Genomic DNA, 42,031 nt, shown 5'->3' on the forward strand with positions numbered 1-42,031 from the left:
TTTGCTTCTCTAAATCTGTCTTGATGCATGACACCGTGATTGGACTGTTCATCAACCGCTATGAATTTGGGCGACCTATATAACAACCCATACACAGGTCTAGAACACTACCCACTTGTTGCACGTTATCTTCGTCCCAGTGAGCCCTTGAAATCTTGATTCGACGTCGAATTTGCTTGACCGTTGACTCAATTGCACCCGAGCCAATAGACATGCCCTCGGCTTGGTAGTAGGCGTAGTTGACGATACGGTATCGATGTTTGGTTAGGTAAGCGATAAAACGGTCAACTCGCTCATAGGGCCAGTCATTGAACAGCTTGATGGCTCCCTCAATATCGCCTTACCACAGACATGTCTCCACGGCATCCAGTCGGTGTTGTGACCCGCCGACCTGACCCAAATTTTCCAGCAGGTGGTACCAGTCTAGTATTTCAAGTCGTTGCACTAGCGGTGCGATCTGGGCAAAGAGATTCCAAATCCCGTCGTGCCCATCGCCTAAGCACACCAACGGAGACGCCAATGGCTGCTGATTGACCCACTCAACCAAGGCATCATTCTATCTAAAAAAGGCCGCAACACAGTCTTGATGAAGGTTCACACCCTTGTAGTCGCGCCACTCACTCCGTTGAACTTTGGGCGTCCGTAAACGCACTTTGCCCCGTCAATGCTCATCTCTTTAACACCGAAATCTACTGACTCAGGCGGGAAATCGTGACGATGCACGAGCCGCTGCTGAGTGCTCTTGGAGACCGATATTTCGGTTAGCACTTCAATATCATCAGCCGTATCTTCGTAGGACTCGTTGGCACTCACCAGCAAACAACATATTTCTAACTGCGGACTCCACTGAGTTCGGGCTTTCAGGCTTGCCGCCGTCCTTGCTGTTCACTGATGCTCAATTGGCCGATGATGCTGGTAACGCCTCATTGGAGGCCTCGCGTTGTGCCGCTGCTTGTGCGGATAAAAAATGACCAAGTTCTGGGCCTACATGCTTGAGCAGATGCCTCTGCACAGCGTTCTCAATTCCTTCCAGGGTCTTGACGTCCTTGGGGTCAGTCTCCTCGTAGAGTATTTGGCTAGCTCCTGCGCCAGGGCTTTGAGACGGGCTTCTTTGGAGGCATCCATGGGAGTGAAGTTCCTATGCTGAACTGCTCAAAGCTTAACGTTCGTCAGTCTGGTCAAGGCTAAGTATTATTGCTCATTGCATAATTGGGATGTACCCAGCTTCATTTCCAATGAAAACTCCCTTAACAACTTAATCAGGCAAAGCGAGAAGACTGTTTTTATAATTTATAAGTTCTTTCTACTGTTTGCCAAAGCTTAAGATGGTATAGCTGTAGCCACCCGGGTTAGGACGTTGCTTGTTTGAGGACAGCCTCTATTGCGGCCCGTAAACCGTTGGCATGAGGGAGTTGTTTACGAATCCGGTTTTTGAGCCAACCCCAGCACTTCTCAATGCGGTTGAGGTCAGGCGAGTAGGGCGGCAAGTAGATGAATTGCGCTCCAGTGGCTTCAACTAATTGAGCAATCCGACCACCGTGATGAAAGGTTGCATTGTCGAGAATTACTCCATCGCCAGGCTGCAACACGGGAATCAAGCAGGTTTCAAGCCAGGTTTCAAACACGATACGGTTACACGCCCCTTCTACTGTGAACGGGGCTATCAGTTGATGCCCAGGGTATCCGGCTATCATGTTCACTCGCCCTTGCCGTCGCCCTGATTTCAGGTCATAACACCGCTCTCCAGCAGGTGCGTAGCCGTAGCCATAGGTGTCGCGCTCATCTATCCCCGACTCATCGACATAAATCCAGCAAGGGGCTTGAGGGTCCGATACCTGAGCTATGAAGGTCTCTCGTTTGTGTTCATCCCGTTGGCTGTAGCCGTACGTCTTTTTTTTGGAGTCCAGCCGATCCGCTGCAAAGCACGCGAGATCGTGCGCTGGCTCATCTCACCGGGCCAGAGTTCGGCCATCTCGGTCTGCGTTTTGTAGCGATGCTGTTGGGCAAAGGTACGAAAGGCCTCTAAATCGCTAATCTTGCGCTGTGGGGAAACCGGAGCATTGGATGAAGGCGCCAGGCTGCCCGTTGACGCTTTGCGCTTTAGCCATAAGTCGATTGTGTTGCGGCTGATTTGAAAGGCGGTACTAGCCTCACTCTTTGTCATCCCATTGAGTTCAATGGCGTCAATGAGCTTCTGGCGTAAGTCTAGGCTGTAGGGCTTCGGCATAGGACTGCGTTATAGAGGGACTCCTCGCTACTCTATGTCCTCACACTCTTGGCTGTAGCTATATCTTGGAATAGTTGAGCATAGTAAAGCTTATCTACCGACTCTATTGCTAAAACCTGGATATATGAACCCCAAAATTCTACAATTTGCTTCTTTCCTAGAAGACAAGCAAGTTGTAGGCTAAGGGCATTTGGTAAGCACCAACCAAAATGCCAATGGACGACATCAGCCAAACTAATGGCTTCAATGATCTGCGGACATCGACGTAAGTAATTAGAATAACGTTTTAATCCTAAAGCTTTTGGAACATCTGCTAGATGCTCTAACTCTTCATGTGTAGAATAATACCTTGAAGTGATATTGCAGCAGTTGATTTAGTTAGGACACTTTTACAGACAGAACCCTCTGGTAGGGGCATTGCAGTGCAATGCCCCCGCGTCGAACCTGTCCTAACCAAATGGACGTTTGTAATAGGCCTCTCACAGAAATACCCAGATCACGGAGCGCACGGACTGTGATAATTGTTTGGGATGCTATATTTTTAGGAAGATTTAAGATTTTCAAGCTATTAAAATAATCGTTATCACTGATTACCAGTCACTAGCAAAAAGTATTAAGCTTATTTTTGAGTTAGACTCTCTTTTTAAGTAATTTAGCAGGCATACCTACCATAACTGAATATGGATCAACGTTTTTAGTTACTACTGATCCTGCACCTATTTGACTACCATGACCAATAGTAATGCCTGGTAAAATGGTCGTGCCTACGCCTATATCACAGTCATTTTCAATTATTACTGGTGCTTCCTTAAGCGCACCAAAAAGAATGGGGCTAGATATTCCTTCATCTGCATGAACTGAAGTAATAATCTTGACATGAGGTCCTATTCCAACATTACAACCTATAGTCAAACCTCCAGCACTATGTAAAAAACACCCCTGTCCAATCCAGGTATTGTCTCCGATGGTCATTTGATTTTTGTAATAACCTTTAAGAATCGTATAGTGTCCAACATAAATATTAGTTCCAAGACAAATATTTTCAGGATGAAAAACTAATACTCCAACCTCAAAAATTACATTCTGACCTATTTCTTTCAACTTTTCGAGTTCGATTTTACCTGTCCCATGGCTGGTATATAATCTAGCGAACTTTGACATTTAAGCTTGGTATCCCAAAAGACGATCTACAACCTGGCTACACTCTTCGATGGCAAGATTTTCGCAAAGAGGTAGTGTTAAAGACTGATTGAAGACTTTATCTGTTACAGGAAAGTCTCCTTTTTGATAATTATATTGACTTCTAAAATATGTTGTTAGTGGCATGTGGTAAGTGCCAATGGTTGTTTCAATACCTTGATTGCGAAGTTGCTGAATTAACAGTTGTTTAGATTGAGCCAAAAGCTCTGGTAAAAGTACTACATAAGATTGATATACAGGATAGCTGTCTATCCCAACCATAGGAGGTCGGATTGATGTGTCTTGCAATAACCGATTATAATTAGCAGCTAAGTTTCTCCGCTTGGTAATAATTCGATCTAGCTTATCCATCTGAGACAACCCTAAAGCAGCCTGAAATTCGGTCATACGATAGTTAAACCCAGGCATGATAAAGTCAATTGACGAAGATTCTGGATCCATCCCATGATTCCGTAATGCTTTTAACTTACGAACTAACGTTGCATCATTTGTGGTAATTATTCCTCCTTCACCCGTCGTAATTGCCTTACGAGGATGAAAGCTGAAACAACTCATTGCCCCCCAACTACCCGCTTGCTTTCTACTAAGGGTAGCCCCTAATGCACAAGCTGCATCTTCAACTACGGGTAAGTTATATTGATTGGCAATGTCCAAAATTTCCGGCATATTTGCCATTTGACCAAAAGTATGTACAGGCAAAATGGCTTTAACCCGCTTGGCTGTCTCTGAATCAGTCATCAGTTTCTTCAGCGTAGCTGCGAGGCAGGCCGGATCGAGATTAAAGGTATCTGGTTGAATATCGATAAATACAGGACTGGCACCACATAACTCAATAACATTAGCTGTGGATATCCAAGAATAGGCCGTAACAACAACTAAATCGCCAGGCTGTACACCCAATGCTAATAAAGCTAAGTGTAGAGCAGCCGTACAGCTAGAAACAGCAATAGCGTAATGCGTTCCTACATAATCAGCGACTTTCTCTTCAAAGGTTTTTACCTGCAACCCTTGAACCAGATAGCTACTGCGCAAGACATCACTAACAGCTTGAATATCATCTTCTTCAATGGAAGGAATAGTTAGGCGAATCACGCCGCGATCACCCCCAGCTTGCTCCGAAAATAGTCAGCGGTTAATAAAATTCCCTCATCAATATCTACTTGAGCTTCAAATCCTAATAAATCCCGTGCTTTACTTATGTTGGGAACTCTTAGTTCTACATCTGCATAGTTTTTGTAGACAAAAACAATCTCAGAGGAAGAATTTAACACTCGAATCACTGTGCTGGCCAATCCATATATTGTTAAAACTGCTCGTTGATTCCCAATATTAAATGTTTCACCAACTGCTTTGGGATGTTCGAGAGTAGTCAGAATTCCCCGAACCATGTCATCAACATAACACCAAGCTCGAATCTGGGTACCATCTCCATGAATCTCAATATTTTCTCCATCAATTGCCCTTTGAATGAAAGTAGAAAGTGCACCTTCTCCAACCTGTCCTGGCCCATAGACATTAAAAGGTCTCAACACTACTACAGGTAGCCCCTGCTCCTTGAAATAAGCTAGGGCTAGATGTTCTCCCGATAACTTAGAAACAGCATAAGTCCATCGAGCCTCACCTACCATCCCTATCACAGCCCCATCTTTTTCATCGGAAAGAAAAGCTTGACTTCCAAATACTTCGCTGGTTGAAAAGCAAATGACTCGCTCTATGGCTTTTTGCTTGCTGGCAGCCCTAAGTACATTTGCTGTGCCAGTCATATTTACTTCCATTGTGCGCACAGGTTTTTTTATGACTGTGTCAATGCCTGCAACCGCTGCACAATGGATAATATGACTGGGATTCACTTCCGCCATGCACTTTTCCAAAGTTGAGATATCTAAAATATCTCCCTGTATGAGAGTGATATTAGGATGATTAGCAAACTCTCGATCTTTTAGAGAGTTCCTAGTCAAGTCATCATAAATCACTACCTTATTTTTCCCTGCTAGCTTTCCAGCAAGCGTAGATCCTATGAAGCCTGCACCACCAGTTATGAACACTGTTTTAGTTTGAAGCATTTCTCTTGCCGTAATTAGATTTAATTAGGTTCAAGCTATTGGTAACGCCTTGATCAGATTTTCGGATTGTCAACAAGTTAGGCTAAACTTTGAGTTAATGCTGCAACGATCCTATCTACCTTTTGCTTCCCCAACTCCGGCCAAATCGGCAAACTCAACACCTCCGCCGTCAGGGCATCGCTCACAGGGTTGACACCATACAGCCCCCGATACACCGGCAACTTATCCTGGGGCACCGGGTAGTAAATCATTGATCCAACCCCCGCCGTCGTTAACGCCTGATGCACCCGATCTCGCTGTCTTCCCAGCACCCGAATCGTGTACTGGTGAAACACATGCCCCTCCACCAGCTTTGGTGTAACAATTTCTGGTACGCTCGCCAACAACTCGTTATAAGTCTTCGCAACCCGCCGCCGCCCCTGGTTCCACTCATCAATGTGGGGCAACTTCACCCGCAAAATTGCCGCCTGAATGCTGTCTAACCGCGAGTTATACCCCAACACTTCATTGTGGTACTTCCGCTTAGACCCATGACTCCGTAACATGCGGACCAGTTCCGCCAGCTCATCATCATTAGTCGCCACCAGCCCCCCATCCCCATAGGCCCCCAAATTCTTAGACGGGAAAAACGAAAACGCCCCCACATCCCCAATCGCCCCCGTAAACTTGCCCCGCAACTCATCCCGAGTAGCTGCCGAACAATCCTCATTACACTCCGCACAGTCACCCCAGTACCTAGACCCAAACGACTGGGCACAATCTTCAACCACCTTCAGCCCATGCTTTTGGGCCAGCTCCATAATTTGCCCCATCGCTGCCGGTCGGCCAAACAGATGCACCGGCAAAATCGCCCTCGTGTGTGGAGTAATCGCCGCCTCAATCTGCCAAGGTTCAAGATTAAAACTCGTTGGGTCAATATCTACAAAGACCGGCTTTGCCCCCACATTGCTAATCGACTCCGCCGTCGCAAAAAACGAAAAAGGCGTGGTAATCACCTCATCACCAGGGCCAATGCCCGCTGCCCGCAGGCCAATTACCAGGGCATCGGTGCCAGAGTTCACGCCGATAGCATGCTTCACCCCCAGGTAGTCGGCGACCTCCGTTTCAAAAGCCTTTACCTCTGGCCCCATAATGAACTGGCCCGACTCCAGCACCCGGTCAATAGCCGCATGCACTTCGTCACGAATGCTGTCGTACTGAGGTTTGAGGTCTAAGATCGGGATTTGTTGTGGGGTAGTGGTTAGGGGCATGGGTTTTACCTTAATGATGTTTCTGCAGCCAGGCATCTAACGCTGCCAAATCAGCCAAATCAAGAATCACTTCTCCTAACTTATCCAACTGCTTTAGAGATAGACTTTTGATTTGTTCTGCCTGAGTTCCTGACAAATGTTCAAAGCGACAAATCAGAAATTCAATAAGAACTTTTGCTTTGCCTTTTTGTTCACCTCTTTGCTCCCTTTTTGTTCACTCCTTTGTTCACCTTCTTCGAGTCCTTCTTAAAAGACTTCCTGATAAACACGAGTTTGACGAGAGTCTGCGGTTTTAATTTAATGTCTAGCATCTTTAAAGTCTCTTGGGTATTCAAACGAGGAAACTTATTGATTAGTATAGCTTCAATCAAATTCAGGATTGTTCGAAAATCTTGTTCTCCTTCACCTTTGGCTTGTTCGAGTAAATCCTTGGTCGCCCGAGTTATATCTTACTACGGTAGTATAATCAGCCTCAACAAGGCTAAAGCTGGCGATAAGATTGTTTGTTCTAATAAGCTTTCCAGATAGATTCTCTGAACTTTGCTATCTAGGAAATCGGAATAGAGTACTTTGCCACCTGAATCTTATCGGTCTGACTGAAGAAACTGAAATAACACCTCGTCAATTGCAAAACCCAACCTACGAGATGAGAGGAAACCAGGTTTTATCTAGAACTCGATGAAGAGATGCCAGCAATTTTTCAGGAAAAATACTTAAAGGAAATTGGGATCTGAGAGCAGCAATTTCTCGGTTATCTTGATAACAATCCTGGTAAATATCCTCAATATATCTTTTTAGATTCGGGCTGTCTTCTAATTCGTCCAGAATTTGCTTACGGAAATTTGTAATTTCAGCTTTCCAGTGAGCGGAGTTGCGCTCACGTTCTGCCTGCCAGTAAGCGAGTTTCAACACATGCTCAACAAATTTCTGAGTAAGCTCTTGAGTCGTTTTTTGTCTCGCCAGCCCAAGTCCGCTACCTCCTCAATCAAGTTTTCCCAGTCCAGCGACTCCATATCTCTCTGCTGCAATGATCTCACAGTTTCAAGAACTCAAAGGTGATAATCCCTGTCATATAAGGCTTTTGTATTTTGCTTTAACTCTGCTGACATGGGATAAATTCCTTGGCGAGGTCTAACTTTAGGGTTGACAGACAGTCATAGAGTAGTATTGTCAATACTTTAAAGAGACTCAACCATCATGGCTAACCCACCTGACGCACTTCAAAGGCCGAAAGGCGCTGATACTTAGTTTGAGTAGAATCTATCGCAAACCCTTCGGCATCGAATTCCAACACATCGCCGTAGGCACTCATCCAGCCAATGCGCTTGGCAGGCACCCCCGCCACCATGGCATAAGCCGGCACATCCTTCGTCACCACCGCCCCCGCCGCCACAAACGCACATTCGTGTAACGTCACCCCACACACAATCGTCGCATTCGCCCCAATACTGGCTCCCCGCTTTACCCGCGTCGTCAAGTAATCCTCAGAGGTGTTGCGCGGAAACTCGCAGCGGGGAGTTTTCACATTGGTAAATACCATACTAGGGCCGCAAAACACGTAGTCCTCCAAAACCACCCCCTCATAAAGAGAGACATTGTTTTGAATTTTGCAGCCGTCGCCAATCGTCACCTGGTTAGCCACATAGACATTTTGCCCCAGGGAACAGTTTTGGCCAATGGTAGCCCCAGCCATAACATGGCTAAAGTGCCAGATTTTGGTGCCCTCGCCAACATTGGCCCCAGCATCGATGAGGGCGGTATCGTGAGCAAAAAAATCAGCCATAGAGTACTGTCTCTACCCGTTCCAAAATATTTACTACAGCAACCCCATTCCATCCGTCTGAGTGGGGGCGCTGACGGCTAGACACACAGGCTAAAAAGTGTTCACACTCCAGTTTAAGCGGTTGGGCATCGGCAATATCAATAATTTGTATGCCGTCATCTACCGCGTTGAGATCGTCGTCAATACGCTTATGGTGTACCGTGACTACCTGCTCAGTTTCGTCGTAGACCAGCATTTGATGCTCAGCAATTACCACGGTGTCCCGCTGCTTGAGGGGCCACTGCCAAGAGCAGTGGAGATGGGCGGTTTGCCCGGTGGCAAAGGCCAGGTCTACCTGCACCTCGTCAGCGATCGCAGATTGTAGACGGGCATGCCCCACCGCCTGCACCGTCTCAAGGGCAGGCGACCCCAGCAAGTCGAGAATAATAGAGACATCGTGGGGAGCCAACGACCACCACACATTTTCGGTGGAGCGCACTTTACCGAGGTTGAGCCGCTGAGTGGCAACGTGGTGTACGGCCCCAGCTTCCCCCGATTGCAGATAATTGCGCATCCAGGCGATCGCCGGTTGGTAGAGCAGCAGATGCCCCACCATTAAAATGCGATCGTGGGCATCGGCATACTCGGCTAGCTGCCGCGCCTCTGTCGCCTTAAGGGTCATCGGCTTTTCGACAAAGACATCTTTGCCCGCAGTAAGCGCGGCCAGGGCCAGTTCAAAATGGGTGGGGGCCGGGGTCGCTAGCACCACGGCTGATGCATCACTGGCGAGGGCCGCGTCAAAGGTTTCGTAGATAGTGGCTTTGGGATAGTTGGCCTGTAAGCGCTGCCGTAGTGTCGGATCCACCTCAACTACCCCAGACAGATGGCTCAACTGCTCAAAGTTTCGCACCAGGTTTTGGCCCCAGTGGCCACTGCCCACCACAATCACATTGGTCATAGCAGGGTTACCTTGTGGTCGGGGTCGCTCAGGTGGCGGGTCGCCCCTCGGGTATCGAGAATAGCCTTGGCCTGGTGCAGCACCCGGCTAAAGTCTACGGAACTGTGCTCGGTGGTGATGATTACCAGGTCGGCGCTGCCAATGGCATCATCGGTTAGCTCAACGCTTTCTAGCCAGTGGCCATCAATATGTAGGGAAGGCACATAGGGATCGTGGTAGCGCAGGGTAACCTGGTCATGCAGAAGCGCCTCCATCACTGCTAGGGCCGGAGACTCGCGCCAGTCGGCCAGGTCTTTTTTGTAGGTAACGCCGATAACTAAAATCTGCGATCGCGATGGGGCAATACCCAGTTGGTTAAGCACTCGAAAGGCTTTGCTGCGCACAAATGAGGGCATGCGCCGGTTGATTTCCCCCGCCAGGGCAATAAAACGGGTGTTGAAGTTCACCTCTTTGGCTTTCCACTCCAGGTAGTGGGGGTCGATGGGGATGCAATGGCCGCCGACGCCAGGACCAGGGTAAAAAGGCATGATGCCAAAGGGTTTGGTATTGGCGGCGTCGAGCACTTCCCAGACGTTAATGTCGATGCGATCGCACAGCAGTGCCAGTTCGTTGACCAGAGCGATATTGACGGCCCGGAACGTATTCTCAAAGATTTTCACCAGCTCAGCGGCTTTAGCACTGCTGACGGGCACCACGTGGTCGATGGTCTGCTGGTAAAACAGGGTGGCAATCTCCAGAGAAAGTGAGTCGGAGGCACCCACCACCTTGTTAGTATTCTTGGTGGTGTAGCGCTTGTTGCCGGGGTCCACCCGCTCTGGCGAGTGGGAGAGAAAGAAGTCGCGCCCCTGCTTGAGCCCACTGCTATCCTCCAAGATAGGTCGCATAACATCGTCGGTAGTGCCTGGATAGGTGGTGGACTCCAGGGAAATCAATTGACCGGGGCGCAGGCGGTGGGCAATGGCGGTAGTCACACTCTCGATATAGGACAGATCCGGGGTGAGGTTTTTGGTCAGCGGTGTAGGCACGCAAATCACCACAACGTCGGCGTCGATGATGCGATCGAAGCCGGTAAAAGCTTGAATTTTTCCTGCTTCCACCAGCACCTTCAGTTCGGCATCATCCACATCGGCGATGTAGTTATCGGCCTGGTTGACACGATCGGCTCGCTTGGGGTTTTGCTCAATGCCAAGAACTGGAAATCCTACCTTGGCTTTTTCAACAGCAAAGGGAAGACCTACATAGCCAAGACCTACCACGGCAACTTGAGCAGTGTGGTTGGTAATCCGCTCTTTCAGCTGTAAAAAGCACGATGGCAGGGGAACTGAGTTCCCCTGAGGAGAAAAGCTAGTAGTGGTCATATCTGTAGGGGTGGGGGGCTAGTATCATTATTCTGCCCAGGGGTTCTACCAAAAGGGTCGGCTTTGGATCGTTGTAACGGGACTTTACAAGCTCAGGCGAGCGAGACTGCGGTCGAACCTTAGGGTTGGGGCGCGATCGCACAAAACCATCCTAGAATGCCTGAGCCTCCCCATCGGCACCAGACCCACCACCCTCCACAGGATGCGCCTGGAGCTAGGTCTCTAAAGCGCCCAGGTTAGCTAAATCAAACAAAACCTCCGACAGCGTATCGAGCTGCTCCAAGGGCAAAGCCCGTATCTGTGCCACCTGCACCTCAAACAACGTCCCCAGTCGACGGGTTAAGAACCGCACTAGAAGAGTGGCCTCCGCCTCCTGACGGCCTTCTTCAAGCACTTCTTGGTGGAAGCGAGTTGGCTGGATGTCAGCCGTTTTGATGTCTAACACCGCCAGAATCTCTTGAGCTGTGAGCTGGGGGAATTTATTGATTAGTATAGCTTCCACCAGATTAAGCATCTGCTGAAACACCTCCTTCCCCTGGGGTTTGACAGCACGCAGCAGGCTTTGGGCCGCCTGGCCCGTCGCGACATTGGGCAGCACAATCAGCTGCAAGAGGGCGAGGGCCGGAGACAGCTGGGTTTCGTGCAGCGTGCAGCAGGTCTTGCAGGTAGATGCGCTGCACATTACCCTCTAGCAGGTCGGCATAGGGCGCTTCGCTACCCAGTCCTTGCTGGCGCGACTGAAGAATGAGTAACCCTCGCCAGGGGCGATCGACTTGGTACTGATAGAGGTAGTAGGTTTCAGCGAAGTAGCGCCCGTAGAAGCGGCTATCGGGCTGCATTTGAGCCTCGATAAAAATGACCGGCACCGCCAGGTCATCCGATAGGGGCAACAACAGCCCGTCTAGACGAAATTCGCTTTCTTTGACTACTGGGGCGACGTACTCAAAGGTACAGTCGGCAGGCAAACCAGGGATCAGGTCGGCCAGTAGGGCAGGCTGCGCGAGAAAAATTTGGTAGTAGAGCTTAATCGGTTCTCACGCGATCGCGGTCCTATGCCCTTCTGCTCACCCCAATACTTTCCTTCACCGGCTCTTAGATCATATCGGCGAACGTGCGCTCCATCCGACGGAAGTAGAGAATGCCCGTGACCAGCAGCAGCGCCAGCAGCAGCGTCGACAGCAAGAACCCCGGTCAGTAGAGCTCGACATCGCCGCCAATAATCGCCCAGCGGAAACCGTTGATCACGCCCACTATGGGGTTGAGGGAGTACAGCAGCCGCCAGCGATCGGGAATGCTGCTGCTGCTAAAGCCCACGGGCGAAATGTAGAGGCCAAACTGCACCAAAAACGGCACTACGTAGCGAAAGTCGCGGTACTGCACGTTGAGGGCGGCCAGCCACAGGCCAGCTCCCATAGCAGCGGCAAAGGCGATCGCAATAAACACAGGCAGCGTCACTACCCGCCACGAGGGTATTTCCTGATACCAGGCCATCAGCCCCAGCAGAATAATGCCTGAAATGAGAAAGTCCACAAAGCTGACGATGACAGCGCTGGTAGGTACCACCAGCCGAGGGAAGTACACCTTAGAGATGAGGTTGGCATTGGTAATCAGGCTGTTGCTGCACTCGCTGAGGGCGTTGGGAAAAAACTGCCACGGCAGCAGCGCCGAAAACACCAGAATGGGGTACGGTGCACTGCCCTCGCTGGGCAGTTTGGCCAGGCGACCAAACACCACCATGGTCAAAAACGGCCGAATTAGAGCCCAGGTAACCCCGATAGCCGTCTGCTTGTAGCGCACCAAAATATCACGCCAGGCGAGAAAGTAAAATAGCTCGCGGTAGCGCCACAGGTCGCGGAAGTATTGGGCTTCGGTGCGGCCCGCCTCGATGATCAGCTCGGGCGGAGGGGTGGGGGCGGGGCGGCGGAGACGTTTTAGGCGGGGCATAGGCAAGGGTTTAGCAAACTCTATGGGCCAAGGTGCCCATCCTAAAGCCAAAGGCGATCAGATGAGCACTTGACCCTCAATTTTTTAAGCCCTGACCCTAGCCAGCTACCCGGCCACCACAAAGTTGACCAGCTTGCCGGGCACCACAATCACCTTTTTAATCTCCTTACCGGTCAGGTAGCGCTGGGCCGCCTCCGACTCGCGGGCGTAGGTTTCTAGCGCCGCTTTGTCAGAGTCGGCGGGCACCTCCAGGGTGCCGCGCGTTTTGCCCATAATTTGAATGACCAGCGTAATCTCATCCACCACCAGGGCAGCGGGGTCAAACACGGGCCAGGGAGCGCGGTGGACCGAGTCGGTATTGCCCAACTGGTGCCACAGCTCGTCGGCCATATGGGGGGCAAAGGGAGCCAACAGCAGCACTAGGGCGCGCACACCCTCGGTATAAACGGGGGAATCTTTAGCGGCAGAATCTGTTAGCGCATTGCTGAGCTTCATCAGTTCCGAAACGGCGGTGTTGAACTGGTAGTCGCCATCGATGTCTTCGGTGATTGCCTGAATGGCGGTGTAGATGGCGCGCCGCAGGGTTTTCTCGTCCTTCGAGAGAGAGGTTGCGGCAACATCCTCGGCGGGCGAATGGCCATTCGCCCCTACATGGGCGATGTATTCGGTGACCAGCCGCCAGACGCGGTTGAGAAAACGAAACTGACCTTCCACATCGGCGTCATCCCACTCCAGGTCTTTTTCGGGGGGCGCTTTGAAGAGAATGAACATGCGGGCGGTGTCGGCCCCGTACTTGGCCAACACCGATTTGGGGTCTACGCCGTTGTACTTCGACTTCGACATCTTTTCGTAGAACACCTCTAGGACATCGCCGGTGTCAGGATCCACAGGGTTCGTAGGATCAGCGACGGTCTCGGGGGCGACGTACTTGCCAGTCTTGGAATTTTTGTAGGTGGTGTTTTGCACCATGCCCTGGGTCAGCAGCCGATCAAAGGGCTCATCGCAGGAGACTAGGCCGCGATCGCGCAGCACCTTGGTAATAAACCGCGAGTACAGTAGGTGCAAAATGGCGTGCTCAATGCCGCCTACATACTGATCTACCGGCATCCAGCCGTTGGCCTGGGCCTGGGCAAAGGCCGACTCGGGGTTCTGGGCATCGGTGTAGCGCAAAAAGTACCAGGACGAGTCAATGAAGGTGTCCATGGTGTCGGTTTCGCGCCGGGCGGGACGGTTGCAGGTGGGGCAGGGCACATTTACCCAGTCGCCCAGCTGAGCCAGAGGCGAAGCGCCCCGACCCGAAAACTCCACATCCTCCGGCAGCGTCACTGGCAGCTGCTCGTCGGGCACCGGCACAATGCCGCACTCGGGGCAGTGCACCACAGGAATCGGCACACCCCAATAGCGCTGACGGGAAATCAGCCAGTCGCGCAAGCGATAGTTGGCTTCGCCATGGCCTTTATCGTTGGATTCGAGCCAGGCGATCGCGGCCGCTACGCTCTGCCCGTCACCCTTGCCAGCAGGAATACCATCCAACGGCCCAGAGTTCACCATCACTCCATCACCCGACCATGCCTCAGCCATAGTGTCGCCGTCGGGAGATTTTCCTTCGGGCTGCACCACAACCTTGACGGGCAGATCAAACTTGCGGGCAAACTCAAAGTCGCGCTGGTCGTGGGCGGGCACCGCCATAATCGCCCCAGTGCCGTAGCCCATCAGCACATAGTCAGCGATCCAGATCGGGATTTTCGCGCCGTTCACCGGGTTCACAGCGTAGCTGCCCGTCCACACCCCCGTTTTTTCGCGGTCTTCGGCGGTGCGATCGATTTCGCTCTTGGCAGCGGCGGCTTTGCGGTAGTCATCTATAGCGGCGACGCGATCGGGCGCAGTCAGCTTCTCCACCAAAGGATGCTCGGGTGACAACACCATAAAGGTTGCCCCCCACAGAGTATCGGGCCGGGTGGTAAACACCGGCAGCGCATCCCCCGCCTCGGTTTTAAACACCACCTGTGCGCCGGTCGATTTGCCAATCCAGTTGGCCTGCATGGTGCGTACCCGCTCGGGCCAGCCGGGCAGCTTATCCAGGTCTTGCAGAAGTTCTTCGGCGTAGTTGGTAATTTTGAGAAACCACTGGCGCAGCAGCTTTTTCTCGACGATCGCCCCCGATCGCCACGACTTCCCCTCGCTATCCACCTGTTCGTTGGCCAGCACCGTCTGGTCGATGGGGTCCCAGTTCACTGCTGCCTCTTTCTGGTAGGCCAGACCCATTTGCAGCATTTGAATGAAAATCCACTGGGTCCAGCGGTAGTAGTCGGGGGCGCAGGTGGCCACCTCGCGCTCCCAGTCGTAGGAGAGGCCCAACTCTTGCAGCTGCGCCCTCATCTGGTCAATATTTTGGTACGTCCACTGGGCGGGGTGAATGCCGCGATCGATGGCCGCATTTTCTGCCGGTAGACCAAAGGCATCCCACCCCATGGGATGCAGCACGCGGTAGCCCTGCATGCGCCGCACCCGCGCCACCACATCGGTAATGGTGTAGTTGCGCACGTGACCCATGTGCAGGTTCCCCGATGGGTACGGAAACATCGACAGCGCATAGAACTTGCGCTGATCGGGATTCTCAACCGCCCGATCTAGCCCTTGCTCGACCCAAGCCTGCTGCCACTTCTTCTCGATGTCTGCGGGGATATATTTGGACTCCACGTCCTTGACTCCTAATGCTGCACTGGTGCGATGTTCCCCATGATAGACGGGAGTGGCGGCGGGGAGGCAAGGGGAATGCATGGAGTAAGGGAGTTTTGAGTTTTGAGTTCTTAGTTTTGAATCAAGCCTTGACAGCAAGAACTAAACACTTAAAACAAACTCAAAATTAAGACCCCATTACTCCTTCACTTCATCCGCAAAGCTCGCCCGGCGCTTAAACTCAAAGGGCCCCGCCAGCGCACCCCACACATGCTCGTGGGTCTCTGGGTCACGGCCTCGATCCCAGCTGGTGAACTGGTCGGCGTCGATTTCAAACTCGCTGTCCAGGTAGGTAAGCTTGCCGTTGCGGGTTACCATGCAAGCGTTGCCGGGTTCGACCGAGCCTTTAAAGCTATGGCCCGTCCAGTGGACGAGCAGGTTGCAGCCGGGGGTCTTTTCAAACTGATCGGTGGTGAGCTTAGCCAGCTGCTCCAAATCGCGGGAGGCACCATGGAAAGCTTCGACATCCTTAAGGGTATAGTTCTCAATCAAAATATGGTCGCTCTGGGCGCTGAGCTTCATGCCGCGAGCGCGGTAGGGCTGATTAATCATGAAGTCGTAGGCTTGCTCGATGTAAAAGCCTAGGCCATCCAGGGTTGCCAGGGGCAGGGGGCGCATGCAGACGCGAATATGGGCAAACAGGGGCGGATTATCGAAGGCTTGTTGCTGGTTGCTAAAGTCTGCCGCCATCCAGCGGGCTAGGGTATGAACATCAGTGGCGTGGGTCATGGATGGGTGTAGAAATCGTCGTGGTAAGGTTGACCCTAGTTTACAGGGTTGACGAAAGACCGTCAGAAAAGACCGCGATGAAAAAGCTCCACCTAGCGCTTTCCTCCAGAGATATTGCGGCCTCCGTAGCCGATTATTCTGCTCGACTAGGATGCAGGCCAGCGCTGGTGATTGAGGGTACCTATGCCCTGTGGCGCACGGAGTCGCTGAATCTTTCCATTCGCCATGCCCCTGGGGTGGCACCGGGGCAGTTGCGCCACCTGGGCTGGGAAGATGACGCAGCCGAAGGATTCACCGCCGAGGTAGATGTCAACGGCATTACCTGGGAGCGCTTCGCTGCTCGCCACCAAGCTGAAGAAATTCAGGCCGCCTGGCCGGGGACAGATTATCGAGTCGATGACAGCAAAGAAACCAATGGACACTATGGAACCTGACCTGACGGTTGAAACCTATCACCTGCATGTCGAACTGCTCGACAGCGACCCCTACATCTGGCGACAAGTTTGTGTACGGGGCGATGTTTCCCTGGCAGAGCTCCACCGGGTGTTGGCAGCGGCGATGGGGTGGTCGGGGGAGGCTGACTATGTATTTAAGGGCCAGGGTAAGGTTTTGCAGGCTGGGGAAGAGCGGTTGCTCTCTACCCTCGTCACTCAACCCAACGAAACGCTGATCTATAACTATGCCCCCGCCCAGGGTTGGCTGCACAAAGTTACGCTGGAAGCGATCGCCCCTGTCGAAAACCCACTCCCCCACTGCACCGCTGGGGAGCGCCAATGCCCGCCAGAGTTTTGCAACGGCGTCTGGGACTACGTTGACCTGATCGATCGCCTGGGCGATGGCGATGATCCTGAGGAAATCGATGCTCTCTGGCAAAAAGTCGGCTACGACTTCGACCCCGAACGGTTTGATTTGGCCGCAGCCAACCGGCGCTTGCAGGCTCTAGCGGAGTAAGCGCACTGCATCTTGAATGTCTGTGGCTAGCTCATCGATCGCTTCAGTGGTCGTATTCCAGCCACACATCAGCCGCGCGCCATCAGTGCCGATGAAGGTGTAAAACTTCCAGCCCCGACGATAAAGTTCGTCGATGAGGGGCTGCGGCATTTGCACAAACACCCCGTTAGCCTGGCGCGGAAACAGCAGGGTCAGCTCGGGAATTTGCCGCAGCTGTTGCTCTAGATAGGCCGCCATGCGGTTGGCGTGGTCAGCGTTGCGCAGCCATGCCCCCGTTTCTAACAACCCCAGCCACGGAGCTGAGATAAACCGCATCTTTGAGCATAGCTGCCCCGCCTGCTTGCAGCGGTAGGCAAAGTCTTCAGCCAACGCCTTGTCAAAGAATAGAATCGCTTCGCCAATGCCCATGCCGTTTTTAGTGCCACAGCAGCAGAGGACGTCCACGCCCGCCTGCCAGGTCAGTTCGGCCGGAGTTTTGCCTGAGGCCGCTAGGGCGTTGGCAAAGCGAGCCCCATCCATATGCACCTTCAGCCCGTGGTGGCGGGCCAGACTGCTCAGGGCCGCTAGCTCGTCGGTGGTGTAGAGAGTGCCCACCTCTGTAGCCTGGGTGAGGCTAATTACTTTAGGTTTGGGGTAGTGAATGTCGGTGCGCTTGGTGATCAGCCGCTCCACGTCGGCGGGGTCGAGCTTGCCGTTGTCGCCCTGAGCCAGCAGCAGCTTAGAGCCATTGCTGGCAAATTCAGGGGCACCGCACTCGTCGGTTTCTACGTGGGCCAGCTCGTGGCAAATCACGCTGTGGTACGACTGGCACAGTGACGCTAGGGTCAAGGAGTTAGCTGCCGTGCCGTTGAAAACAAAAAATACCTCGCAGTCGATCTCAAAGATATCGCGAAAGGCATCCGACGCCTTTTGAGTCCATTCGTCGTCGCCGTAGGCAGGCACATCTCCCTGATTGGCTTTGAGCAGATAGTCCAGGGCTTCGGGACAGATGCCAGAGTAGTTGTCGCTGGCGAACTGGAGAGGGCGGGTGGTTGGTGGGGCAGTGAGCATGGCAGGGGCGGGTAGGGGTGTTTCGAGGATAGCGTGAGGGGGGAGGGGGTTAAGGAAGGTAGGGGGACGAGGGGATGAGGAAGGTAAGGGGATGATTCTCTGGGCGATCGGGTGGACGGCGGGGGGAGTGGACTAGGGATAGCAAGAGAAGAAGGGGGATGCAGTAAGATTGGGGGGCTATGGAAGCATTAAACCGCAACAGAACTGGGTATTGGGCTATGGCGCGTAGGTCTCGCTGGGTTTGGATAGTAGCAGCGGTGGCTGGGGCCTCGGTAGCCCTAGATGGGGGTACTCTGGCTCCGTTGGGAGGGGCACCGGCCCAGGCCCAGGATGGCGGCACCATTACCCTGCGCTCAGATATTCAAGAGGCCAATGCTGCCACGGGCATCATTACCGCTCGGGGCAATGTGCAGATTGATTACCCAACTCGCGGCATTCAGGCTACGTCAGCCCAGGCTGATTATTTCAGCAATGAAGATCGCATTGTGCTCAGCGGCAACGTCGTTGTCACGCAGAAGGGCAACACGCTGCGGGCCGAAGTAGTTACTTACCTGATTGAAGAAGATCGCTTTGTGGCCACTCCCCGTCCCAACGATCAGGTTGAGGCGGTTTATATTTTGCCTGAGTCACCGCCTGCGCCAGCATCAAATAGTGGTGGAACGGGCGATCGCGCCCCGGCCCCACGTCCCCCAGTGGTGCTAGATGTCAGCCCTGTTGACGGTGGGGCTGAGCCTTCTAACCCTACTCAATAAAGGCCATTTCTCGACTCTCAAACAACTTTTTGGAAAGTATAAATCGATACTGAGAGGTTGTGTTTATCGGTGAGGGGTCTGGCCCACTTGACGTAAACAATCACGATGTTACGCTCGATAGGCTGGTTAGCGTTGGCTTGAACGACCCACTACTTACTATCGTAAAGTGTTTTTCTTGGCTACGCTTTATCAAGTTCTTATGAATCAAGGACGGTTTGAGAAGTATTTTTCTACGATCGCAATTTATTGCCTCCAGTTTCGCTAAGATAGGTTGAGCACACGCGGTAGCAAAGCAGTATTGCAGAGCAGCATTGATGTCAAAAACTGGCTACGCGTTAGGTGTTCCCTTGTATGACTAGAGATCGTTCCACGATCAGCTAAGCCGAGTTGCTGCCTCCAGAATAAGCTGCTAGCTAAGCTTTGTGAGCAAAAAATAACTGTGTCTTCTAGGCCCTTGGTTCTGAGATTACGATATTGGCTTGATGCTAAATCTGCCTTTAATATCGGCTGATTTATGGTGTCTCGACACTTTTTCTAGATAAATGCAGTCTTATTCCTACTGGGATTTTGTAAATGTCTCTGGAGACAGCTCTGGCATTTTTTGTGAGCAGTTAGGGGTTGTTTTTACTCCTAAGAGCTGCGAACAGCATTTTTTATTTAAATCGACATGCTTACCTATTTTTCTCGCGTTCCATTTTTGTCAGAAGACGCTCCTGCCGTCAGGTTAGGGCAGCGAGTAGGCCGTCCGACAGCTGTTGCAGAAGGGGTACCAATTTACGATGGCGCTGGTGGGCGATGGCGAGATGCGATCGCAAATTGAGCAGCTTGTAACCACCTATGATCTGCACAACTGCGTCTCTATTACTGGCTGGGCCTCTAGCGACGCGGTTAAAGCTGAGCTGCTGCGGGCTTGGGCGCTGGTGCTGCCCAGTTTTGCCGAGGGTCTGCCGGTGGTGATCATGGAGGCGCTAGCTCTGGGTAGACCGGTGATCACCACCACCATCGCCGGCATTCCTGAGCTGGTGGAGCCGGGGATAAACGGCTGGCTGGTGGTGCCCGGTTCGGTCGAGTCTCTAGTCAAGGCCATGGGAACCGCCCTGACTACAGCGACCCCTTCCCTTGAGGCCATGGGCCAGGCAGGGTTGAAAAAGGTGGCCCAGCAGCACAATATTGCCCGTGAAGCGTCTAGTCTGGCCCAGCTATTCGTCGCCAGCAGCGCCTCCCAGCGCCTCAGCCAGCCTCGTCAGAAGTCTTGGGCCACCCTCCTCTGGCCGCGCCGGCAGGTCTCGGTAAAGTCAACCTGAGTGCCCGCGCTGAGCAGAGCTGACCTCTAGACTGGGTAAGAGCTTTGATACAATTTGCTAAGCTCAGTAGCACTCCCTTGGCCCAGGCCCGCCCTTGAAAATCGTACTTGACAACGTTCAAAAGACCTATGGCAAGCGCCAGGTAGTAAACCGGGTGAGCTTGTCAGTGGCCCAGGGCGAAATTGTTGGCCTGCTGGGGCCGAATGGCGCAGGCAAAACCACCACTTTTTATATGGCGACTGGCCTAGAGCGACCCGACGGGGGCAAGGTTTGCCTCGACCAGATTGATATTACCGACCTGCCCATGCACCAGCGGGCGCGGCTGGGCATTGGCTACCTGGCTCAGGAGCCCAGTATTTTTCGCAATCTGTCGGTGGCCGACAACATTTTGCTGGTGATGCAGCAGACGCGGGTGCCCCCGGAGGAATATGGCGATCGCCTCCAAGATCTGCTCAAGGAATTTCGCCTAGAGAAAGTGGCCAACACCCTGGGCATTCAGGTGTCAGGGGGGGAACGGCGGCGTACAGAACTGGCCCGCTCTCTGGCCTCTGGCCCCGAAGGCCCCAGCTTTTTATTTTTGGATGAACCCTTCGCTGGGGTTGACCCCATTGCCGTCAATGAAATTCAAGAGATTGTGGCTAAACTGCGCGATCGCGACATGGGCATTCTCATCACCGATCACAACGTGCGCGAGACCCTGCGTATTATCGATCGCGCCTACATCATGAGCGACGGGCAAATTCTCGCCGCCGGCAATGCTGACGATCTTTCCAGCAATCCCCTGGTGCGCGAGCACTACCTGGGCAAAGATTTCGCGATTTAGCCACCGCCTCATCCTCTGACTGCTTAGTCTTAGAGTCCCGGCGGTGCGGATTACGCATCCGTAGCCCCCATTGCCCATAATGTAGAGTCAGGCCTCTTACCGTTACCCTATGGCTTCAGCTCCCGCTACCTTTAAGCGCCTTGGCTCCCCACTGCTAACGGTGATGGATCGCTACATCGCCAAAGAGCTGACCATGCCCTTTTTGTTTGGGGTGGGGGCATTCTCCTCTATTGGTATATCGATTGGGGCGCTGTTTGAGCTGATTCGCCGCATCACCGAGTCGGGGCTAGCGATTACCCTAGCGGCGCAGATCTTTCTGCTCAAGCTGCCCGAGTTCATTGTGCTGGCCTTTCCGATGTCGACGCTGCTGGCCACTATGATGACCTACAGCCGCTTCTCCAGCGACAGCGAGCTGATTGCCCTGCGGGGAGTGGGGGTGAGCATCCGCCGCATCATTACCCCCGCCGTGGTGCTCAGCCTGCTGGTGACGGGGCTGACCTTTGTGTTTAACGAGCTGATTACCCCCGCTGCCAATTACCGGGCTGCCATTACTCTAGAGCAGGCGCTGAAGTCAGAGCGGCCCCCGTTTCAAGAGCGCAACATCTTTTACCAGGAGTTTCAGCCCGCCAGCGACGACCCCGCCGCCCAGGAGCTGAAGCGCCAGTTCTACGCCCGCCGTTTCGACGGCACCACCATGCACGGGCTGACTATCATCGACTTTTCCCAGAAGGGGCTCAACCAGGTGGTCAGTGCCGAGTCAGCCAACTGGGATGTGGAGAGCAATGCCTGGACTTTCTACAACGGCACCATCTACGTGGTGGCTCCCGACGGCTCCTTCCGCAATATCATCACCTTTGAAACCCAGGAATTGCAGCTGCCCCGCACGCCCTTAGATCTGGCAGCACGCACCAAAAACGACACCGAGATGAACATTGCCGAGGCCACCCAGCAGCTAGAACTGGTGCGCCAGAGCGGCGACGAAAAGTTGATTCGCCGCTGGCAAATTCGAATTATGCAAAAGTACGCCCTGCCCTTCGTGTGCGTGGTGTTTGGCCTGGTGGGAGCCTCCATTGGGGTGCTGCCCCAGCGCACTAGCCGCGCCACCAGCTTTGGCATCAGCATTGTGATTATTTTTGGCTACTACCTGCTGTCGTTTATCACCAACGCCATGGGCGAGGTGGGAGTGCTGTCGCCGTTTATGTCGGCCTGGCTACCGACGCTGCTGGGATTGGCGGTTGGTTTATATTTGCTGTTTCGAGCATCTAAATAGGTACAAGGTTCGAGATATAGGGTTCAAGGCAATCCCTTATACCTCAAACCCTCCCTTCAATCTCCGTATTGAGCCAACCACCTTAGAAGAAAAATCCGTCTTGCTCGATTTCTTCGATGGTTTGCAGACCCCGGGTGTCACCCACCTTGAGCAGGGCGGTGCGGGCGTCTTCGCGCACACCCAGGTCATCTTCTTCGGCAAAGCTTTCGATCAGGGCATCGATCGCCGTGTGATAGACCACGTTAGAGGGCAGCTCGCGGCAGAGCTGACCTACAGTCCAGGCGCAGTTGCTGCGCACCGCTGGTACTGGGTCGCGGCGCAGCCCTTCGATCAGGGGGGGAATGGCAGCAATTACCGACTCGTAGTTGACCTGAGCCATCTGGGCTAGGGCGCTGGCTGCCCACAGCCGCACGGCGGCTATATCGGTGCGCAGGGCTTCGATCAGGGGCAGCAGCGATCGCGCATCGTGGGCGTTACCCAAAGCCCACACCAGGCCCTTGCGTACGTAGCCATTCCAGTCGGTGGCTAGCTGGGTAATGATGGGCTCTACCGCCGAGCGATCGGGGTTGCGGCCCAGGGCGTAGGCGGCACTGACCCGCACCAGGGGGCAGGGATCGGTAAGCAGCGCCGTCAGGGGGGCCACCGAGCGCTCGTCTTCTACCTCGCAAAAGGCCCGCGCTGCCAGCATCCGCAGCTGCGGGTCGGCGGCGGTTAGCAGGGGCAGCATTGCCTCGGGGTCGAACTGGGGAGCTTGTTCCTCGTCTACGGGGCCTAGGGCATCGAGGGGATCGGCAAACTCCAGGTCGGGATTTAGGGTGGAGAGATCGTCGTCATACATAGGGCTACTTTATCCGGTTACGCGGCACTTTTAGCGCTGGCAAGGGCACCCTGCAAACTTTCGTTAAGCAGGGCAAAGCACCATCGCCTAAGGGCTGGGCAGCGGCGGGGGACTAGCGATCGCCATCAATCCCCGGTCTGGCTCAACCTGGCCAAATTTTTCTGGCGGCTGTGTAAAAATTGCGTCGAGTAGACCGTGGGCAGCCGCGCCAGGCGACAGGTAAGGAGGATTCTCTCACCCTGCTCTGGGGCAATAACCTACCCCAGAGCAGGTTTGTCAGATTTAGTTTCCGAAGAATATCGGTAGATATCGGTGGCTCAAACCAGGCAGTCGCTAGGATGAAGCCATCCGCTGGGGTTGATTGAAGGAACATTGGCACCGCTTCACCCCAATTGACACACGCTGTGTTAGGTCATCAATGCCGGTCTAGACCCCAGGAAGCCCCCGCCAACGTAATTAGGAATCTCACTGCCATGGCATCCCAGGACGAAGTCAGAAATTTTTTAGCCCACTGGTTTCAGCTAGGCAAACCAATAGTGCTGGCTGAAGGTCGAGGCGAATATCTGCCCGACCCAATTTTTCAAAACGGTCGCTATAGCCAATCTTTCGAAGACTGCTGGCACCGCGTTATGGTGACCAGCGGCCAAGACTGCTATCTCAAGGGCACCAGCCAAAGCATTGCCGCAATGCTGTCGCCCGCCTGGGATGTGACTCCCTGTGCCCGCTGTGAAATGCCCATCGTCATGCCCACCGCCGGTACGATGACTGAACTCTGTCCCTGCAATGACTTGTCCACCTGGCCCAGCACAGAGGTGCCCATGCCCCGCACCGCAGTGGATAACCAGCACCATTTGACAGAGCTGAGGCAGCGGTTAAACATGGTGCCGGGCAAGCCCGCCGCTAATCCCTAGACTTACCCCTCGCCCGACCTAAATCGAGGAGGAGGCCAGCACCTTCTCGTCGTGGCGTGGGATGTCGTAAATCATAAAGTCGTGGGCCATAGCGGTATTGGGGAAAATGGCCCGCGCCTCGGCTAGCAGATCGGGTAGCTGAATGTCGTTGCCGGGAGCATAGCGGGGGCTAAAGTGGGTCATGATCAGCTGCTTGGCCTGGGCGCTGAGGGCCACCTGGGCCGCCATGGTCGAGGTCGAGTGCAACCGTTGATAAGCCAAGTCGGCATCGCGATGCGAGTAGGTGGCCTCGTGGATCAGCACGTCGGCGTTGGCGGCAAGGTCTACGGCGCGATCGCAGTAAATCGTATCGGTGCAGTACACCAGCTTGCGCCCTACCAGATCTGGCCCACAGAGGTCGGCCCCGTTGATCGTGCGACCGTCATCGAGCTTGACCCGCTGCCCCTGCTTCAGCTGACCGTAGATTGGCCCCGAGGGAATACCCATGGCCTGAGCTCGCTTAACGTCGAAATGGCCGGGGCGATCGCGCTCTTCAATGCGATAGCCATAGGCAGGCACCCGGTGCTCTAGCAGGTCGCAGAACACGCGAAACTCGTCATCCTCAAACACTAGCCCTGGCTCGACGGTGTGAATTTTGATCGGCAGCGAAAAGTGGGTTTGGGAATAGCGGCGGCTGGCTTGCAGGTAGTCATTGAGGGGTTTGGGGCCATAGATATCGATGCGCTGCTGCCGATTGCCCGCTAGGCCACAGCTAGCCAGCAGACCCATCAGGCCAAAAATGTGGTCGCCGTGCATGTGGGTAATGAAAATGCGGCGAATCTGGCTTGACTTAAACTCGCTGCGCAAAAACTGGTGCTGGGTGCCCTCGCCGCAGTCAAACAGCCATACCTCGGCCCGTTGGGGCAGTCGTAGGGCCACACTTGAGACGTTGCGAGCGCGGGTTGGCACGCCAGAACTGGTACCCAGAAATGTAATCTGCAACGTAACGGCCTCTAGGAGATAACGGGTGCAAGGGGGTAGGTGTTGGGTTTCAGATCGCCGATGCAGGGTGTTGGGTGTCCGGTGTCCGGAGCTCGGTGCAAGGCAACCCGAGAACCGTATACCTAATACTCAATACCTGAAACCTGTCACCCACCTATCTTGCCACGACCCCGAGCCAATGGCCGGAGCCTGCGGTTGAATCTAAAGCCACAGAGTATCATCGACACAGGGCGATGCTCGTCGGCCCAGAGCCACAAACCAAAGCCGCAGCGATGAGGAAACACCCATGATGTCAATGACCTATTTGCTGACGGTGATGCTGACGGGGCTAGGAATGGTCGCCACAATACCCGCCTCCCAAGCGGCTTCGCCAAGCATGCACTACGCCTGGCAGGTCTTAGGCATCGACACGGCCCAGTGCCTGAGCCAGGCCCGACAAGCGCTAGAATCCCAGGGGCTAGAGCCAGTGCAAAACGATGCCACCAGTGTGGCCGGGCGTTCTGAGACAGTAACGGCAATGTTTGTGTGCGTCGAAAACCAACCCGCTACCACCACAGTGATGGTGGTCGTAGCCAGTGACAACGATGACCAGGCGCTGGCTCTGCGTGAAGCGCTCAAGCAGGCGTTCTAGGTTATGCGCATCGTCGCCTACCGCTACCGAGAGGTTGATGGCTCAACATCTCCCCCCCTTGACGCCCTTGGGGAGGAGATGTTGGCAGCGGTGGAACGGGTCTATACCGATGTGGCCCTGCCGACGGAGCCAGGATATCGGCCAGAGCGCGATCGCCTACTAGCTGACCTACAAGCCCATCCCGCCGATCGGGTTTTGGTGGATAGCCTCGCTACTCTAGGCAACGACCCTGACGATATTCGCTACTGGGTACAGGCATTCGAATCTGTCGGGGTTGAAGTGGTCACTCTAACCGATGATGCCATCGATTTAGACAGCATTTTGCAAGGAGCCGACCTGGCTAACGATCAGCGCCGCCGCCGCCTGCGTGAGGGCCATGCCCGCAGCCGACTACAAGCGCTACCGCCCCCGGGCAAGCCTCCCTACGGCTACCGTCGGGGCCAGGGCCGCTACCTAATCGATCGCGCCACGGCCCCGGTAGTCACCGCCTTCGTCAACGAATTTTTGCTCTACGGCTCGCTGCGAGGAGCCGTGCGGTTCATCGAGGGCAAGCTGGGCAAGCGGATTTCGGTTTCCACCGGGCGGCGCTGGCTTACCCACCCGGTGTATCGGGGTGACCTGCAATACCGGGATGGCAACGTTCTGCGTGATACCCACGCCGCTATCATCAGCCGTGATGAGGCGGCCCAGATCGATCGCCTGCTGCGCCGCAATCGGCCTCTCCCGCCCAGAACGGCGGGAGCACCGCGATCGCTGGCCGGCCTCGTTACCTGTCAATCGTGCAGTCAACCTCTAACCATCTCAAAAACCGCTCCCCGGGGCCAAGCCAAAAGCTATCTTTACCTGCGGCCTAGCGGCTGCCCTAAAGCTCCTCGCTGCCCCGCCATTCCCTATGACGACGCCCTACATCGCATTGTGAATCAGATTTGTCAGGAGTTGCCCCCAGCGGTAGCCCAGTTCACAGCTAAAATTCCCCCCGGTGCCTCTACTCCTAGCGTTGATTTGCAGGGCGCGATCGCCGCTAAAGAGGCCGCGATCGCCCAGCTACCCACCCTAGAAGAATCTGGCATTCTCGATGCCGAAACCGTTGCCTTACGTCGCTACAAGCTGAAGGGCGAAATTTCCACCCTACACCAGCAGCTCGCTCAGCTGCCTCCGGTGAACCTGCAAGAGCTATCCCAATCGGTGTCGATTCCTCAGTTTTGGCTCGATCTCTCCGAGGCCGAGCGGCGCTTCTTCTTCCGCGAATTCATCCGCGACATACAGATCGTGCGTGAGGATAAGGACTGGTGGATAGAGCTTGTACTGGTGTTTTGAAATGACAATCCCCTAAAAATCTTCTGCCTCAGCCACTTTTGTCGGAGCCTCTAACGTTCCTAAAACTCGATGCTGTCGGGGGTGCGGGGAAAGGGGATGACATCGCGGATGTTGCCCATGCCGGTCATAAACTGCACCAAGCGCTCGAAGCCGAGGCCAAAGCCCGCGTGGGGCACGGTGCCAAAGCGGCGCAGATCCAAATACCACCAGTAGGTCGCTGGGTCTAGCCCCGCCTCGACGATGCGGCGCTCTAACACATCTAACCGTTCTTCCCGTTGGGAGCCGCCGATAATCTCACCCACCTTGGGGGCCAGCACGTCCATCGCCGCCACGGTTTCACCACCGTCGTTGAGGCGCATGTAGAAAGCTTTGATGCCGGTGGGGTAGTCGGTGACAATCACCGGCTTTTTGAACAGGTCCTCCGCCAGGTAGCGCTCGTGCTCCGATTGCAGGTCGATGCCCCACTCGACCGGAAATTCGAACTTTCGGTCTGTCTTTTCTAACAGCGTCACCGCATCAGTGTAGGTAATGCGCTCGAAGGTGTTGTTGATAATGTTGTCGGCGGTGGCCAGCACCGAGTTGTCGATGCGATCGTTAAAGAAGGCCATATCCTCCGGGCACTGCTCTAGCACCGAGTGGAAGATGTATTTGAGAAATTCTTCGGCCAGATCCATGTTGCCGGTCAGATCGCAGAAGGCCATTTCGGGCTCCACCATCCAAAACTCGGCCAGATGCCGAGAGGTGTTGGAGTTTTCGGCCCGAAAGGTGGGGCCAAAGGTATACACGTTTGTGAAGGCCATCGCCATGATCTCAGCTTCGAGCTGGCCGCTGACGGTGAGGTAGGCGGGCTTGCCAAAGAAATCCTGGCTGTAGTCCACTGCGCCAGAATTATCCTTCGGCGGGTTGGTCAAATCTAGACCCGTGACGGCAAACATTTCGCCCGCCCCCTCACAGTCGCTGGCGGTGATGATCGGGGTGTGCATCCACAAAAAGCTGCGCTCATTAAAGAACTGATGAATCGCCTGAGCGCAGGCATTGCGCACGCGGAAGACGGCGCCCAGGGTGTTGGTGCGCGACCTGAGATGCCCCAGCGTCCGCAGATACTCAAAGGAATGCCGTTTTTTCTGAAGCGGATAGGTTTCGCCATCCGCCGTGCCGTAGACGGTAATGGTCTCGCCCTGCAATTCTACGCGCTGGCCTTTGCCGGGTGATTCCACCAGGGTGCCGCCAATTTCGACCGATGAGCCGGTGGTCAGGTCTTTGACGACGGTGTCATAGCCCGTCAAGTCAGCACTCAGCACCACCTGCAACCCGGCCATCGACGAGCCATCATTGACCTCCACAAAGGTGATGCCCTTGGCCTCGCGCTTGGTGCGCACCCAGCCTTGGATTGTGGTGCTCTGGCCCGGTTCGCCAGCGTGCAGAATGTCTCGAATGCGCGGCATAGTCGTGCTAAGTCTGTAGTAGGTTTGGTCAGAATATTTACTTATTCTGACCCACAGCGGTGCTGAAAGGGGGCACAGCGCCGACAAAACGGCTGCCCTCTGAACCAGCTAAGGGGTTAAACCGTAGCAGATACCATCTTTACGGAATCCGAATTAACTGCTAAAGGTATTGATAGCTACAAAAGCCCCCTAACTTTGCCTCTACTATCCATAATGCAAATTTCTATGGGTTTAAGACTGTAAGACTGATCGCTGGCAAAAATCGATGGGTTGCAGTGGCGACTTTTGGATTGTTCCCAGGGCACAGCTTTTCAGGCGTGACATTGGTTAGATATTGAGGTTTTAATTCCTCAAAGTTGCTTGAGGGTGACAGCGTTAACGGTGGCTCAAAGAGCGTTAGGTATAGGCCCACGAGCCATTTGCCCTTAGCACTTTTGAGGCATTTATGATTGTCTGAGGGGTTTGTTTAGGCCGCTGAGACGATAAGCATTGTAGACCGAAATTTCCCGTTACGGGGTTGCCAGTTTCTGGTTTGGCAATGTGGTTTTTCAAGGATGTCTAACAGCTAGGCCTCTCAGGCTTTTCTACTGTATGAGCGATCGCCCTAGGGGCTAACTTTAACCCATCTCGGTTTCCATGCGGGCTTTTCTGGTTCTTTCGGCTTAGAGTTGCCCCACGCCAGTGACAGCCTTGCTTAACTTCCCATTTAACTAGGAGACTTCTATGAGCGGAAACGAATTGCGGGCCCAGGCTATCGCCAGTATCGCCTGCCGTCCCAAGGTGGCTGTGAGCACTCCTGGACGGCTCGAAGACCTGTGGGCCAAGGACGTTTTTAGCCTCAGTAAGATGCAGGAGTGCCTGCCCAAGTCGGTATTTAAGTCGGTGCAAAAAACCATCACCACTGGGGCACTGCTAGATGTGTCGGTGGCCGATGTCGTGGCCGTAGCCATGAAAGACTGGGCCATCTCTAAGGGAGCGCTCTACTACTCCCACATGTTCTATCCCCTGACCAACGCCACCGCTGAAAAGCACGATGGCTTTATCTCGGTGCAGAGCGACGGGTCGGTGATTTCAGAATTTTCCGGCAAAGTGCTGGTGCAGGGCGAGCCTGACGGTTCGTCATTTCCCAACGGCGGCATTCGTTCCACCTTCGAGGCCAGGGGCTACACCGCCTGGGATGTGACCAGCCCCGCCTTTGTCATGGAGACTGAGAACGGCGTCACCCTCTGCATTCCCACGGTGTTCGTCTCCTGGACGGGGGAAGCACTCGACAAAAAAACCCCGCTGCTGCGCTCCAACGCCGCCATGAGTAAGGCTGCTACCCGCGTGCTCAAGCTGCTGGGCCACAGCGAAGTCGCCCCGGTCAACTCCAGCTGCGGCGCTGAGCAAGAGTACTTCTTGGTAGATGCCAACTTCGCCACCATCCGCCCCGACCTGCTGCTGGCGGGCCGCACCCTGTTTGGCAAGGCTCCAGCCAAGGGGCAGCAGTTTGACGACCACTACTTCGGCGCGATTCCTGAGCGAGTACAAATCTTCATGCAGGATGTGGAGGAAAAGCTCTACCGCCTGGGCATTCCGGCCAAAACCCGCCACAACGAAGTGGCCCCTGGCCAGTTTGAGATCGCCCCCTTCTTTGAAGCGGCCAACGTGGCCAGCGACCACCAGCAGCTGATCATGACGGTGCTGCGCAACACCGCTAAAAAGCACGGCTTCCTCTGTTTGCTGCACGAGAAGCCCTTTGCGGGCATCAATGGCTCAGGCAAGCACGTCAACTGGTCGGTGGGCAATGCCACCCAGGGCAACCTGCTCGATCCGGGCGATACACCCCACTCCAACATGCAGTTTCTGGTGTTTTGCGGGGCGGTGATTCGCGGCGTACACAAGTACGGGCCACTGATGCGGGCGGTAATTGCCAGCGCCAGCAACGACCACCGTTTGGGGGCCAACGAAGCGCCTCCGGCAATTATCTCGATTTACCTGGGCAGCCAGCTTCAAGATGTGTTTGACCAGATTGCCTCGGGTGAGGTCACCAGCTCCCAAAGCAAGGGTGATATGGATCTGGGTGTGCCGACCCTGCCGGTGTTTCCCAAGGATGCGGGCGATCGCAACCGCACTTCTCCCTTTGCCTTTACCGGCAACCGCTTCGAGTTCCGCGCCGTAGGCTCAGGACAGTCAGTCTCTGGGCCGCTGGTGGCAATGAATACCATTTTGGCCGACTCGTTAGACTGGATGGCCGACCAGCTTGAGGCCAAACTGGGCAGTGGCGTCGACCTCAACGTCGCCATCCACGAGATTCTGCGCGACGTGATTCGCGACCACGGAGCCGTGGTATTTAACGGCAACGGCTACTCCACCGAGTGGCACGAAATGGCCGTTAACGAGCGCGGACTGCTCAACCTGCGCACCACCGCCGACGCCCTGCCCGTACTGCGCGAGCAGTACATCGAAGACCTGTTTGCCAAAGAGAATGTGCTTACCCCGGTGGAACTGGGCAGCCGCTTTGAGGCCTACTCTGAGCAGTACATTCAGCACATTGAGGTTGAAGCCAAGCTGGTCATTAGCATGGCTAAGACCATCATCTACCCTGCTGCCGTGCGCTATATGGGCGAACTGGCCAAGACCATCGACAGCCTCGATGAGATCGGCATTGAGTTTGGCAAAGACAGCGTGGTCAAAGTGGCTGAGCTGACCAAGTCGATGATGGTCTCGGTGGGCGAGCTAAGCGATATGCTGACCAAACACTTCATGTCGGTGGAAGAGCACATGCAGTTCTGTGCCCAAACCATTCGTCCCCTGATGGATCAGGTGCGCGAGTACGCCGATGCTCTAGAGGGTGAAGTGGCCGACGACCTCTGGCCGCTGCCCACCTACCAGGAGATGCTGTTTATCAAATAGAAGTAAACGGCTGTTTGCCCTCGCAGAGGGATGTTGACGTTTTGGGTCCTACCTGAATTCAAGACCTCTCAGTCTCGCTATGGGGATAAATATACCCCTGCTGCTCCTAAAGCCCCCAGCTATTTTTCCAAGGAGAGAAATAGCTGGGAGCTTTATTTTGGGTATAGGCTAGGATCTTTTTGCAGCTCCGGTGGGCGTGCCTATGCGTTATCTCAGTAGGGTCGAGCTTTCTGAAATTGAGCGTTTGACTACAAGAAACGGGTTCTCAGAGCCGTATCACACAGTTACCTTTGATCTAATTTCAGACGGAATCCCGAACAGCCAGCTAGTGGTTTGGGTGCACCCGGTCTATCCAGAGGATGAGCTGGTTCGTGTCGCTCGTACCTTTGCCTACAGCAGGCTAGACGACCTGGCAGAGGCCGCCAGGAAAGATGCCTTCTCTGAGGATGAGATTCAGGCCCTTTGGGAAAGCGTCAAGCCCGATAACTTCGTGGCGCAGTAAAGTGATCGTGCCTCGCCAATTTCCTATCGCTGCCCCGTGAGTAAAACCAACGCCGCCCGCATTCTCGATCGCCTCAAGCTGCCCTACCAACTGCTGGAATATGAGGTGGATCCTGACGATCTGGCCGCCGAAAGCACGGCCGAGAAACTGGGATTGCCGCCGGAGCAGGTGTTTAAGACCCTGGTGGCCAAGGGCGATCGCAACGGTGTGTGCTTCGCCGTTATCCCTGGCAGTGCTCAGCTAGACTTGAAAGCATTGGCGGTACTAGCGGGCGATCGCAAAACCGACACCGTGCCTCTCAAAGACGTACAGCCTCTCACCGGCTACATTCGCGGTGGTGTCACTGCCCTGGGCACCAAGAAGGCCTATCCGGTCTATGTGGATGAATCGATCCTCACCTTTGCAACGGTGGCCGTATCGGCGGGCAAACGGGGCCTGATGCTGTGGTTGACACCAAATGACTACCTGACAGCAACCCAGGGAACATCGGGGGCTTTGGTCAAAAAAACGACGCCCTGACCCAATTGTAGATAGGACTCAACTAGTCAATCTCCCACTCAGCTACGATCACTTCCCTGAGTGGACTATTTTGCAGCAGCCCATGGGGAGCGATCGCCTCATACCAAAGCAGACGAGAAACTTTGCGCGATCGCTCTAAAAATTAGCAAAGAAAAGGACACCCCCTTAGGGATGTCCCTCACTGCTCCAGCTACAGCAAAAAGTGGAGTTGCTGATGCAAAGCTTAGACCACTCGGTGCAGCTCGGCCTCGAGCTGCTTCAGCAGTTGATCATTGCCCTGGGCACGGGCCACTTCAATACGGTGCTGAGTCGACTGCTGAATGTTAGTGCGATGGGCTTCAGCCGCTTCTTGCAGCAGGTGACGCCGGGCGGGTAGCCCTTTGCCTGCCGCAGTCCGCTCCGCCTGAAACACAGGCTGACGCTCGGGAGTTGCCGTGGAAGACTCGATTTGCCCGTGGCAATTGGTGCTATAGCTAACTCCACGATAAGTGTAATTACCAATAGGCTGGGTTATCGGTAAATGCCTAACGTAAGAGAATTTCATCGGACGGCCCCGGTAGGATCCGGTTAGCTCACTTTCACGCACTTCTAGAGAAGGCGGGTTGTAATCGTAATCTACGCCGCGATAGCAAAGTTTCATGTCACGCCTCCTGTTGACAAAGGATCTAACAAACTGCATTAAGCAGGGTGCGTTCCTTCGGGAGCCAATCTCCTTACTTCCGTCTAGGGCGTAATGGAGTAATCTCCAGGTTGCCTCAGATGAACGTCAACGTACTTTCTGTATTCAATTTTACTAAATCCTTTGGATGTCAACAAGCCATGTCATTTAATTTAAAGGAATCTATATCCGAGGAAGGAGCTCGCTAGCCAAGGGATTGAGCGTTTGGGGGTAGCGGTGGCATTGCCGCAAATCTTTACTTTTTCCCTCGGCGATCGCCCGCCTGCGCCGATTCCTCAACGGCAAGCAATTTACACTATGCTGAGTATGTAACGGTTGCTTAACGTGACCATCGCCTCCCGCAGGGGTTATCAGCTCTATGAAATGCATTATCAATCGCCGGGCGCAGTTCTCTGCCAGCCACCGCTACTGGCTGAGCGAACTGAGCGACGCCGAAAACGCCCAGCGGTTTGGCCCCTGCATCAACTTTCCCGGTCACGGTCACAACTATGTGCTCTACGTGGCTATGGAAGGCGACCTAGACGAGTACGGCATGGTGCTTAACCTGTCTGACGTCAAGCACGTGATCAAACAAGAAGTCACCTCCCAGCTTGACTTTGCCTACCTCAACGATGTCTGGCCCGAATTTCAGCACACCCTGCCCACCACCGAATACCTGGCCAAGGTGATCTGGGATCGCCTTGCGCCCCACCTGCCCATCGTCAACATTCAGCTTTTCGAACATCCCGAACTCTGGTCCGACTATTCAGGTAACGCCATGGAAGCCTTTCTCACCGTCAGCACGCACTTTAGCGCCGCCCACCGTCTGGCCTCGCCCCGGCTCAGCTATGAAGAAAACTGCGAAATCTACGGCAAGTGCGCCCGCCCCCACGGCCATGGTCATAACTACCACTTAGAAGTCACCGTCAAAGGGGAGATCGACCCCCGCACCGGCATGCTGGTTGATTTAGCCGCACTCCAGGCGGCCATTGACGAGCACGTGGTAGAACCCTTCGACCACACCTTCCTTAACAAAGACATCCCCTACTTTGCCGAAGTGGTGCCCACGGCCGAAAACATCGCCGTCCACATTCGCGATCTGCTGCAAAGCCCGATCGCCGAGCTAGGGGCCAGCCTCCATAAGGTCAAGCTGATCGAAAGCCCCAATAACTCTGCGGAAGTCTATGCCTCGGTGCCAATGAATGATGCTGTGGCTGCGGCTGCGCCAGAGTTTGCTACCGTCTAACCAGTTATTGAGGCCAGCTCAACTAGGCCGATCGCGCTTCGTCACTCGGCTCTCGTAGGTTTCGTAGGCGGCCACAATTCGCTGCACCAGCGGGTGTCGTACCACATCCGCCTGGTTGAGCTGGCAAAAGGCAATCCCATTCACCCCTTTGAGAATTTGCTGGGCCACAGCTAGTCCTGACGTCTGGTCTGCCGGCAAGTCGGTTTGGGTAACATCGCCTGTCACCACCATGCGCGACTTAAAGCCCAAGCGGGTCAGCACCATCTTCATCTGGGCCGGGGTGGTGTTTTGAGCCTCATCCATGATCACAAAAGCGTTGTTGAGGGTGCGCCCCCGCATGTAGGCCAGAGGGGCCACCTCAATAATGCCGCGCTCCATCAGGTTGGCAACTTTCTCTGGGTCTACCAACTCGTGGAGAGCATCGTAGAGGGGCCGCAGGTAGGGGTTTACCTTTTGCTGCAAATCTCCCGGCAAAAAGCCTAATCGCTCCCCCGCTTCAACCGCTGGACGAGTCAAAATCAGGCGCTCAAACTCGTTGTTGAGTAGTGCCTGGATGCCTACCAGAGTCGCCAGAAAGGTCTTGCCGGTGCCCGCCGGGCCAATGCAAAACACCATGTCCTGACTGCGCAAGGCTTTGACATACTGCTTTTGGCGAAAGGTTTTGGCCCGCACCACCTCACCTCGGCGGGTGCGAGCCACCACATCCTGGTGAATGGCCTGGAGCTCGTCGATGCGATCGGTATCGAGGGCTTGGCGGGCCGTCATGATGTCGGCGGTGGTTACTGGCTGCCCCTGACTCCACAGAGGCTCTAGGGCCATTACTAGCCGCCGGGCTAGGGCCGCACCACTGTCAGTACCCGAAATAAACAACTCCTGGCCGCGCAGTACTAGAGAGGCTCCAGTCTGGCTAGCCAGGAGTTTAATATTTTCGTCTCGGTAGCCTGCCAGGGCCACAGCGCCCTCTGAAGTAGGCAATTCAATCCGCAGGGGAGAGTCCATCTAAAATGATTGACAGAATAATTCAGGCCCGCAATAGGTCAGATATACCATTAGGTCTTAGGTCGAAGCTGAGGCTTGGGCTTGCCCGACGAGGGACGAGGGGGATCACTACGATACTTGTGATCAGCCCCTGACTCTTGCTCAGAAGCTCCGTAGACATCCACGTAGGCTGACCAGCCCGACAGTGCCGCCGTCGCCCGCACAATGGTGCGAATTGCCTGAATATTGCGCCCGCCCCGGCCGAACACCTTGCCTCGCTCATCACCGTTAAAGGCAATTCGAATCCACACCTTGGACTGCACAGCGTTCTCTTCACAATCTATGCGCAGAGAATCAGGTGAGTCTAAAAAAGGCTCTACCAAAAACCGAACCAGTCCTGGGAAATCAGGGCTATCCATGGTGGTGGCAAGGGCTAAAGGCAATGAGTGACCTATGCTTCAGCTTTAGCTTCAGCCTTGGCTTCAGTCTTGAAGGTGGTCTTACGCTTTTCGAGCAGATTGGCTTTTTCAAGGATGTGCCGCACGGTCTGGGTAGGCTGTGCACCCTGCTCTAGACGACGAGTGATGGCGGGAACGTCGAGCCGAGTTTCGTCGGTGCGGGGGTTATAGAAGCCAACTTCTTCTAGAGGGCGACCGTCGCGACGGGCATCGCTATTAATGGCTACGATGCGGTAGCTGACTTCCCGCTTTTTGCCGAAACGCTTGAGTCGAAGCTTAATCATAGGGTTTAGAGCAACATTCGTTGAGGTTGAAAGTTTTTGACCTGATACGGATTGCGGCAAAACAGCCAAAATAAATCCACAGGTTTCTAATCCTACCACTAGAAACATTTGCAATCAATGATTATGGCCCAAAGACTTAACCAGGGGCGATGGCCAGAATCTTTGGAGGCATCACCCCATAGAACCTTAGTCTTCGTGGTCGTCGAAGGGGTCAGCCAACTGCTTGGACGGGGGGCCAAAGGACATGTACACTGAGTAACCAGTCACGGCTACCACCACGGCAGCTACGGAAATGATAAGAACTGTTGCAGGTTCCATGGGGTTTATGAGAATAGGAAACCACCCCATCCTATAATATTACGAACTATAAAGTGTTGATTGTGGAAGGATCCATGGCACAACGGACTAGGTTAGGAGACGTGTTAAAGCCCCTCAACTCTGAGTACGGTAAGGTTGCTCCCGGTTGGGGCACTACCCCTCTGATGGCGGTTTTCATTGGTCTGTTCTTCGTGTTTCTGCTGATTATTTTGCAGCTTTATAATTCTTCCATCGTGCTAGAAAGCTTTGATGTGGACTGGCGCAGCGTAGGGCTCTAGGGAGTTTGGGGATCACGCCACTACGGTTTTGCCCCAGATTTTGCCAACGCAGTTTGGATACGGCATCCAAAATTTATTCACCTGAGGCTGGCGTAGACCCTTGACTACCCAGCCTCTTTTGCCGTTTGATGCACGCATAGTTGATGCACAGCAGTAGGTAGTTTGCACAGCCGTCGTTACTCGGGAGTTGACCTATGAACGTGTTTGGTGTGGGTTTGCCAGAGATGGCGCTAATTATGGTGCTGGCGCTGTTGGTGTTTGGCCCGAAAAAGCTGCCCGAAATTGGTCGCAGCATGGGAAAAGCCATTAAGGGTTTTCAAGAAGCTTCTCGGGAGTTTGAGGAAGAGTTTAAGAAAGAGGCCCAACAAATTGAAAAGGTGGTGACTGCGCCGATGAAGGCTACCCTAGAGCCTGAATCGCCCAAGGTGCTGACACCGCCTGAGGTCGCCGCTGAGGTAGAGCCCGAGGTCGCCCCGCTGGAATCGAGCGATAACAACGGCAGCATCCCCACGGCTGAGTCAGCTGAAACCGATCCTGCTTGAGGTGTTAGGGCCGTTGAACTATGGCTGATGCAGCATTGCCTGTTCTACCCTGCCTGATTGTGGGGTTGGGTAACCCAGGAGACAAGTACGCGGGCACCCGCCACAACATTGGCTTTGAGGTAGTCGATCGCTTGTCTAAGTCCTGGGCCGTTTCGCTTAAGGAGGAGCGGCGATTTCAGGGCGAGTATGGAGCAGGGTTTGGGCCGACGCGCCAAAAGGTGTATTTGCTCAAGCCGCTGACCTACATGAATCGCTCGGGCCAGTCGATGCGGGCGGTGATCGACTGGCTAAAGCTAGAGCCGAGTCAGGTGTTAGTGGTCTACGACGATATGGATTTGCCGGTGGGGCGATTGCGGCTGCGGCTGTCGGGGTCTGCCGGGGGGCACAACGGCATGAAGTCGGCGATCGCTCACCTCGGTACCCAAGATTTTCCCCGGCTGCGGATTGGGATTGGGGCCAGCGAACGGATCGGGGAGCAAGCCGTGGTCTCCCATGTGCTGGGCAACTTTTCTAAAGCCGAATGCAGTACTCTGGATGGGGTAGTCGACACTACGCTGCGCACGATTGAAAAAGCCCTTACCGACGGGGTCGAAAAGGCCATGAGTCTGTACAACAGCGTGGATTTGAGCAGCAGTTAAGCTACTCATTTTTATTGCTGATTATTTAGAAACCAATTGTTTGAACAAAGTTTCAAGCGGAAGTATGTTCAGAGATCAAATTCTGATAGGTTTCCACCAAGCTGGGATCGCTTAGGAATAGCTCTAGCCGAACGTGGCTGCACTGGTTGAAGAGAACCTTGTTCAACCGCGAGAGCTTCCGAATTGCGGTCTGGGGGTTTTCAAACTCGTAAATAGTCCCTTTGAGACCATTTCTGGCGTCGAGAAGAATGGCCACTCTAATTTTCTCGCATTGGAATTCTGGCCGCTTTTCAGTAGTGCCAAGAAAAGACGTCGCGTCTTGAATCGTTTCGAAGATGCCGCTAGCGACTGTATCTTGGTTGCTGTGGGGCTGAACAGCAATTTCATTACCTAGAATCTGAGTTTCTCCTAGGCTAACCTCGACAGGGGGAGTATTGCTACCAATATTTTCAATTACAAGCTTTTCTCGCCGCACGGGAATCTCTACCATCTCGGTTTCGACTACTCGGCGGACGCTAACCTCACCTACCTTGACGCGCTTGCGGTTGACGACTAGGCGCTCTTCAACCAGCTGAATTTTTTGACCAGCGTTGGGCGCAAATTCGCGCTGATCTCGATCGACATAAATAGTATTTTTCTCGGAATTTATATCTGTGATGGAGACACTAGGAATCGTAATTTGGCTCCCCTTATCATTACCTATGGGCTGCACGATTAGAGAAAAATCTGTGGCTGTTGCAGACTCAATTCTAGCCACATTGCCAATTAGATATCCTGAGCGATCGAAGACATCGCTGTTGATTAGGTGTTGTTGAGACATTTTGAGACGCAATAAGCTAATAACTAATATTCGCAATAGATACTAAGAGGACGTAGCCGTGGCTACGCCCCCTTTGGCAGACGGAGATACTAACGTTTATCTCCTAGTTCAGATCCTAGCGATCGATTTTGGGGTTGCCGTCGGTGTTGATGTCTAGCTCTTCACGACGGATCTCTTCACGTGAGCGGATTAGCTCACGGTCAGTTTCCTTGTGAACATCCACTTCTTCGCGGACGAAGGCTTCTTTCTCGACGTTAACTTGCTCTTCGTAGACTTCCATGCGAGCCACTTCTTGGTTCTCAAAGACGTGGTCGGTTGCTACGGCGGACTGGCCAGTAACATCACGTCTTTCGATCACAACGCGCTCTTTCTCGATCGGCTCAGAGACTTCAGCGGTTTGAGTTTCGATGCGCTTGCCTACGACTACTTCGCCCACTTTTGCGCGACTGCGGTGAGCGACTAAGCGCTCTTCATATAGCCGCAGCGGACCGTGGTTGTCTTCTTCGCTTAAGCCGTAAATACTGGGTTCGCGATCGTATGGACTGGGAGTTGTCTGAGCAACTTCCTGATTAGCCATGGTCTCACGAATCTTGTTGACCCCTTGGGTATTGCCAACAGTGGTCTGGGTGCGCTGCTGGTCTACCTCTAGAGGATTCATGCGGCTAGCATCCAGGGGATTCATGGTAGAGGCGTCGTTGGGTGCAACATAGTTGCTATCGAAATACTGACGCTGAGAGCGACCCTGGGCGATCGGCCGATACTGACCGCGAACTTGCTCTTCGTAGCGCTCGTCTACAACGGTGTCGTCTTTATATTCAGGTAGGTTCTCAACCTGAGTCTTAGACAGACCGTTTACATAGACGCGGCTCTTATCGTAGTCAAACCGGGCCACACCAACGGGAACCAAAACATTTTTGCCAAAGATCCACGGGCCGGTGTCGACTACTAGGTAACGAAAACGACCGGATTCGTCTACCAGTAGATCTTTAGCGGTGCCTACTTTGTCTTCACCCTGGGCGTAAACGGAATAGGAGTCAATGTCTCCCATCTGTCCGTCAGCAAGGGTTTCCTTGTAGTTAGGGTAGTAATCTTTAAGATGGTACAAAGCCATATTTGAGTCCTCCTGAGAAATTTGTCTTGTCGTCATACTAAAAGCCAGGTTTATTTGTCTTATCGGTCAATAGAAAGACGCTTGCGTTCTCGATAGGCATAGTTTTTTTTACCTTTGGCTCTAACTTGCTCCGTAGCGCTACTTTTCTACTCGGTGTTTTGGTCTCTGCAATTGAGATGGATATTGCCATAAACGCCTGCTCAAGTTGCGTCCGGTTTGCTTCAATGGTGGAGCGATGGCTAACTCACTTCATTCAGGTGCTAGTCGCTTGGTAGCCGCTAGAGCAACAGCAGCAACACTTTCTACAGCTTCAGGATCGTCTCAGTACTGGATCTTGCATTCCTGCTAGGGGCCTTCATGCCGCGCTGAGTTAGGCGGTAAGCTGCTTATTCTTGCCTTAATTTGAGAACTAAGTTTGCTGTGAAACCCAAGTATTCTCCGCTATCTGCTCTAATGCCTGGGTTAGAGCGCCTGCGCCATTACCCTATTGCCTGGCTGCGCCAAGATAGCCTAGCGGGGGTCACTGTGGCAGCCTATCTCATTCCCCAGTGCATGGCCTATGGGGAACTGGCGGGAGTGGGGCCGGTGCAAGGGCTATGGGCCATTTTGCCGGCGCTGCTGCTATACACCCTGGCGGGCACGTCGCCCCAGCTTTCGGTGGGGCCAGAGTCGAGCACGGCGGTGATGACAGCGGTGGCGATCGCTCCCCTGGCCGCGACCTCTGACACCAGCTACCTTATGTTGGCCTCACTGTTGGCCTGTGCGGTAGGGATATTGTGTCTGGTGGGATACGCGGCTCGGCTGGGATTTTTGGCCGATTTGCTTTCTAAGCCGATTTTGATTGGCTACATGGCTGGGGTAGCCGTCATTATGATCGCCGGGCAGCTCAGCCGAGTGAGTGGGGTGCCCGTTGAAGCGAAGTCGGTAGCGGGACAGCTGGGAGAATTTTGGAGTCACCTGGGCCAGGCTCACGGCCCGACGGTGGCAGTGGCGGGATTTGTTTTGGCGTTTTTGTTTGCGGTCCAGGCCCGGTTTCCTCGGGTGCCGGGGCCGCTGCTAGCGGTTTTATTGGCCACTGCCCTGGTGGCATGGCTGGGGTTAGACCAGCAGGGGGTCAGAGTTGTGGGCGAAATTCCGGCGGGGCTGCCCCGTTTTATGGTGCCGTTGGCCTCTCGCCAGGAGATGCTACAAATTTTGACGGCGGCGGTAGGAATTGCGATCGTGGGCTATTCAGATAATGTGCTGACGGCGCGGGCGTTGGCGGCCCGCCACCACCAGGCGATTGACGCCAACCAGGAGCTATTTGCCCTGGGGGTGGCCAACTTGGGTGGTGGGTTGATGCAGGGCTTTCCGGTGAGCAGCAGCGCCAGCCGGGCGGCGATTGGCGACTCTATGGGCAGTAAGAGCCAGGTGTATTCGCTGGCGGCCTTTGGGGTTGTGCTGGGGGTGCTGTTGTTTTTGCGGCTCCTGTTGGCAATGTTTCCGACGGCGGCCTTGGGGGCGCTGGTGATCTTTGCTGCCACTAAGCTGGTGGATATTCCCGAGTTTTTGCGGCTCAAAGCGTTTCGCCAGGGTGATTTTGCCCTGGCGCTGGCCACGACGGCAGGGGTGCTGGCGACGGATTTGCTGATGGGGGTGGCGATCGCCGTCGGCCTCTCTGTCATCGAACTCTTTGCTCGCATTGCCCGCCCCCACGATGCAATATTGGGTAAAGTACCCAATATTGCTGGGCTGCACGACGTTACTGACTGGCCAGGGGCCACCACAATCCCAGGACTGGTGATCTATCGCTACGATGCGCCACTGTTTTTCGCCAATGCTGCGAATTTCCAGCGCCGCGCCCTGGCGGTGATTGCGGCCGAAGCTGCGCCAGTGGAGTGGTTTGTGATCAACACCGAAGCTATGGTTAATATCGACATTACCGCCGCCGATATGCTGGTGGAACTGTACGAAACGCTGGGGAAACAAGGCATTACCCTGGCCTTGGCGCGGGTCAAACAGGATCTCTATGCCCAGCTCAAGCTCAGTGGGCTGCTAGAGATGATCGGCAGCGAGCATATTTTCTTTACGCTGCCGAGTGCGATCGACGGGTTTCACCAGCGTCACCGCCCCAGCGAAAATCCTTAGGCCCAAAAAGAACCCAGAGTTTTTGCAAAAACCCTGGGTTCTATAGCGATCCGTATAAGGGTTCGGTCAGGCAAAATGACAGGATATCGAGAGGAGTATTGTGATGCCAGCTCCCTACAGCCTTGACCTGCGCCAGAAAGCGATTGCCGCGATT

At 54.2% G+C, this 42,031-nt stretch carries 40 protein-coding genes, 3 pseudogenes and 1 riboswitch; of the genes and pseudogenes, 17 read left to right on the forward strand and 26 right to left on the reverse strand.

What is annotated here, in order from left to right:
- Window positions 1–58: 58 nt before the first annotated feature.
- The 15 genes and pseudogenes from H6F57_RS00375 to H6F57_RS00455 form a co-directional block, all read right to left on the reverse strand.
- A pseudogene (locus tag H6F57_RS00375) lies at window positions 59–1,125 on the reverse strand (ISKra4 family transposase).
- Window positions 1,126–1,349: 224 nt separating this feature from the next.
- A protein-coding gene (locus tag H6F57_RS00380) for an IS630 family transposase (RefSeq protein WP_199294655.1) occupies window positions 1,350–2,227 on the reverse strand; the annotation gives its coding sequence in 2 pieces (ribosomal slippage) (window positions 1,350–1,898 and window positions 1,901–2,227; 876 coding nt in all).
- Window positions 2,228–2,857: 630 nt separating this feature from the next.
- Entirely contained in the window at window positions 2,858–3,388 is a 531-nt protein-coding gene (locus H6F57_RS00385) for an acyltransferase (RefSeq protein ID WP_190625733.1), read from the reverse strand.
- Window positions 3,389–4,519 (reverse strand): DegT/DnrJ/EryC1/StrS family aminotransferase, encoded by a 1,131-nt coding sequence (locus tag H6F57_RS00390; RefSeq protein ID WP_190625734.1) that lies wholly within the window; start codon window positions 4,517–4,519, stop codon window positions 3,389–3,391.
- Complete coding sequence (locus H6F57_RS00395) at window positions 4,516–5,490, reverse strand: NAD-dependent epimerase/dehydratase family protein (protein WP_190625735.1); 975 nt, start codon at window positions 5,488–5,490, stop codon at window positions 4,516–4,518. The genes H6F57_RS00390 and H6F57_RS00395 overlap by 4 nt, the downstream gene beginning before the upstream one ends.
- A 77-nt stretch (window positions 5,491–5,567) precedes the next feature.
- Window positions 5,568–6,740 carry a DegT/DnrJ/EryC1/StrS family aminotransferase gene (locus H6F57_RS00400; RefSeq protein WP_190625736.1) on the reverse strand — a complete coding sequence of 391 codons (1,173 nt, stop codon included), beginning with the start codon at window positions 6,738–6,740 and terminating at the stop codon, window positions 5,568–5,570.
- 639 nt (window positions 6,741–7,379) lie between these two features.
- Window positions 7,380–7,777 (reverse strand): annotated as a pseudogene (locus H6F57_RS27325) (DUF29 domain-containing protein).
- A gap of 164 nt (window positions 7,778–7,941) precedes the next feature.
- A complete protein-coding gene (locus H6F57_RS00425) occupies window positions 7,942–8,523 on the reverse strand; it encodes an acyltransferase (RefSeq protein ID WP_190625737.1) in 582 nt (193 codons plus the stop codon).
- Window positions 8,516–9,460: a Gfo/Idh/MocA family oxidoreductase gene (locus tag H6F57_RS00430; protein ID WP_190625738.1), complete on the reverse strand. Its 945-nt coding sequence runs from the start codon at window positions 9,458–9,460 to the stop codon at window positions 8,516–8,518. The genes H6F57_RS00425 and H6F57_RS00430 overlap by 8 nt, the downstream gene beginning before the upstream one ends.
- Window positions 9,457–10,818 (reverse strand): nucleotide sugar dehydrogenase, encoded by a 1,362-nt coding sequence (locus H6F57_RS00435; RefSeq protein ID WP_190625739.1) that lies wholly within the window; start codon window positions 10,816–10,818, stop codon window positions 9,457–9,459. Before H6F57_RS00435 ends, H6F57_RS00430 begins: the two co-directional genes overlap by 4 nt.
- A 214-nt stretch (window positions 10,819–11,032) precedes the next feature.
- The gene (locus H6F57_RS27330; protein ID WP_313933569.1) at window positions 11,033–11,416 is read right to left on the reverse strand and encodes a DUF4351 domain-containing protein; all 384 of its coding nucleotides are present in this window, start codon (window positions 11,414–11,416) and stop codon (window positions 11,033–11,035) included.
- Window positions 11,325–11,783 carry an Rpn family recombination-promoting nuclease/putative transposase gene (locus H6F57_RS27335; RefSeq protein ID WP_242042913.1) on the reverse strand — a complete coding sequence of 153 codons (459 nt, stop codon included), beginning with the start codon at window positions 11,781–11,783 and terminating at the stop codon, window positions 11,325–11,327. Before H6F57_RS27335 ends, H6F57_RS27330 begins: the two co-directional genes overlap by 92 nt.
- Window positions 11,784–11,910: 127 nt before the next feature.
- A pseudogene (locus H6F57_RS00445) lies at window positions 11,911–12,762 on the reverse strand (ABC transporter permease).
- A 105-nt stretch (window positions 12,763–12,867) separates the two neighbouring features.
- Window positions 12,868–15,462 carry a leucine--tRNA ligase gene (gene leuS, locus H6F57_RS00450; RefSeq protein ID WP_190625768.1) on the reverse strand — a complete coding sequence of 865 codons (2,595 nt, stop codon included), beginning with the start codon at window positions 15,460–15,462 and terminating at the stop codon, window positions 12,868–12,870.
- 177 nt (window positions 15,463–15,639) lie between these two features.
- Window positions 15,640–16,230 carry a chromophore lyase CpcT/CpeT gene (locus tag H6F57_RS00455; protein WP_190625740.1) on the reverse strand — a complete coding sequence of 197 codons (591 nt, stop codon included), beginning with the start codon at window positions 16,228–16,230 and terminating at the stop codon, window positions 15,640–15,642.
- A gap of 77 nt (window positions 16,231–16,307) precedes the next feature.
- Here H6F57_RS00455 and H6F57_RS00460 point away from each other — a divergent pair, with 77 nt between their 5' ends.
- A complete protein-coding gene (locus H6F57_RS00460) occupies window positions 16,308–16,664 on the forward strand; it encodes a hypothetical protein (protein ID WP_190625741.1) in 357 nt (118 codons plus the stop codon).
- A complete protein-coding gene (locus H6F57_RS00465; protein WP_190625742.1) occupies window positions 16,645–17,181 on the forward strand; it encodes a plasmid pRiA4b ORF-3 family protein in 537 nt (178 codons plus the stop codon). The genes H6F57_RS00460 and H6F57_RS00465 overlap by 20 nt, the downstream gene beginning before the upstream one ends.
- Here the strand turns inward: H6F57_RS00465 and H6F57_RS00470 are convergent.
- Window positions 17,170–18,231 carry a low specificity L-threonine aldolase gene (locus H6F57_RS00470; RefSeq protein ID WP_190625743.1) on the reverse strand — a complete coding sequence of 354 codons (1,062 nt, stop codon included), beginning with the start codon at window positions 18,229–18,231 and terminating at the stop codon, window positions 17,170–17,172. The genes H6F57_RS00465 and H6F57_RS00470 overlap by 12 nt on opposite strands.
- A 218-nt stretch (window positions 18,232–18,449) precedes the next feature.
- Here H6F57_RS00470 and H6F57_RS00475 point away from each other — a divergent pair, with 218 nt between their 5' ends.
- The 4 genes from H6F57_RS00475 to H6F57_RS00490 all read left to right on the forward strand — a co-directional run bounded on the left by H6F57_RS00475 (window position 18,450) and on the right by H6F57_RS00490 (window position 22,380).
- A complete protein-coding gene (locus H6F57_RS00475; RefSeq protein ID WP_190625744.1) occupies window positions 18,450–18,983 on the forward strand; it encodes an LptA/OstA family protein in 534 nt (177 codons plus the stop codon).
- Window positions 18,984–19,735: 752 nt separating this feature from the next.
- Window positions 19,736–20,287, forward strand: a complete 552-nt coding sequence (locus H6F57_RS00480; RefSeq protein WP_313933570.1) for a glycosyltransferase — start codon at window positions 19,736–19,738, stop codon at window positions 20,285–20,287.
- A gap of 94 nt (window positions 20,288–20,381) precedes the next feature.
- Window positions 20,382–21,110, forward strand: coding sequence for an LPS export ABC transporter ATP-binding protein (gene lptB / locus H6F57_RS00485; RefSeq protein WP_190625746.1), 729 nt, complete (start codon window positions 20,382–20,384; stop codon window positions 21,108–21,110).
- 163 nt (window positions 21,111–21,273) lie between these two features.
- On the forward strand, window positions 21,274–22,380 hold the full coding sequence (locus H6F57_RS00490; protein WP_190625769.1) for an LptF/LptG family permease: 1,107 nt from the start codon (window positions 21,274–21,276) through the stop codon (window positions 22,378–22,380).
- A gap of 82 nt (window positions 22,381–22,462) precedes the next feature.
- Here H6F57_RS00490 and H6F57_RS00495 read toward each other — a convergent pair whose 3' ends face one another.
- Window positions 22,463–23,218: a HEAT repeat domain-containing protein gene (locus H6F57_RS00495; RefSeq protein ID WP_190625747.1), complete on the reverse strand. Its 756-nt coding sequence runs from the start codon at window positions 23,216–23,218 to the stop codon at window positions 22,463–22,465.
- Between the two features lie 473 nt (window positions 23,219–23,691).
- Between H6F57_RS00495 and H6F57_RS00500 the strand changes: the two genes are divergently transcribed.
- Entirely contained in the window at window positions 23,692–24,129 is a 438-nt protein-coding gene (locus tag H6F57_RS00500) for a hypothetical protein (RefSeq protein WP_190625748.1), read from the forward strand.
- Window positions 24,130–24,147: 18 nt separating this feature from the next.
- Here H6F57_RS00500 and H6F57_RS00505 read toward each other — a convergent pair whose 3' ends face one another.
- Window positions 24,148–25,110: a ribonuclease Z gene (locus tag H6F57_RS00505; RefSeq protein WP_190625749.1), complete on the reverse strand. Its 963-nt coding sequence runs from the start codon at window positions 25,108–25,110 to the stop codon at window positions 24,148–24,150.
- Between the two features lie 286 nt (window positions 25,111–25,396).
- Between H6F57_RS00505 and H6F57_RS00510 the strand changes: the two genes are divergently transcribed.
- Complete coding sequence (locus H6F57_RS00510) at window positions 25,397–25,741, forward strand: hypothetical protein (RefSeq protein WP_190625750.1); 345 nt, start codon at window positions 25,397–25,399, stop codon at window positions 25,739–25,741.
- Window positions 25,742–25,744: 3 nt separating this feature from the next.
- Window positions 25,745–27,058 (forward strand): recombinase family protein, encoded by a 1,314-nt coding sequence (locus H6F57_RS00515; protein ID WP_190625751.1) that lies wholly within the window; start codon window positions 25,745–25,747, stop codon window positions 27,056–27,058.
- A gap of 59 nt (window positions 27,059–27,117) precedes the next feature.
- Here the strand turns inward: H6F57_RS00515 and asnS are convergent, their stop codons facing one another.
- A complete protein-coding gene (gene asnS, locus H6F57_RS00520) occupies window positions 27,118–28,503 on the reverse strand; it encodes an asparagine--tRNA ligase (protein WP_190625752.1) in 1,386 nt (461 codons plus the stop codon).
- Between the two features lie 723 nt (window positions 28,504–29,226).
- On the opposite strand from asnS, the gene H6F57_RS00525 reads away from it, so the two are divergent.
- The 3 genes from H6F57_RS00525 (at window position 29,227) to ybaK (ending at window position 32,419) form a co-directional block, all read left to right on the forward strand.
- The gene (locus H6F57_RS00525; RefSeq protein ID WP_190625753.1) at window positions 29,227–31,398 is read left to right on the forward strand and encodes a glutamine synthetase III; all 2,172 of its coding nucleotides are present in this window, start codon (window positions 29,227–29,229) and stop codon (window positions 31,396–31,398) included.
- Between the two features lie 328 nt (window positions 31,399–31,726).
- Window positions 31,727–31,900 carry a hypothetical protein gene (locus H6F57_RS00530; protein WP_190625754.1) on the forward strand — a complete coding sequence of 58 codons (174 nt, stop codon included), beginning with the start codon at window positions 31,727–31,729 and terminating at the stop codon, window positions 31,898–31,900.
- Window positions 31,901–31,936: 36 nt separating this feature from the next.
- Entirely contained in the window at window positions 31,937–32,419 is a 483-nt protein-coding gene (gene ybaK, locus H6F57_RS00535; RefSeq protein WP_190625755.1) for a Cys-tRNA(Pro) deacylase, read from the forward strand.
- A 223-nt stretch (window positions 32,420–32,642) separates the two neighbouring features.
- On the opposite strand, the gene H6F57_RS00540 is transcribed toward ybaK, so the two are convergent.
- Entirely contained in the window at window positions 32,643–33,059 is a 417-nt protein-coding gene (locus H6F57_RS00540; protein WP_190625756.1) for a DUF4278 domain-containing protein, read from the reverse strand.
- Between the two features lie 46 nt (window positions 33,060–33,105).
- Window positions 33,106–33,187, reverse strand: a riboswitch (Glutamine riboswitch).
- A 269-nt stretch (window positions 33,188–33,456) separates the two neighbouring features.
- On the opposite strand from H6F57_RS00540, the gene H6F57_RS00545 reads away from it, so the two are divergent.
- On the forward strand, window positions 33,457–34,323 hold the full coding sequence (locus H6F57_RS00545; RefSeq protein ID WP_190625757.1) for a 6-carboxytetrahydropterin synthase: 867 nt from the start codon (window positions 33,457–33,459) through the stop codon (window positions 34,321–34,323).
- 18 nt (window positions 34,324–34,341) lie between these two features.
- Here the strand turns inward: H6F57_RS00545 and H6F57_RS00550 are convergent, their stop codons facing one another.
- The 4 genes from H6F57_RS00550 to psbN form a co-directional block, all read right to left on the reverse strand.
- Window positions 34,342–35,322: a PhoH family protein gene (locus H6F57_RS00550; RefSeq protein WP_190625758.1), complete on the reverse strand. Its 981-nt coding sequence runs from the start codon at window positions 35,320–35,322 to the stop codon at window positions 34,342–34,344.
- Between the two features lie 50 nt (window positions 35,323–35,372).
- Entirely contained in the window at window positions 35,373–35,720 is a 348-nt protein-coding gene (locus tag H6F57_RS00555) for a KH domain-containing protein (protein ID WP_190625759.1), read from the reverse strand.
- A gap of 32 nt (window positions 35,721–35,752) precedes the next feature.
- Window positions 35,753–36,043 (reverse strand): 30S ribosomal protein S16, encoded by a 291-nt coding sequence (rpsP, locus tag H6F57_RS00560; RefSeq protein ID WP_190625760.1) that lies wholly within the window; start codon window positions 36,041–36,043, stop codon window positions 35,753–35,755.
- Between the two features lie 186 nt (window positions 36,044–36,229).
- On the reverse strand, window positions 36,230–36,361 hold the full coding sequence (psbN, locus tag H6F57_RS00565) for a photosystem II reaction center protein PsbN (protein WP_073607618.1): 132 nt from the start codon (window positions 36,359–36,361) through the stop codon (window positions 36,230–36,232).
- A 74-nt stretch (window positions 36,362–36,435) separates the two neighbouring features.
- Between psbN and psbH the strand changes: the two genes are divergently transcribed.
- The 3 genes from psbH (at window position 36,436) to pth (ending at window position 37,819) form a co-directional block, all read left to right on the forward strand.
- Window positions 36,436–36,639, forward strand: a complete 204-nt coding sequence (gene psbH, locus H6F57_RS00570) for a photosystem II reaction center protein PsbH (protein ID WP_190625761.1) — start codon at window positions 36,436–36,438, stop codon at window positions 36,637–36,639.
- Window positions 36,640–36,833: 194 nt separating this feature from the next.
- Window positions 36,834–37,181 (forward strand): TatA/E family twin arginine-targeting protein translocase, encoded by a 348-nt coding sequence (locus tag H6F57_RS00575; protein ID WP_190625762.1) that lies wholly within the window; start codon window positions 36,834–36,836, stop codon window positions 37,179–37,181.
- A 20-nt stretch (window positions 37,182–37,201) separates the two neighbouring features.
- Entirely contained in the window at window positions 37,202–37,819 is a 618-nt protein-coding gene (gene pth, locus H6F57_RS00580) for an aminoacyl-tRNA hydrolase (protein ID WP_190625763.1), read from the forward strand.
- A gap of 52 nt (window positions 37,820–37,871) precedes the next feature.
- Here pth and H6F57_RS00585 read toward each other — a convergent pair whose 3' ends face one another.
- Window positions 37,872–38,675, reverse strand: a complete 804-nt coding sequence (locus H6F57_RS00585; protein WP_199294656.1) for a DUF2382 domain-containing protein — start codon at window positions 38,673–38,675, stop codon at window positions 37,872–37,874.
- Window positions 38,676–38,754: 79 nt separating this feature from the next.
- Entirely contained in the window at window positions 38,755–39,750 is a 996-nt protein-coding gene (locus H6F57_RS00590) for a DUF2382 domain-containing protein (protein WP_190625765.1), read from the reverse strand.
- A gap of 453 nt (window positions 39,751–40,203) precedes the next feature.
- Here H6F57_RS00590 and sulP point away from each other — a divergent pair, with 453 nt between their 5' ends.
- Window positions 40,204–41,877: a sulfate permease gene (gene sulP, locus H6F57_RS00595; RefSeq protein ID WP_190625770.1), complete on the forward strand. Its 1,674-nt coding sequence runs from the start codon at window positions 40,204–40,206 to the stop codon at window positions 41,875–41,877.
- Window positions 41,878–42,031 lie beyond the last annotated feature (154 nt).

The organism is Leptolyngbya sp. FACHB-60 (genome assembly GCF_014695775.1).
Classification (GTDB): domain Bacteria; phylum Cyanobacteriota; class Cyanobacteriia; order Phormidesmidales; family Phormidesmidaceae; genus Nodosilinea.

Coding starts and splice junctions, on each gene's coding strand:
- H6F57_RS00475 (WP_190625744.1), top strand. CDS start 18,450: ATGGCGCGTAGGTCTCGCTGGGTTTGGATAGTAGCAGCGGTGGCTGGG.
- H6F57_RS00495 (WP_190625747.1), bottom strand. CDS start 23,218: ATGTATGACGACGATCTCTCCACCCTAAATCCCGACCTGGAGTTTGCC.
- H6F57_RS00455 (WP_190625740.1), bottom strand. CDS start 16,230: ATGACCCACGCCACTGATGTTCATACCCTAGCCCGCTGGATGGCGGCA.
- H6F57_RS00395 (WP_190625735.1), bottom strand. CDS start 5,490: ATGCTTCAAACTAAAACAGTGTTCATAACTGGTGGTGCAGGCTTCATA.
- pth (WP_190625763.1), top strand. CDS start 37,202: ATGGCTGATGCAGCATTGCCTGTTCTACCCTGCCTGATTGTGGGGTTG.
- H6F57_RS00545 (WP_190625757.1), top strand. CDS start 33,457: ATGAAATGCATTATCAATCGCCGGGCGCAGTTCTCTGCCAGCCACCGC.
- H6F57_RS00510 (WP_190625750.1), top strand. CDS start 25,397: ATGATGTCAATGACCTATTTGCTGACGGTGATGCTGACGGGGCTAGGA.
- H6F57_RS00435 (WP_190625739.1), bottom strand. CDS start 10,818: ATGACCACTACTAGCTTTTCTCCTCAGGGGAACTCAGTTCCCCTGCCA.
- psbH (WP_190625761.1), top strand. CDS start 36,436: ATGGCACAACGGACTAGGTTAGGAGACGTGTTAAAGCCCCTCAACTCT.
- H6F57_RS00500 (WP_190625748.1), top strand. CDS start 23,692: ATGGCATCCCAGGACGAAGTCAGAAATTTTTTAGCCCACTGGTTTCAG.
- H6F57_RS00460 (WP_190625741.1), top strand. CDS start 16,308: ATGAAAAAGCTCCACCTAGCGCTTTCCTCCAGAGATATTGCGGCCTCC.
- psbN (WP_073607618.1), bottom strand. CDS start 36,361: ATGGAACCTGCAACAGTTCTTATCATTTCCGTAGCTGCCGTGGTGGTA.
- H6F57_RS00575 (WP_190625762.1), top strand. CDS start 36,834: ATGAACGTGTTTGGTGTGGGTTTGCCAGAGATGGCGCTAATTATGGTG.
- H6F57_RS00425 (WP_190625737.1), bottom strand. CDS start 8,523: ATGGCTGATTTTTTTGCTCACGATACCGCCCTCATCGATGCTGGGGCC.
- H6F57_RS00430 (WP_190625738.1), bottom strand. CDS start 9,460: ATGACCAATGTGATTGTGGTGGGCAGTGGCCACTGGGGCCAAAACCTG.
- H6F57_RS00550 (WP_190625758.1), bottom strand. CDS start 35,322: ATGGACTCTCCCCTGCGGATTGAATTGCCTACTTCAGAGGGCGCTGTG.
- H6F57_RS00465 (WP_190625742.1), top strand. CDS start 16,645: ATGGACACTATGGAACCTGACCTGACGGTTGAAACCTATCACCTGCAT.
- H6F57_RS00515 (WP_190625751.1), top strand. CDS start 25,745: ATGCGCATCGTCGCCTACCGCTACCGAGAGGTTGATGGCTCAACATCT.
- H6F57_RS00490 (WP_190625769.1), top strand. CDS start 21,274: ATGGATCGCTACATCGCCAAAGAGCTGACCATGCCCTTTTTGTTTGGG.
- H6F57_RS00470 (WP_190625743.1), bottom strand. CDS start 18,231: ATGCTCACTGCCCCACCAACCACCCGCCCTCTCCAGTTCGCCAGCGAC.
- H6F57_RS00540 (WP_190625756.1), bottom strand. CDS start 33,059: ATGAAACTTTGCTATCGCGGCGTAGATTACGATTACAACCCGCCTTCT.
- sulP (WP_190625770.1), top strand. CDS start 40,204: ATGCCTGGGTTAGAGCGCCTGCGCCATTACCCTATTGCCTGGCTGCGC.
- H6F57_RS00400 (WP_190625736.1), bottom strand. CDS start 6,740: ATGCCCCTAACCACTACCCCACAACAAATCCCGATCTTAGACCTCAAA.
- rpsP (WP_190625760.1), bottom strand. CDS start 36,043: ATGATTAAGCTTCGACTCAAGCGTTTCGGCAAAAAGCGGGAAGTCAGC.
- asnS (WP_190625752.1), bottom strand. CDS start 28,503: ATGCCGCGCATTCGAGACATTCTGCACGCTGGCGAACCGGGCCAGAGC.
- H6F57_RS00590 (WP_190625765.1), bottom strand. CDS start 39,750: ATGGCTTTGTACCATCTTAAAGATTACTACCCTAACTACAAGGAAACC.
- H6F57_RS00385 (WP_190625733.1), bottom strand. CDS start 3,388: ATGTCAAAGTTCGCTAGATTATATACCAGCCATGGGACAGGTAAAATC.
- H6F57_RS00555 (WP_190625759.1), bottom strand. CDS start 35,720: ATGGATAGCCCTGATTTCCCAGGACTGGTTCGGTTTTTGGTAGAGCCT.
- H6F57_RS00525 (WP_190625753.1), top strand. CDS start 29,227: ATGAGCGGAAACGAATTGCGGGCCCAGGCTATCGCCAGTATCGCCTGC.